Below are 57,671 nucleotides of genomic sequence, written 5' to 3' on the forward strand. Positions count from 1 at the left end.
GAAGAGGCGGTCGTCGGTTTTGATTTCACATTCGGCAGCAGGGGGGCAGGAACACCGGAAACGCTGCAGAAGCTTGGCGGTCGGGATTTGTCCGTGACCGTTATCCCGCCTTTCGTTGACCAGGGAATCAAAGTGAGCAGCTCGCGGATCCGGGAAGCTCTACTTGCTGGCGAAGTGACTGCAGCGAAGCGTTTGCTGGGACGTCCATACCGGATATCCGGAATCGTGACGCATGGGGAAGGCAGGGGACGTATGATTGGCTTTCCAACGGCCAACATTGCACAGGATGCCTACTATACGCTGCCAAAGCTTGGCGTGTACGCGGTAACCGCAGTGCTGGAGGATGGTTCAGCTTGCCCTGCCGTAATGAATTTGGGCGTCAAGCCTACGTTTCATGACGTTCCGGGGGAAGCGAAGCTGGAGGTCCATTTATTCGATTATAGCGGTGATTTATACGGACAAAGGCTTGCGGTTGACTTCGAATCCTTCTTAAGGCCCGAGCGTAAATTCAGCGGGGTAGAGCAGCTGGTCCATCAGATTAAACAGGATGCTGAGGAAGCCAGGACAATCTTGGCTGGTCTCCAGCCTGGTTCAATTACTGAAAACGGCTGCTAGTCATTGTTTGCAAGAGTAATACGAAACATTTACTTTGTCCGCCCGGTTATGTTATACTAATTCTCGTTGCTCCTAATTGGGCGCAATCGAACCATGGCTTGGTCGTCCGCTCTCACCGACGGCGTCGAGGCCATCGGCGATTATATGAAGGAGGTGAACATAGGATGGCAATCACACAAGAACGTAAGAATGAACTGATCGAACAGCATAAGACACATGCTAGCGATACGGGATCACCTGAGGTACAAGTGGCTATCCTGACGGAGAATATCGTCAACTTGACGCAGCATCTTCGGGAGCACAAGAAGGATCATCACTCCCGCCGCGGTCTGCTCAAGATGGTAGGTCAGCGCCGTAAGCTGCTGGCATACCTGAAGAACAAGGATGTTCGTCGTTACAGTGCTTTGATCGAAAAACTCGGCCTGCGCCGCTAATTATGTGGGAGAAAAGCAACCTGGTTGTCAAGCCGTCCGGATTCCGGCGGCAAGGCCTTTACCGGGTTGCTTTTTGACATATGAGGACGTTATGGCAGGAAAGCCGGGGATTTTGTAGAATGGATTTTGTAAAACGGATAATGAATACATACTGCCGGAAATGCTACTTGTATCCCGGCAGCAAGGAGGATGAAAATGACTCATCGCGTTGAAATGCAGCTTGGTGGGAGACCGCTAGTTCTAGAAACCGGCAGGCTGGCCAAACAAGCTAACGCAGCTGTAACTGTACGTTATGGCGAGACGGTTGTGCTTTGTACCGTAACGGCTTCTTCTGAGCCAAAGGATCTGGATTTTTTTCCGCTTACCGTGAATTATGAAGAGCGTCTGTATGCAGTTGGTAAAATTCCGGGCGGCTTCATTAAGCGTGAAGGGCGTCCAAGTGAAAAGGCCATTCTATCCAGCCGACTGACTGACCGTCCGATCCGTCCTTTGTTCCCTGAAGGTTTCCGGAATGATGTTCAGATCGTGAACATTGTTATGAGTGTTGACCAGGACTGCCCGCCGGAAATCGCGGCCATGATCGGCACGTCAGCCGCTCTGTCCGTCTCCGATGTTCCGTTTAACGGGCCGATCGGCGGCGTGAGTGTTGGCCGTGTGGACGGCAAGTTTGTGATCAATCCAACTGTCGAGCAGGAAGAGAAGACTGACATATTTGTTGTGGTCGCTGGTACGAAGGATGCCATCATGATGGTGGAGGCAGAAGCCAACGAAGTACCGGAGGACGTGATGCTTGAGGCAATCATGTTCGGTCACGACGAAATTAAGAACATTGTGAAGACCATTGAAGATCTTGTGGCTGAAGCAGGCAAGCCGAAGATGGATGTTGTCCTCCATGCGGTGAATGAGCAGGTCAATCAAGACGTACGTGCCTTTGCTTCCAGCCGGCTGGTAGAAGCGATCAAAATTCCGGAGAAGCATGCTCGTCAGGAAGCGATTGATGCGGTAAATGCGGACACGGTTGCCCACTTCGAGGAAGCTTACGCTGAGACACCCGAGCTTCTGAGTGATGTGAAGGAAGTGCTTTACGACATCGTTAAGGAAGAAGTCCGGCGCCTTATCACCCATGACAAAGTTCGTCCGGATGGCCGCGGCCTGGATGAAATCCGTCCAATAGAATGTGATGTGGCCCTGCTGCCGCGCACGCACGGCTCCGGCTTGTTCACACGCGGTCAGACTCAAGCGCTCAGCATATGTACGCTTGGTGCGCTTGGTGATGTCCAGATCTTGGACGGTATTGATCTTGAGGAAACCAAACGGTTCATGCATCATTACAATTTCCCGCCGTTCAGTGTGGGTGAAGCCCGTCCGCTTCGTGCACCTGGCCGCCGTGAGATCGGTCATGGCGCTCTCGGGGAACGTGCGCTTGCCAAAGTTATTCCTTCTGAAGCCGAATTCCCTTATACAATCCGTCTGGTATCCGAGGTGCTGGAATCGAACGGTTCTACATCTCAGGCAAGTATCTGTGCCAGTACGCTTGCCATGATGGATGCGGGTGTGCCAATTAAAGCTCCTGTAGCCGGTATTGCAATGGGACTGATCAAGGATGGCGAGCATTTCTCAATCCTGTCCGATATTCAAGGCATGGAGGATCACCTGGGAGACATGGACTTCAAGGTAGCAGGTACGGCAGAAGGCGTTACGGCCATCCAGATGGATATTAAGATCGACGGTATCGATCGTGCTATTCTGGCTCAAGCCCTTGAACAGGCCCGTGAAGGCCGTATGCACATCCTCGGCAAAATGCTTGAAGTCATGCAGAAACCGCGGACAAGCCTGTCTCAGTATGCGCCGAAGATTCTGATTCTGCAGATTAATCCCGACAAGATCCGTGATGTAATCGGAGCAGGCGGTAAGATTATTAACAAGATTATCGAGGAAACCGGTGTTAAGATTGATATCGAGCAGGACGGCAAGGTGTTTATCGCTTCTTCGAACGAAGAGATGAATCAGCGTGCCCGCCAGATCATTGAAGGCATCGTCAAGGAAGTCGTGGTCGGTGAAGTTTATTTGGGAACCGTTAAGCGTGTTGAGAAGTTTGGTGCGTTTGTCGAGATCATGCCGAATAAGGAAGGCTTGGTACACATTTCCCAATTGTCATCCGAGCGTGTTGCCAAAACAGAAGATGTTGTCAAGATTGGCGATCAAATTACTGTGAAAGTAACGGAAATCGACCAGCAGGGACGTATTAATCTCTCCCGCAAAGCTGTACTGGCTGCGCAAGCTGAAACCGAATCCTGATGATGTAATCGATCCAATAAGACACCCAACAAAGAGCCAGAGCAATTCTGTCTCTTTTTTGTTTGCCTTTTTACGAATCCCTTACATAATCTTGTCCACCTTCACATAAAATGGTAGCAGTGATGTGAAGAGCAGGAGTGGTGGGTGTGGATAGAAAAAAAGCGCTGCTAATGGTCATCAGCTTTGTTACCGTTATGATGCTGGGTACAGGCGGGTGGGAGCTGGGCCGGTATATTGAAAGCTTAAAGGGTAATCCATTCAATCAAGCGGCTGCGGTGCTTGCTGCGGCTGACCCCTTATTGGAACAGATCAGGCAGGAAGCACAAGCCCGGTACCAGAAGCCGGTTAATGCAAAGGTCGATCCGGTTTGGAAAGCGATTCCCGGCTACAGCGGCCTTGCGGTAGATATAGATGCCACTTATTCCCGAGCCTCTTCAGGTCCCGCCGGGGCACCGCTGCAGCTCGTGTATAAAGAAGTTCCGCCTGAGATTAACCTTGAGGATTTGGGGCCTTACCCAATCTACAGGGGGAATCCGAATAAGCCAATGGCTGCGATTATGGTCAATGTCGCCTGGGGTAATGAATACCTGCAGGATATTCTTATAACGCTTGATGAGGAAAAGGTGAAAGCGACATTTTTTCTTGATGGTTCCTGGCTCAGTAAGAACGAGGAGCTGGCCAAAGAGGTGATGGCGCGCGGTCATGAGTTGTCCAACCATGCTTATTCTCACCCGGATATGTCCCGAATAAGCCGTGCTGCCCAGCAGCAGCAGATCTCACGGACAGAGGAGCTGCTGAGAAGCAGGCTCCATGTAAAGAATCGCTGGTTCGCTCCGCCTTCAGGCGCTTTTAACCAGACGACGGTTGAGGTTGCCGCAGCTGAGGGGTTGAAGACGATACTGTGGACAGTCGACACGGTGGATTGGAAGAAGCCTGCTCCGGAATGGATTATAAGCAAGGTCTCGCGGGAGGCGGGCCCAGGCTCCTTGATATTGATGCATCCTACAGCTTCTTCACGTGATGCGCTGAAGGGCATGATTACAGCTCTGAGGAAAAAAGGACTGGCTTTGGGCACAGTGACAGAGACGCTGTCTCCCGCCCGTTTCCCGGAAGTTGAGGCAGGTAGTTAATTCTGCTATAGTGGTATCATTGATTTTTTTAGGAGGAGACCCGGTGAACAGATACACATTACAAAACGGATTACGAGTTGTCATCGAGAACATACCGACCTGTCGATCGGTCTCGTTTGGAATTTGGGTAAAGAACGGTTCGCGTAATGAAACTCTGCTGGATAACGGCATTTCACACTTTATCGAGCATATGCTTTTTAAAGGCACCGAGCAGCGGACCGCAAAAGATATTGCAGATTTATTTGATGGAATCGGCGGCAATGTCAACGCTTTCACCTCAAAGGAATATACCTGCTATTTTGCCAAGGTGCTTGACCAGCATTTGCCGCTTGCTGTGGATGCGCTGGCTGACATGTTTTTTGAATCCCAGTTTGATGCGAGAGAGCTGGCGAAAGAGAAAAATGTTATTCTTGAAGAAATTGCAATGTATGAAGATACGCCGGATGACAAGGTGCATGATGAAGCCTCTCGTGCTTCGTTCGGTGATCATCCGCTCGCTTATTCCATCCTGGGTTTGGAAGAACGGCTGACTGCCATGGGACCTGAAGATTTGCGTTCCTACATGAACTCTCATTACAGAATTGACAATACGGTTATTGCAATGGCTGGCAATGTAGAAGATCGTCAGGTACTGGAGCTTCTTGAGCAGCATTTTGGCCGTTTTGACAGAAGAGGTGCGTCGCCCGAACTCCAATCACCTGTATTTAAAGGGCAATATCTCTTCCACAAGAAGAAGACCGAGCAGAATCACCTTTGTCTTACGTTTCCGGGCTGTTCGATTGCAGATCCTCAGCTGTATGCCATGATTTTGCTTAATAATGCGATAGGCGGAGGAATGAGCTCGAGGTTGTTCCAGGAGATACGCGAGAAACGCGGGCTCGCATATTCCGTTTACTCCTATCATACTTCCTATGCGGACACGGGCTTGTTCACCGTCTATGCAGGAACAGCGCCGAAACAGACGAAGGATGTGCTTGACCTTACTATTGAACAGCTGGGTGAAATATCAGCGGACGGCCTGACAGAAAGTGAACTGCACCGCGGCAAGGAACAGCTTAAAGGAAGCTTGATCCTTAGTCTTGAGAGCACGAGCAGCCGAATGAACCGCATCGGTAAGAATGAGCTCATGCTTGGCCGGCATTATACGATTGACGAGATGCTGGAGAGAATTGATTCAGTCAGTATGAAGGATATCAAGGATGTAACCAGAAGGATGCTTGAGGTACCGTTTGCAGTAGCTATGGTAGGTGCAAGCGATAAGGCTGCTGCTTCAATCGGGAGGGATATTCTTGTACCACGTTAAATTCAAACGGCTGCCTGGAGGTGAAAATATTCAGCTCCCGCAAAAAATGTCCGAGTGGGCAGCGGGCTTTGATCTTCATGCCGCCGTTCAGGAACCGGTCATACTTGCCCCAGGAATGCGACAGCTCATACCGACAGGCTTTGCAATGGCTATGCCGCCGGAGCTTGAAGCGCAGATCCGTCCGAGAAGCGGACTTGCCTACAAGCATGGCATAACCTGCCTTAACTCTCCAGGCACCATAGATGCTGATTACCGGGGAGAAGTAAAGGTTCTGCTCATTAATCATGGACAGGAGCCGTTTACCATTGAACGCGGTGAGCGCATTGCCCAGATGGTATTTCAAGTTGTACCGGGTGTTGCCATTGAAGAAGTGGACGAGCTTCCAGATACCGTCCGGGGTGAAGGCGGATTCGGCCATACCGGCAAATAGGTATGTTAGAACAGTGAAGGACTATCTGCGGCAGATGCTGCAGATGGTCCTTTAGTTGTTTTCACCCCCTTCTGGGCGCGAGCATAAGATGGTTTATGGCTCATGAAGCACAGGAGAGGAGTGGAAGTGTTGCTCACAGGGGTAAATGTAGTTCTGCTGGGTGGAGATGCAAGGCAGCTGGAGGTGATCCGCAAGCTGACTGAGCTTGATGCGACGGTAACCGTTGCAGGCTTCGACGGTCTTCATACGCCGCTGGATGGGGCCGTTCATGCGGAGCTCGATTGTGAAATGCTGAAGGTAGCAGATGCTCTGCTGCTGCCGGCTGTCGGCACGGATGATGAAGGTGTCATTACAGCAGTGTTCAGTGACAGAGAGCTCAAGCTGCTCGATGAGCATATTGCCCGCCTTCCCAAGCATTGTAAAGTCTACACCGGGATGGCCAAACCGTACTTAAAGAAGATGTGTGCCAAGCACAACATCGCATTGGTTGAACTGTTTGAAAGGGATGATGTAGCAATTTACAACTCCATACCAACCGCAGAGGGCGCCGTCATGATGGCGATGCAGAACACGGACATTACGATCCATGGCTCTGTCTCATTGGTACTCGGGTTTGGCCGGACAGGATTTACGCTGGCACGGACGCTGCAGGGAATGGGTTCTAAAGTTATGGTGGGTGTACGCCGGGAAGATCATTTTGCAAGAGCGCTCGAGATGGGTTTCGAGCCGGTAGACACCAGCAATCTGGTCCATTATACGGGGAATATCGACTTGCTTTTTAATACAATTCCGACTATGATAGTCACAGCGCAAATTATTGCTAAATTGCCATCTCGCGCCGTCATTATTGACATTGCGTCAAAACCCGGCGGCACCGATTTCCGCTTTGCTGAGAAGCGTGGAATCAAAGCGATGCTCGCCCCCGGACTTCCCGGTGTTGTGGCTCCCAAAACGGCTGGTCGGATTATAGCAGACTGTGTCAGCCGCTTGATTCAGGAAGACACGATGGAGCGGAGGGATGAGCAATGAATTGGCAGGGCAAAACGGTCGGGTATGCTTTATCCGGGTCCCATTGCACATTTGCTGAAATTATGCCGCAGATTAAGCGGTTTGTGGATGCTGGTGCTAATGTAGTACCGATTGTCTCACAGACGATTATGACGACGGACACACGGTTTGGAACATCGGCAGAATGGCAGCGTAAGCTGAAGGAAATAACGGGGAACGAGATTATTTCCAGCATTGTGCAGGCCGAACCGCTTGGACCCTCCAAGCTTCTGGATGTACTTATTATTGCGCCGTGTACGGGCAACACCACGAGTAAGCTGGCTAATGCAATGACCGACGGGCCTGTTCTTATGGCCGCTAAATCACAGATGCGTAATGGCAGGCCGCTAGTGTTGGCCATTTCTACGAATGACGGTCTGGGTCTTAATGCAGCTAATATTGCTAAACTTCTTGTTGCCAAGAATGTTTACTTTGTGCCTTTCGGCCAGGATAGTCCAGAGCAGAAGCCAAACTCGCTAGTAGCCCGGATGGATTTGTGCCTGGAGGCCTGTGAAGCCGCACTACAGGGGTATCAGCTGCAGCCTCTGCTGGTTGAGCGGTTTAATTATTAATCGTTTTCATAAACATAGGTTTCTACTGCGTAAAAAAAGGTATCAAGGTAAGTTTGCGGCAAAGCTTGAAGCAGTGAAAGAGGGGAGACGGAACCATATGTCAAATCAGAAATTGTTTAACGTTGCCGTGGTTGGGGCGACAGGTGCAGTAGGAGAACAGATTATTGGACTTCTCGAGAAGAGAGATTTTCCGATTAACCAGTTGAAGCTGCTGTCTTCCGCAAGATCAGCCGGTACAACAATCAAGTTCAAGGACCAGGACATAACGGTGGAAGAGGCGACGCCGGAAAGCTTCAAAGGTGTAGACATCGCACTATTCAGTGCTGGGGGAGACGTTAGTAAGGCACTGGCTCCTCACGCTGTAGAACATGGCGCGGTTTGCATCGATAACACGAATGCTTTCCGAATGGATCCGAATACACCGCTCGTTGTACCAGAGGTTAATATCAGCAAGGTTGAGGAACATAACGGAATTATTGCCAATCCAAATTGTTCTACTATTCAGATGGTTGCGGCGCTTAAGCCGCTGTATGACCGGTACGGAATCAGCAAAATCCTCGTTTCAACTTACCAAGCTGTTTCCGGTGCGGGAAGCCGGGCGATAGATGAACTGCTGCGTCAGACGAAGGAAGCCCTAGAAGGAAATCCGGTAAACCCTGATATCCTGCCTGTCGGTTCCTTGCCTGTGAAGCATCAGATCGCGTTTAATGCCATTCCGCAGATTGATAAGTTCCAGGATAACGGCTATACCTTAGAGGAAATGAAGATGATTCGTGAAACGAAGAAGATCATGGGCGACGAGTCGATTGATGTTACAGCGACATGCGTCAGAATCCCAGTCGTTCATGGCCATTCTGAATCCGTATATGTCGAACTGAAATCTGATTACGAGCTGGAAGACGTCAAGAAGCTGTTGTCTGAGGCTCCAGGAGTCACAGTTGTTGATGATATGGAAAATCAGCGGTATCCGCTGGCTACAGAAGCTGCCGGCAAGCCGGATGTATTCGTCGGCCGGATCCGCAGAGACCTCGGTAATACCAAAGGTCTTAATCTGTGGATCGTTTCTGATAATCTGATGAAGGGTGCGGCATGGAATGCTGTACAGATCGCAGAGTATATTGCAGCCAAATAGGAATTCATTCTAAATTAATCCCATCTGATTTCTTATCTCGACCTATGACAGCTGATTGACGTCTTCCCGATTTAGGGAGGACGAAACAGTGGCCATATTAGTACAAAAGTTTGGCGGAACGTCCCTTGCAACGGAAGAAGCAAGGCAGCATGTGATCGAGCATATTAAGCGGGAGCGTGCTAAAGGGTATCAGATCGCAGTTGTCGTGTCCGCGATGGGGCGCAAAGGTTCTCCATACGCAACCGATACGCTGCTGTCACTTGTAACTGGTTCACAGTCAGCCCGGGAACAGGACTTTTTGATGGCCTGCGGGGAGATGATCTCCGCGGCCGTGCTATGCTCCTTGCTGGAATCCGAGGGAATACCCGCTGTAGCTTTAACTGGCGGTCAAGCGGGTATTCGTACGGATAACCAATATGGCCACGCCCGAATTACCCGTATTGATCCCGCCGCTATGATCCGCCATTTGGATCAGGGGCGGGTTGTCGTTGTAACGGGCTTTCAGGGGATGACTGATGACGGCGAGATTACCACGCTGGGCCGGGGAGGCAGCGACACCTCGGCAACAGCTATAGGCGCAGCGCTGCATGCTGAAATGGTGGATATCTACACCGATGTAGAAGGCATACTAACGGCTGACCCGAAGGTGGTTGAGAACGCTCGTCCGCTTGAGTCGGTTAGTTATAATGAAATCTGCAACATGGCTCGTCAAGGGGCCAAGGTTATCCATCCCCGTGCTGTAGAAGTCGCGGCACAAAGCAATATCCCGATTCGTGTAAGGTCGACTTTTTCTGATCTGGAAGGAACATTGGTGTCATCCAGACAAACCTCGCATGTACAAGATGTTAACGACAGGCCTGTTACTGGAATTGCCCATGTTGCGCCTGTGACTCAGATTACGGTAAGTAACACTGAAGGTCAGTCAGATGTTCAGCTCGGTGTATTTCAGGCGATGGCGAAGCATGATATCAGTGTTGACTTTATTAATGTCACACCTAGCGGAGCTGTTTATACGGTTTTTGACAGCGAAGCTGACCGTGCGGTGGCTGTGCTGGAGAAGCTTGGCTATCAGCCGGCTGCCATTCGAGATTGTGCTAAGGTATCTGTCATCGGCGGAGGCATGAATGGTGTACCGGGTGTTATGGCCCGGATTGTAGAGGCATTGACAGATGAAGGCATTTCGATTATGCAATCAGCAGATTCCAATTCAACGATTTGGGTCCTCGTTCGTCAGGCAGATATGATTGCGGCGATCCGGGCGCTCCATACAAAGTTCGGCTTGGATCTATAACAAGAAGTTTTACTTACTTATACAGCCGGTGGCAGGCTGCTGCTGATCCGGCGAATTATTGGCGTTCACCCGGAATAGAGCATATACGAAGTCAGATATGAAGCATTGCTTTCGACTAACGGATAAGCGCTCGCTCCGGCGCATGGACACTTCACAGGAGGAGTCATAATGGATTTCGGAAGACTTGTCACCGCGATGGTCACCCCTTTCGACAGCAATGGTCAGATCGACTGGGTCACGACGGAACGGTTAATTGACTATTTGATTAACGAGCAGGAGAGCGACAGCCTCGTCGTTGCGGGAACAACAGGTGAATCACCAACGCTCAGCGACGAAGAAAAGCTAGAGCTGTTCCGGTTTGTTGTCAGTAAAGCGGGGGGACGCTGTAAAGTTATCGCGGGTACAGGCAGCAACAGTACCGCCCATTCCATCCATATGACCCGTGAGGCTGAGAAGTGTGGGGTTGATGGTGTGCTCGTCGTTGTGCCTTACTATAACCGGCCAAGTCAGGAAGGTTTGTACCTGCATTTTAAAGCTATTGCGGAAGCAACATCCCTTCCGGTTATTCTATATAACGTGCCTGGACGAACAAGTGTGAACCTGTCTGCAGAGACGACAATACGCTTGGCTGCTATTCATAATATTGTGGCTACAAAGGACTGTGCTCCTCTGGATCAGATCACGAAGATTATAACCGGCACACCAGACAGCTTTAAGGTTTACAGTGGGGATGACAGCACTACGCTCCCTGTCCTTACAGTCGGCGGGTATGGAATTGTCAGCGTCTCAAGCCATATTATTGGCGCTCAGATGAAGAAGCTGATTCAGGCGCATCTGGACGGCCGAACAGAAGAAGCAGCAGCTCTGCATAGAGCATGCTATCCGGTATTTAAGGGTATGTTTGACTGTCCTCATCCGGTTCCTAACCCGGTTGCTGTCAAATATGCGCTTAGGCTAAAGGGAATTCCAGTTGGCGGTGTTAGGCTGCCGCTGGTTGATGTAACCGAGGCAGAAGCGGAATTTATCAAGAAGCTGCTGTGATATTTTCTCGAAGAACCGATGCATAGCATCGGTTCTTTGTTTTTGGGGACGCTAATAATCCAGCTATCTTTCGGCCTTCACTTGTGTTTTGTCTTTTCAATCATGTATAATGATGTCAAGTGACTGGGTGCGGCAAATCTTTGAAAATCAAATAATGTTTGGATCGACGTCCAACGTATACAGGAGGTACTGATTTACTTGTCTAAGAAGAACAACCAAGATAAGCTGCTTATATTTGCTTTGGGCGGCGTCGGTGAAATCGGTAAGAATATGTATGTCATTCAATATGGTAATGACATTGTTGTGGTGGATTCTGGTTTGAAGTTTCCGGAAGAGGACATGCTGGGGATCGATATCGTTATCCCGGATATTACGTACTTGACCGATAATCGGGATAAAGTTAGAGGCATATTAATTACTCATGGTCATGAGGACCACATCGGCGGGCTTCCGTACGTTCTTCGTCACCTGAATGTACCAGTCTATGGAACGAAGCTGACCCTTGGTCTTATTGAAGGAAAGCTGAAGGAAGCAGGTCTGCTTGGCGAAACCAAACGGATTCTGATTAATGCGGATTCTGAAGTTCAGCTTGGTACAATCAAAGCAACATTCTTCCGTACAAATCATAGTATTCCGGACTCGGTTGGCGTATGCCTCGATACTCCGGAGGGCACGGTTGTCCACACTGGTGACTTTAAGTTCGATCATACACCGGTCAATGACCAGTATGCGGACCTTCAGCGCATGGCTGAGATCGGCAGCAGAGGTGTACTCGCCCTGCTGTCTGACAGCACAAACGCCGAACGTCCCGGCTTCACACCGTCCGAGAGTAAGATTGGCACAGAATTTGAGGATATATTCCGGAAAGCTACCCAGCGCGTGGTAGTTGCCACATTCGCTTCAAACGTACACCGGATTCAGCAGGTTATCAACGCCGCAATGGCGACCCGTCGCAAAATCGCTGTTATTGGCCGTAGTATGGTCAATGTCGTTACAATTGCTTCTGAGCTTGGTTACCTGAACATCCCTGAGGGTATGATCATTGAGCCTGAGGAAGTAGGTAAGATGGCGGCTGACCGCGTTGTAATTCTGTCGACCGGAAGCCAGGGCGAGCCGATGTCAGCACTGACTCGTATGGCTCGCTCGACTCACCGCAAGGTGGATATTTTACCTGGTGATACTGTCATTATTGCGGCTACACCGATTCCAGGCAATGAGAAATATGTGGGAAGAACTGTAGATGAGCTGTTCCGCCTTGGAGCGAATGTCATCTACGGACCGGGCTCTGTATCGGGTGTGCACGTATCAGGTCACGGCAGCCAGGAAGAATTGAAGCTGATGCTGAATCTGATCAAGCCGAAGTATTTTATTCCGATCCACGGTGAATATAGAATGTTGAGACAGCATGCCCAGCTGGGAGAAGCAGTTGGTATCGAGAGGGAGAATATCTTCCTGCTGGATAACGGGGATACGGTTGAAATTCAGGGCGGTAATGCGCGTAAAGGTAATAAAGTACAGGCCGGCAATGTCCTGATTGATGGTCTTGGTGTGGGTGATGTAGGCAATATCGTACTGCGCGACCGCAAGCTGCTCTCTCAGGATGGTATTCTGGTAGTAGTCGTAACACTCAGCAAGCAGGATGGAGCTATTATGTCCGGACCTGACATTATCTCACGCGGCTTTGTTTACGTCCGTGAGTCGGAAGGCCTGCTCGAAGAGGCCAACCGGATTGTCACTTCTACGCTTAACAAGCTGATGAGTGACAACGTGAATGAATGGGCATCTCTGAAGACGAATGTGAAGGATGCGCTGGGTCGTTTCCTTTATGAGCAGACACGCCGCCGTCCGATGATTTTGCCAATTATTATGGAAGTTTAGTTATAACCCTTAACTGTTCGAAAGATCCCGACCCGGTTCCAATAGAACAAACATTAGCAGCTTTATGGAAGCTTCTTCGGAAGTTATCCATAAAGCTGTTTTTGTTTGGTATAAAAGTCGCTCTTGATTCCATACTATGACAAGCCGCACCATCAAGGGTTAAACAGGGAGGAATTGAGATGACAACCGAACACGAAGCGTATCAGAAGTTTACAATGGAGCAGCCCGATCCAGGTACTGTTCCTATGGATCCCAATAAATTAACGAACCCGATTGTCCAGACAATTCAACAGCTGGGTCAGACATCTACACCTGCTGCCGAGTCCAACCTGTTCTGCATGACTATCATCGGCCAGGTGGAAGGCCACATGGTCCTCCCGCCGCAAAACAAAACAACCAAATACGAGCATTTGATTCCCCAGTTGGTCGCAGCAGAGCAGAATCCGAAGGTTGAAGGTATTCTGATCGTATTGAACACAGTTGGTGGTGATGTGGAAGCGGGACTGGCGATTGCGGAAATGATCTCTTCCCTAACCAAGCCTAAAATTACGCTTGTCCTTGGCGGCGGACACTCGATCGGTGTGCCTATTGCAGTAGCAGGGGATAAGTCGTTCATCGCTGAAACGGCAACCATGACCATCCATCCGATCCGTCTTAACGGTCTAGTAATTGGTGTTCCGCAAACCTTTGAGTATCTCGATAAAATGCAGGAACGGGTTGTACGGTTCGTTACTTCACACTCAAACATATCAGAGACGCGTTTCAAAGAGCTGATGTTCAAGACAGGTGAATTAACGCGTGATATCGGTACGACGGTCATTGGCTCGGATGCTGTTAGCGACGGCTTGATTGATGAAGTGGGCGGTATTGGACACGCTATCGCAGAACTTAACCGCCTTATTGACGAGCGCAGGCAAGGCCTGCTGGGGGGGACCCTGCAATGACGCTTCATACGATACTGCCCCTCGAGGTTGTACTGCAGGGCTTTCATCAGAACAACGAGCATAAGCCGACAATCGAGCTGCATTCGGGCAATATGAAGCTGGAGCTGGAGCCAGTGTACCCGGGAATCGGTAAAATTGTCCGTATTATTGAATGTCCGCTTAATCATTATCTGAGACCCGAGCTGTCTCCGGGTATGCTCTACACTTATGGTCCACAGCTAAATGGATAATCTTTTGTCATTAAGAGACAAAGTCGAATAGGAACATCTGTCCTCTTATGGTATAATCGTATACCAGAGGTGACCGATGTTGGCTAAACGTAAGAGAAAGAAGAAATCGATCGGCGCGCAGCTTAAATATGAAGTATACGGTATACTGCTTATTACCGTTTCGGTAATTGCCTTGTCGGGAGAAGCGGCTGTAGGACGCTCATTGTCCAAGCTGGCCGGCCTTCTGCTCGGCAAGTTTTATTTTGTCCTGCCGCTAATAGGAATTTATGTTGGACTCGCGGTAATGGTGAAGCGGACCTGGCCAAGCGGTTGGTCAAGCCGCAAGACAGGCATTGTCTTAACAGTGCTTGCTTTAACGCTTATGAGCGCTATATCCGAAATCGACCGGAAGCTGGCGCCCGCCGGGTTGCTGTCTAGCGGTGCGATCCTGCATCAGCTTGGGAACGACATCAGAGGCGCGCTGCTGACAACTGCAGTGCCGGGTGACAGTTCGATGCTGAATAAGGATATCAGCGGAGGATATGCAGGTGCTATCCAATATGCGCTGCTGTATGCTCTGTTCGGTTATTTTGGCGCAAAATTTATCATGATTGTGATGTTTGCTATATCCTTCATGCTGATGACCGGAAAGTCATATGTTGAGCTTGCCAGGATACTGAAGCAGCGAGGAGGCCGCATGATCAAGCTGCTGCGGTTGAAGATGAACGCAGGTACAGCCGCCTCGCAGCCGATTCAGGCCGTTTCCAAGCGAAAAGCTGGTAAAACCCCGGAAGTCCCGCTTATGGTCTTGGATGATGATGAAGTGATGGACGACGATGATGCATTTGAACCGCTTCCGGAGAGGAAGCGTAAGACATTGTTTTTTAATATGTTTCAGGGGCAGAAGAAGCCATCAGAATCAGCTGCTGATCATGCCGCAAGGGAGAACGGTGAGCCGCTGGAATTCGACGATGACCAGGACGAAGTGCCGCTATTCGGACAGCAGAAGAAGGACTGGCAGCGGGAAGAAGATGAAGCTGTACTGGCAGACACGCCGAGCTTCCCACCTATTGAAGATGGCGTTGACGGGACGGAATCCGTTCAAACAGAAGTCCTGCCATGGGAAGAGACAGGAGCACCTCAGACTCAGGAGGAACCACCGGCAGCTCACTGGCCGGACTCGCTTGCACCTCCTGTACACCTAGGAGAAGACAATGGTTCTTTGCTGGCTGACGGGGAAGACACAGCGGTTGAAGGAACGGAAATACGGTCTGATGTTTCCGCGAATCCAGTTCAAGCAGCTCACAGTGGACAAGCTTCACCAGCGTCAGCAGAATCAGATGCTCCAGCACAGCTGTCCAGACCTTATCTGCTGCCTCCGCTAGGACTTCTTGCCAAGCCGCAGCATGGCAAGTCCGGGCCGGCAGATACCTCCGATTCAAAGCGTAAGCTGGAGATGACCCTGGAGAGCTTCGGGGTTAAAGCTAAGGTGCTGGATGTCGTTCGGGGACCAGCGGTTACGCGGTATGAGGTGCAGCCCGCGACCGGCGTTAAAGTAAGCAGGATCGTCAGCCTTACCGATGACATAGCACTCGCCCTTGCAGCGAAAGACATCCGGATGGAAGCACCTATTCCAGGGAAATCCGCTATTGGAATTGAAGTGCCGAACACGGAGGTATCGATGGTTACGATGCGGGAGGTAATGGAGACGGCAGCCTTCCAACAGGCTCCAGCCAAGCTCTCCATCGCTTTCGGACGGGATATTTCCGGACAGCCGATTGTCGGCAATCTGGCAAGAATGCCGCATCTGCTCGTCGCAGGTGCAACCGGCTCGGGTAAATCCGTCTGTATTAACGGGATTATCACAAGCATCTTGTACAAGGCGGCGCCTGATGAAGTGAAGTTTTTGATGATCGATCCGAAGATGGTCGAGCTGAATGTCTATAATGGTATACCACACCTGCTCGCGCCGGTGGTAACCGATCCGCGGAGAGCTTCACTAGCGCTTAAGAAGATTGTAGTAGAGATGGAGAAGCGGTATGAGCTCTTTTCCAAGTCGAGTACACGAAACATTGAAGGCTACAATACCTTGATGAAGGACAATCCGTCAGCCGTGCTGCCATACATCGTTGTAATTGTCGATGAGCTGGCTGACCTGATGATGGTAGCGGCCGGTGATGTCGAGGATGCCATAACCCGCTTAGCCCAGATGGCAAGAGCGGCAGGCATTCATCTGATTATCGCAACCCAGCGTCCGTCTGTAGATGTCATTACCGGTGTAATCAAAGCCAATATTCCATCGAGAATTGCCTTCGGCGTCTCCTCTCAGGTAGACTCACGCACCATCCTGGATATGGTAGGCGCCGAGAAGCTTCTCGGTCGCGGAGATATGCTCTTCCTGCCTGTTGGTATGTCCAAGCCAATACGTGTACAGGGCGCCTTCCTATCCGACCAGGAGGTGGAAGCGGTTGTTAACTTCTCCCGGGAACAGGCAGAAGCGGAATACAAGGAGGACTTGGTTCCGGAGATAGAGGAAAGTGCCCAAGGCGAGCAGGATGATCTGGATGAGCTGTTTGACCAAGCCGTACAAATTGTCGTGGAAGCCAAGCAGGCCTCTGTGTCTCTGCTGCAGCGGCGCATGCGCGTCGGATATACTAGAGCAGCCAGGCTGATTGACCAGATGGAGGCGAAAGGTATAGTCGGACCGTATGAAGGAAGCAAGCCGAGAGAAGTGCTGATGTCCATCGAACAAATGCAAGCAAGCCGTATAACCTCATGAGGGAAACCTCATGAGGTTTTTTTGTTGTTGAATCGTGGAAACATCAGCGTTTTTTGCATAGGTTCAACGGCTTTACCGCATACTATGAACGATTCACAGCTACTCCATTATGCGATAGAAAGGCTGAATTAAAAGCATGAGAATTCGACTGATTATCGTAACTGCTGTCATTGTGAGCCTGCTGTTCGGCGCATTTACAATCCAGCAATTCGGCAAAAGGATGTCAAGCGAAACGTTCAGCAACGCAACTTTGCAGCTAGGCTCAAGCGGCAAGGATGTTTATGAGCTGCAGGGCAGGTTAAAATACTTGGGCTTCTATGATGGTAAAGTCGATGGCCATTTTGGCGGGAAAACACAGAATGCAGTCACCTGGTTTCAATGGCGGTTCGGATTGAAATCTGACGGAATTGTTGCGGGCAAGACCAAGCTCAAGCTGTGGGAGGCAACCAAGAACTGGCGGCCTACAGCTGATGAGCTGCCGCCTGCTGCAGGTGGTACTGGCGGTACTGGCAAGGCAGCAGGCAACCGGACTGGAGCTGCTGCCGGCGGCGGTAATAAAACTGGTGGAACAAAGCGGGCAGGTGCAAATTTAGCGCGATCAAATCATTTGGGCTTGTCAGAGAACGATATCCGGATCATGGCCAATGCAGTCTATGGCGAGGCACGCGGGGAACCGTACGAAGGACAGGTAGCTGTTGCTGCGGTTATACTGAATCGCGTAACTTCTCAAAGTTTTCCGGATACAGCATCCGGGGTGGTATTCCAGCCCCGTGCCTTTACGGCGGTGGCTGACGGGCAGATCTGGCTTACGCCTAACGAACGGGCGCGGCAAGCCGTTCAAGATGCCATCAACGGCTGGGACCCTACCGGAGGCTGTCTCTATTATTTTAACCCGGATACCGCGACCTCAGCGTGGATATGGACCCGGCCGCAGGTGAAGACAATCGGGAAACATATATTCTGCATGTAATCCTTTTTGTAAGTAAGCCTCGCACAAAAGTGAGCAGCCCGCCCGCTACAGGAGCGGGTTGCTTCTTGCATTTACGATAGGTTAGAATGAACGTAACCACTGAGTTGGAAGGGTTTGTATTTAGATGATCAGATGCGAAAGGGAGCTGAGGGCGTGACTAAAGCTAGTATGGAACGGGGACAATTGAACCGGATCAGACTCCATGTGATACCGACCAAACGGTTCAAAACATTCGCCATTGCGTTATACGCCGGTGTGCCGCTAGCGGAATCTTCCGTTACGAATGCGGCACTCATCCCTTTCGTGCTTAGACGGGGAACGGCTTCTACACCGGAAACGAAAGCTTTTCGTGAACGATTGGATGATATGTACGGAGCAGGCTTTGGTTTTGATGTCTTGAAGCGCGGGGACTCCCAAATCGTACAGCTTCGTATGGATGTTATACATGACAGGTTTGTATCTTCTGATGAATCGCTGCTTGCAGCATCGCTGCGCTTTCTGGGTGAGGTCGTCACGGACCCTGCCCTTGACAATGGCGCTTTTAGAACCAAGTATGTGGAAGCGGAGAAGAACACCCTGAAGAAGAAGCTGGAGTCAATCATTAACGATAAAATCCGCTATGCTGCCGAACGCTGCCTGGAAGAGATGTGCGAAGGCGAGCCTTACCGTCTGAATGCACTGGGTAAAATTGAGGATTTAGAAAGCATAACACCGGAATCGCTGTATGCGTATTATCGGGAATGGCTGCAGCATGCAACCTTTGATTTGTATGTATGCGGGGATACTTCGCTTGATGAAGTGAAGGCTCTTGTCGGGGAATCATTTAGTATGCCAGCTGGCGCTCCGAGCATCTACGGAATGCCTAAGACCCGTTATGAAACAAAAGAGCGGAAGACGGTTATCGAGCGCATGGAGGTTGGCCAGGGTAAGCTGAATCTGGGCCTTCGGGCGAATGTGGGCTACAGCGATCCAGATTATCCCGCAGCCTTGATGTACAACGGAATACTCGGCGGCTATCCACACTCCAAGCTATTCCTGAATGTTCGTGAAAAAGCGAGCCTCGCTTATTATGCCGCCTCCCGATTTGATGGCCATAAAGGTTTGTTGACTGTGCAGTCTGGAATCGAAATCGATAACTATGAACGTGCAACAGATATTATTAAAGAACAACTGGCGTCGATGGAGAATGGTGATATTAATGAGCTGGAAATGTCGCAGACCAAGGCGATGATTGCCAACCATCTTCGCGAGCTGCAGGACTCGGCCTTTGAGATCATATCGTTTGATTTCAATTCTGTATTGTCAGGCAAGCAAAGAACGGCTGCCGGTCTGCTTGAAGCGGTAGAGGCCGTAACGAAAGATGATATTGTACGTGTCGCCAAGCAGGTGAAGCTGGATACGATATATTTCCTGCGCGACGAGAAGGAGGCATAAGCGGTGGAAGCGATTGTGTATCCTGCTGTCCAGGAAACGGTTTATTATGAGAAGCTGCCTAATGGTCTTGAAGTATATGTGCTTCCCAAGGAGGGCTTCCAGAAAACATATGCTACCTTTTCGACGAAGTACGGGTCGGTCGATAATCATTTTGCGATAGGAGACGGCGAATTCACGAAGGTGCCTGACGGTATTGCACATTTTCTGGAGCATAAGATGTTTGAGGAGCCGGAAGGCGACATTTTTGCTACCTTCGCATCCCAGGGAGCTTCTGCAAATGCGTTTACTAGCTTTGACCGGACCGTGTACTTATTCTCCGCCACCCAGAAGATTGAAGAAAACTTGAACACGCTGCTTGATTTTGTCCAGCATCCCTATTTTACTGACGAGAATGTAGAGAAGGAGAAAGGCATCATTGAGCAGGAAATTAATATGTACCGGGACAATCCGGATTGGCGGGTTTATTTTGGCCTGATCGACGCTATGTACCACAAGCATCCGGTTCATATTGATATTGCGGGCACAGCAGAGTCCATCGGGGAAATCACAAAGGAAACGCTATACCGCTGTTATGAAACCTTCTATCATCCAACCAATATGATTCTCTTCATCGTTGGCGGGGTGAAGGCGGAAGATGTGATGAGGCTGGTCAGGGACAATCAGGCTAAGAAGACGTTCGCCGAGCAGGGGGAAATCAAGCGGAAGTTCGACGAGGAACCTGCCGCTGTAAAAAATGCAAACGCAGTTATTACACTGCCGGTTTCGCTGCCTAAATGTCTGTTCGGATTCAAGGAAAAGGAGCTGCCTAAGACAGCGGACGAACTCATACGGAAGGATATCAGCACCAAGCTGATGCTGGAGTCTATCATGGGTTCAAGCTCATCGCTGTATCAGGAGCTGTACGATGATAATTTGATATCGGATTCCTTTGGCAGCGAGTACAATGCTAGTCTTGATTACTGTTTCTCGGTTATGGGCGGAGATACCCGTGACCCGGATGAACTGTTGAAGCGTATTCGTACATCGGTTGATGCTCTCAAGGAGAAGGGGATCGAGCAGGAAGCATTCGAGCGTACGAAGCGCAAGCGTGTCGGCGGGTATTTGAGAATGCTGAATTCCCCTGAAGCAATAGCCAATGAATTTACCCGCTACCGGTTCCGGGATGCGGATTTGTTCAAGCTGCTCAGCGTCTACGAGTCGATCGGGATAGAAGAGATTAACAGCCGGCTTCAAGAGCATTTTGACTGGTCGCAGATGGCGGTTTCGATTGTGAGGAAGGAGCAAGCTTAGCAACTATGAAACCATTGAAAGAAATGACAGTGCTCGTGACCGGGGGTAGCAAGGGAATCGGGGCTGCCATTGCCAGCCGGTTTGCGGCTGAGAGCATGAATGTCGTGATCCATTATCTGAATTCGCATGAAGCTGCGAATGAAACGGCGCGCAAATGTATGCGTTCGGGCGCTAATGTGATGACGATTTCCGCAGATATCCGCTCCCGAGAACAGCTTCTTCGCATGAAGGATAAACTGGAGCAGCGGGGAATGATACCTGATATCGTGGTTAACAATGCGGGCATATCGCATTTTGGCATGTTATCCGATGTAACAGAGGATACGTGGGACGACGTAATGGCCGTTAACTTGAAGGGAATGTTCTTGTGTACACAGATGTTTATGCCGGCGATGGTGCGCCAGCGCTATGGCAGAATCATCAACGTTTCTTCCATATGGGGAATGTCTGGCGCTTCTTGTGAAGTGCTGTACTCAACCACCAAGGGCGGCATGAATGCTTTTACGAAAGCGTTGGCGAAGGAGCTTGCACCTTCGGGTGTTACGGTGAACGCGGTAGCCCCTGGTGCGGTAGATACAATGATGCTCGACAATCTGGAGCAGGCTGATAAGACGGCCCTGCAGGAAGAGATTCCTGCAGGGCGGTTTGCCCAGCCAGATGAGATTGCCTCGCTTGTCTATTTTCTTTCGCTGCCCGAGTCCAGTTACATAACCGGTCAGATTATTAGTCCGAACGGCGGATGGCTAACCTGATTGCAACAGACAGGAAGCGCAGTTAAAACTTATCCATGTCCTTATTCGTCGAATAATTAGTGCTTGTAAGGCCAAACTAGAACTGTTGATCAGTCCTTTATTGTACCAGTAAACCCGAGGAGGATGAGGAACATGACAACCGTTCTGACAAAGTTTGATCACTGGAAGGAATTTCTCGGTGAGCGCGTGCAAGCGGCCAAGCGGATTGGTTTGACAGAAGAGACAATTACGAAGCTTGCCTTCGAGATCGGTCAATTTCTGGATGAGAAGGTTGACCCCAAGAATGATGAAGAACGTGTACTGAAAGAGCTGTGGGATGTCGGCGACGAGTCTGACCGCAAGACGATCGCCAAGCTGATGGTAAAGCTGTCGGAGAACAACGCCTAATCTCCCTTGTCTGCAGAAGAGCCTCCCGGTTTAGGGGGCTTTTCTGCAATCTTTTGCAGGCCATTTTATATTTAACGGGCGGAATAATTAATTTAATTACGAAGTATGGCGAAAAATGTAGAAAATAATGCTATACTTAAGGAAGTCTTTAACTTTTATTCGCAGACGGAAATCTACTATTATAATTCACCTATGGGGTGCGGGCATGGAAGATAAGCAGTGGTACATGGAGTACAAAATACATAAGAACCGGCCAGGCCTTTTGGGCGATATTGCCTCGCTGCTCGGTATGCTTGAAGTCAACATTATGACCATTAACGGGGTAGAGGACCGCACACGCGGCATGCTTCTGCAGACCGATGACAGCGAGAAAATTGAACTTCTCGGCAAAATGCTGAAGAAAGTTGACAACATTACAGTTAATGCTCTCCGGCCACCGAAGCTGGTTGATATTTTAGCGGTGCGGCATGGCCGATATATTGAACGTGATTCAGATGACCGCAAAACTTTTCGTTTTACAAGGGACGAACTTGGTTTGCTGGTTGACTTTTTGGGTGAATTGTTTAAAAGAGAAGGCAACCAGGTGGTTGGACTTCGCGGGATGCCGCGGGTGGGTAAAACAGAATCCATCATAGCAGGGAGCGTGTGCTCCAACAAACGTTGGGCGTTTGTTTCTTCAACCCTTCTTAGACAAACTGTCCGCAGCCAGCTTTCGGAAGAGGAAATGAACCCGAACAACATCTTTATTATTGACGGCATAGTAAGCACCATACGCTCGAACGAAAAGCATTTTACACTGCTGCAGGAAATTATGGCGATGCCGGCTACGAAAGTAATTGAGCACCCAGATATTTTTATCAAGGAATCTCACTATGACTATGGCGTGTTCGATTGTATTATCGAGCTGCGCAACACGCCGGATGAAGAAATTACGTATGAGACGTTTACGTCCAACTATAACGATCTATAATGACAGAAGGGGGTGAGCGTATGTCAGAACTAGGCAATCTCCTGAAGAAGGCCCGCGAAGAGAAAGGGTATTCCCTAGAGGATATCCAGGACCTGACGAAGATCAGGAAGCGTTATCTCGAAGCGATAGAGGAAGGGAATTATTCCGTACTGCCTGGGAATTTTTATGTGCGAGCTTTTGTGAAAAACTATGCGGAAACTGTCGGTCTTGATGCGGACGAAGTGCTCTCTATGTATCAGCAGGAGATCCCGTCAAAGGCATCAGAGCCAATCCCGGAACAGCCAATTATACAAAAGAGGCGTTCCGCTCGTTCCTCTGACCGTTTCAGCAAGTGGGGCTTCCGCATTATGATGTGGTCCTTTCTGATTCTGATCGCAGCGGTGGTTTATAAGTTTGCCGCAAATTCACCAGAGGATCAGGGCAATCGGATTGTGGATGACTCCAAAATAACAGACCGTGCTGAAGCTCCAGATCCCGCTTCCGAGGATCCGGCAAAGGACACTGGCAGCGGGAACACCGGTACGGATAGCAATCAGACGGCCGATGATATTCCGGCAGACAGTACGGGCACCACGGACGAACAGACTGAGATCGAACCTGAAGAGGAAGCGGCCACAACCATTACTTTCGTCGAGAGTGTCGGCAATTCTACTGACAAGATGGCCTTAAGCACAGGCGGTGTCCATAAGTATGAAATTTCTGTCACAGGTGAAGGGAACAAGAGCTGGGTGGAGCTCCGCAAGAATAACCGGACTGGTGAGAAGCTTGTATTTGAGACCATTACCGGGCCTAATACCGTAACACGCGAGGTTGAAGGAACGGTATATATAAGTATCGGTAATACGACCAGTGTGGAAGTGAAAATCGACGGCTCGCCGCTTGATCTTGGGGATAAGGTCACCAAGCGCTTTATTATAGAGCCTGCTGCCGGTGCAGCTGAATAGGATTGTGAATAGGATGGACCGCTTGCGGGAATGATGATGGACGACACCATTTCATGACAAGCGGGAGGTACAGCATATGACTGTCAGTTGGATAGTTGCCGGTCTTGGCGTTGTCGTCAGCCTTTTGGGCTGGTACATGTCACCGAGTGCCTGGGGATACGGCATTCTCGGATTTGGCCTTGCACATATCGTGCTCGGTGTCCTGGATATGTTCCGGAATCCGGTACGCGCTCGTTAAATCATGTTCTGCTTTCAGCAAAGGCTCTCTCAGGAGGGCCTTTTGTGCTGCCTTAAATTTGCATCCGCCCGGCAAAATCATGTATAATTTTGGGCATAAGAACATATGTACCGCTGAAGGAGCTGTTGAATTTGAGTTCGGAAAATTCCTTTGATATTGTGTCCAAGGTGGATATGCAGGAGCTTAGCAATGCCGTGCAGCAGGCGGAGCGGGAAATTGAGACCCGCTTTGACTTTAAAGGCAGCAAGAGCAGCATCGCACTAGAGAATGAAGAGCTTGTTGTCGTCTCGGACGATGACTATAAGCTGAAGAGTGTGATTGATATTCTACAGGGAAAGATGGTAAAGCGCGGCGTCCCGATCAAGAACCTGGAGTATGGCAAAATCGAGCCGGCTTCCGCGGGAACAGTCCGGCAGCGGATTAAGCTAAAGCAGGGAATCGAGCAGGATGCAGCAAAGAAAATCAATATTTTGATCCGTGATTCCAAGCTGAAAGTGAAAAGCCAAACCCAAGGCGACCAAATCCGTGTGACTGGCAAGAGCCGTGATGACCTGCAAGCGGTGATGCAGCTTCTGCGCGGTGAGGATCTTGGAATTGAGCTCCAGTTCACCAATTACCGCTAACCTGCAACCCTCCCGAAATACCGTATCGCATACGGCCGGGAGGGCTTTTTGCTTTTTTGACACGCAAATCAACCATGTATTATACTTGTCTAGAACGTTTAGGGGATTAGATTTGGGGGACTTCAACAATGACAGAAAGAGTGAAAGTGGTCACGCTTGGCTGTGAGAAAAATCTGGTCGATTCGGAGATCATGTCGGGGCTCATTCATCAGCGAGGCTATCAGCTGGTTGATACGCCCGAGGATGCCACGGTAATCATTGTGAATACATGCGGCTTCATAGATGCTGCCAAAGAGGAATCCGTTAATACGATTCTGGATATGGCGGATTTGAAGGAAACCGGAAGGCTTAAAGCGCTCATTGTATCCGGCTGTCTGACCCAACGCTATAAGAAGCAGTTAATGGAAGAGATGCCGGAGATCGACGGTATCGTTGGCACCGGTGATTTTCATGATATTACAACAATTGTGGATGAAGCGCTTCGCGGGAAGAAGCCCGTCCGGGTTGGCAATCCAGCTTTTGATTATGACCGGGATCTTCCGCGCCAGGTAACGACCCCGCGTTATACGGCTTATGTCAAAATTGCCGAGGGCTGTGACAATGCCTGTACGTTCTGCAGCATCCCGATTATGAGGGGCAAATTTAAGAGCCGCTCGATTGAATCAATACTCGGGGAAGTTCGGCAGCTTGCTGCTCAAGGGGTTAAGGAAATCAGCCTGATTGCTCAGGATTCCACCAATTATGGCACGGATCTGTACGATCGTTTTATGCTGCCAGAACTGCTGAACCGCGTAAGTGAGGTTGAAGGGATAGCGTGGGTACGCCTTCATTATGCATACCCCGGGTTCTTTACGGATGAATTGATTGATACCATTGCTGACAACCCTAAGATTTGTAAATATATTGATATGCCGCTTCAGCACAGTGAAGACAGGGTTCTCAAGCGGATGCGGCGGCCAGGACGCCAGCGGGACGTGCGTGAGCTGGTCGCCAAAATCCGGGCCCGGATACCGGAGGCAGCCATCCGTACGTCCATTATCGTGGGCTTCCCGGGTGAAACGGAAGAAGAGTTTAATGCTTTATGTGATTTTGTGCGTGAGCTCAAGTTTGACCGCTTGGGTGTGTTCACATACTCTTGCGAGGAGGATACACCTGCTTCAAGGCTGCCCGACCAGGTTCCCGATGAAGTGAAGGAATGGCGTGCCAATACGCTAATGGAAATTCAGCGCGATGTATCTAAGGATCTCGGCAGCAAATACATCGGTAGAGAAATTGAAGTGCTGGTTGAGCGCTATGACGGTCGCAGTGATGTGTTTATTGGCCGTTCTCCTTATGATGCGCCGGAAATCGACGGGGAAGTTTTTATATCGGGCTGTAGACCCGAGATCGGAGCCATTCAGAAGGTCCGGATTACGCATGCTTATGAGTTTGATCTCTCCGGGGAGGGAATTGCGTGAACCTTGCCAACCGTATAACGCTTGCACGCATATTCCTGGTGCCAATCATCATGTTTTTCCTGCTTGTGAATTTGAATCTGGGGCGGCTCTCGGTGGGTGATTTCTCGATCTCGTATACCCAGATCGTGGCTACCCTTATCTTCATTATTGCTGCAAGCACAGACGGGTTGGATGGTTATATTGCCCGCAAGAACAAGCAGGTGACAAACCTCGGCAAATTGCTAGATCCGCTTGCTGATAAGCTGCTTGTTGCAGCTGTACTCATATCCCTTGTCGAAATGGATAAGCTCGAAGCCTGGATTGCCATCGTGATTATCAGCCGGGAGTTTGCGGTAACAGGGCTGAGGCAAGTAGCGCTGCTTGAGGGCTCCGTTATGGCAGCAAGCAAATGGGGCAAGTGGAAAACAGCGGTGCAGATCACGATGATCATTGCCCTGCTGCTTAATAATTTTCCTTTCGCGTTTTACGGTATACCATTTGACAGAATTGCGACCTGGGCTGCCGCATTAATTACGGTCTATTCCGGGATTGACTACTTTGTCAAAAATAAAAATGTTATCCCGCTGCGGTGAGCAGCGGGAACCATCTCCAATCGGAAGCCCGTTAACGGTGCAGCATGCCGTTGGGTCATCTTGACATCATTCCTGGCGGAATGATGTTTTTTATCGGCTGCAGGCTGGATGGACGATCTAATACATAACAGGAGGGTCAGGATGAAAGCAGAAATAATCGCCGTAGGTACGGAGCTGCTGCTCGGCCAAATCGTGAATACGAATGCCCAGTATCTGTCCCAGGGACTAGCGAATCTGGGTATCGATGTTTATTATCAGACAGTAGTAGGTGACAATGCTTCCAGACTGCAGCAGGCCGTTGAAACGGCACGCTCCAGAGCGGATTTACTGATTTTCACCGGCGGCCTCGGTCCTACTCAGGATGATCTCACCAAGGATGCGCTTGCCGAAATGCTGGGCAGGCAGCTGGTCATGCATGAGCCGTCGATGGCCAAGATTGAGAAGCTCTTTTCCTCCCGAGGCATGCATATGGTTGAGAGCAACCGCCGGCAGGCGCTTATGGTTGAAGGAGCAGAGGCGCTGGATAACGAGACTGGCCTTGCTGTTGGAAACGCGCTGACAGTTGACGACAAGCACTACCTGCTGCTGCCAGGACCGCCCCGGGAGATGAAACCAATGTTTGACGGCCCGGCAACGGATTGGCTGCGTCGAATCAGCGGGAATGCGAATGCTTTATACTCGCGGATTCTACGCTTCTCGGGTATAGGCGAATCCTCGCTTGAGGCTGCTCTGCTGCCCTTAATTGAAGGACAAACCGATCCTACCATCGCTCCTTACGCGAAGGAGGGAGAGGTTGCAATAAGACTGTCGACCAAAGGCAGCAATGAGGCGGAGGCGTATGCCCGGATTGATAGTATGGTGAAGCAGATCGAGGCCCTGGTCGGACAATATCTGTATGCCAAAGAAGATATACCGATCGAACAGGCCGTCATTAATCAGCTTCGTAATGCTGCCAAGACCGTTGCGACAGCAGAGAGCTGTACAGGCGGCCTGCTGGCCGAGCTTCTTACAAGCGTTGTAGGCAGCAGCGGAGCGTTTGGCGGTGGTGTCATCACGTATACTAACGAGATGAAGCATACGCTTCTGGGGATACCGCTGAGCCAGCTGGAAGGTGAAGGGGCACCGGGAGCAATTAGTGAATCGACGGCAGCTCTGATGGCGGAGCGGGTCATGGAGACAGCTGGAGCAGATTACGGGGTGTCAATTACAGGCGTGGCGGGTCCTTCTAGCTCGGAGGGCAAGCCGGTTGGACTGGTGTATGTGGCGATCGCTGCCAAGGGGCTTAACACGGAAGTCCATGAACTGCAGCTTAGCGGCAACAGGAGCGCTATCCGGCTGCGGGCAGTCAAGAGCGCGCTGTTCCGATTGTGGAAGAGAATGAGTGCAATTTGACGAAAATGTGAACGGCATTGTAAAAATATAGCGAACGGGCTATAATCATATTCAGATGACGGAAGAACCGTAGCGAAGATTACTTTGCTGCGGTTTTTATTTTTTTACGGGAGGAAAATTGGATAAAGAATCAAGCAGAGGTAGCTGCTCAGAAAAAAAAGCGAATGTATGTTCGAAAAAATGCTTGGCAAGGACCTAAAAATGAGGTATGATTTAAATATCACGGAATAAGGATGTGAGTGTGTTGTCTGATCGTCGCGCTGCATTGGAGATGGCATTACGCCAGATAGAGAAGCAATTCGGTAAAGGTTCCATAATGAAATTAGGCGAGCACGCCGGTATGCAGGTTGAAACGGTGCCGAGCGGATCGCTCGCTTTAGATATTGCCCTTGGTATTGGTGGTTTGCCAAGAGGCCGCATTGTAGAAGTATACGGACCGGAATCCTCCGGTAAAACGACAGTGGCGCTTCATGCCATTGCGGAAGTGCAGCGTGTGGGCGGACAAGCCGCATTCATTGATGCCGAGCATGCTCTTGATCCTCTTTACGCAAGCAAGCTGGGCGTTAACATTGATGAATTGCTGCTTTCTCAGCCCGATACGGGCGAGCAGGCTCTTGAGATCGCTGAGGCACTGGTGCGCAGCGGTGCAGTCGACATTATCGTAATTGACTCCGTGGCTGCTCTCGTGCCGAAAGCCGAGATTGAAGGTGAGATGGGTGATTCCCATGTTGGCTTGCAGGCACGCCTGATGTCTCAGGCGCTTCGCAAGCTGTCAGGCGCCATCAGCAAGTCCAAGACAATCGCTATCTTCATCAACCAGCTTCGTGAGAAGGTAGGCGTGATGTTCGGTAATCCGGAGACGACACCGGGCGGCCGTGCATTGAAGTTCTACTCTAGTGTGAGACTGGAAGTAAGACGTGTCGAGACGATTAAGCAGGGGAACGATATGGTCGGTAACCGTACTCGTATTAAGGTTGTGAAGAATAAGGTGGCTCCACCGTTCAAGCAGGCTGAGATCGACATTATGTACGGCGAAGGCATTTCTCGTGAAGGAAGTCTTGTCGATATCGGTACGGACTTGGATATCGTTCAGAAGAGTGGTGCCTGGTTCTCCTTCAATGGTGAACGTCTTGGTCAAGGACGCGAGAATGCGAAGCAGTATCTGAAGGATCATCCAGAGGTTGCTGAAGTTATTGACCGCCAAATCCGTGAAGCTCACAACCTGACAGGAAGTGTGGTCACGGTTACGGAAACACAGGATGATGAAGAAGAACTGGAAGAAGAATTTGAAGGACTCGTATAATCCGTTATTATTTAGGAAGCAAGGCACCTTTACGGAGGTGCCTTGTTTTGGCATGAGGGGGAGTTAGTCTCGGTTAGTTATCACTAAGGAAAGGTTCTTGGAACTACGCCGGGAAGGCTGACAGGAAGGAGTCAATCGTGTCCATGCAGATAGAAACACAAGATGGAATGTTCCAGATTGCCTCTGTCTCCCAGCTGCGCAAGCAGAAGGGACGGTATGCTATTTATAAGGAGGGGACAGAGGAGCCGGTGCTGTCTGTCCACGAGGATATTATAATTAAATACCGGCTGCTGAAGGGGGCTTGGGTGAAGGAATCGGATCTGCCGCTTATTAGAGCGGAGGATGACCGTCACAGAGCCTATTCGCTTGCGGTATCCTATCTGGGTACCAAGCCGAGGACAAGGAAGGAGATAGAACGGTATCTCGCGCGTAAGGAGCTAGAACCGGATACCATAGCTCTGATCGCTGACCGTCTGGAGGCCGAGCGGATCGTGGATGATGCGGATTATGCGGTTCAGTTCGCCAGGCAGCGGGCACGCAGCCAAGGCAAAGGCAGGCTGAGGATCAAGCAGGAGCTTCTGCAGCGCGGTATCAGCCGGACCCAGGCAGCAGATGCCGTTGAGGCACTTGATCCGGGGACTGAGCTGAAGGCGGCTGTTAAGGCTGCAGCTAAGAAATGGCCCTATATGAAAGGGGAATTCCGGGAACGGAAAATGAAGCTGTCGCAATTTCTGATGCGCCGGGGCTACACAGGGGAGACAGTCAGGAAGGCCATACAGGAGGTTATCCGTGAATCAGATGAGCAGGATGAAACGGATTGGCTTGACAATTGAATTTGTGAACGGATAAAATAACTCTGTATTCCTTTCTTTTTTGAATCGATTTTCCTTCCAAAAATTGATTCAGATCGATTATTTTCGACTAAGCTGCAAACAATCGGTATGGAAACCGGCTGGAAAACCTAATATTATCCAATGCTTTAGCCTTGGTGCAACGAGGAGGTGAGAAAGATGCTAGAAATCTGGATCCCGATCGTTCTCGTTGTTGGCGCGATTTTCTTTGGGGTAGGTTATTATGTTCGAAAGTCGATTGCCGAAGCCAAAATTTCCAGTGCGGAAGAAGCCGCCGGGCATATTGTAGAAAACGCCAAAAAAGAAGCGGACGCACTGAAAAAAGAAACGGTGCTCGAAGCAAAAGATGAAGTCCATAAACTCCGTACCGAAGCAGAGAAGGATATCCGTGAACGTCGTAATGAAATTCAACGTTTGGAAAGACGGCTGCTGCAGAAAGAGGAGTCGCTGGATCGAAAGCTTGAAGCGCTAGAACGCAAAGAAGAGCAGGTAGCCAACAAAGAGAAACGGATCGAGGAAACGCAGGAACAGATCGACTCGATTTATAAAAAACAAACAACCGAGCTGGAGAGGATCTCCAACTTGACGATGGAGGATGCTAGACAAATCATTCTCACAAACGTCGAGCAGGAAGTACGTCATGAGACAGCTCAAATGATTAAAGAAATTGAGCAGCAGGCGAAGGAAGAGGCCGATAAGAAAGCGCGGGATATTATCTCGCTGGCTATCCAGCGCTGCGCGGCTGATCATGTGGCGGAGACCACAGTATCTGTCGTATCACTGCCTAACGAAGAGATGAAAGGCCGGATTATCGGCCGTGAAGGACGTAACATCCGAGCACTCGAAACATTGACCGGTATCGATCTCATTATTGACGATACGCCGGAAGCGGTCATATTATCGGGATTTGATCCGATTCGCCGGGAGATTGCGCGTACATCCCTCGAGAAACTTGTGGCGGATGGACGAATTCATCCGGCACGTATCGAAGAGATGGTCGAGAAATCCCGTAAAGAAATCGATGAACGGATTCGTGAGTACGGTGAACAGGCAACCTTCGAGGTTGGCGTTCATGGTCTGCATCCGGATCTAATCAAAATTCTCGGCAGGCTGAAGTACCGGACAAGCTATGGACAGAATGTGCTTAAGCACTCGATGGAAGTGGCTTATCTGACCGGACTTATGGCAGCTGAGCTTGGTGAGGATATTACACTGGCAAGAAGAGCCGGTTTGCTGCATGATATCGGCAAAGCGCTTGATCATGAAGTCGAAGGATCACATGTTGAGATCGGTGTCGAGCTTGCGAAGAAGTACAAGGAGCATCCGGTCGTCATTAACAGTATCGCATCTCATCATGGCGATTGTGAGGCCACTTCGGTCATTGCAATGCTCGTGGGAGCGGCTGACGCTCTGTCGGCAGCACGTCCGGGAGCCCGCAGGGAAACGCTCGAAACCTATATCAAGCGTCTGGAGAAGCTTGAGGGTATTACAGAATCGTTCGAAGGTGTTGAGAAATCGTACGCTATCCAGGCTGGACGCGAAGTGCGCGTTATGGTCCAGCCAGATAAGATCGATGATACAGAAGCCTTCCGGCTGGCACGCGATATAACGAAGAAAATCGAGAATGAACTTGATTATCCGGGACATATTAAAGTTACGGTTATTCGTGAGACGCGGGCGGTCGAATACGCCAAATAAAAACGGTCCGATAAGGACACACCGAAAAGTGGCTGGTTTCCAGCCACTTTTCGGTGTATTAGAAAGAGGTTCGGTTATGAAAGTGTTGTTTGTAGGTGATATCGTCGGGAACACGGGACGAAGCGCATTGAAGCAGGTGCTTCCTGCCCTGCGAAGCAAATATAACCCTCATATTATTATCGTGAATGGGGAAAATGCGGCTGCCGGACGGGGTATAACGGGAGCTATTGCACGAGAGTTTTTTGAGTGGGGCGTGCACGGTATTACGATGGGGAACCATACATGGGATAATAAGGACATCTTTGAGTGGATTGATGATGAACCCCGCCTGGTTCGTCCGGCGAATTTTCCGCCAGGGGCACCAGGGCAGGGCAGCGCCTTAATCAAGGCTAACGGTAAATCGCTGGGCATCATCAACCTGCAGGGCAGAACGTTCCTTCCGCCGATAGATTGTCCGTTCCGGGCGGCTGATGAGCTGATCGCGGATCTGAAGGAGAAGACACCTTGTATTCTTGTTGATTTTCATGCAGAGGCTACCTCGGAGAAAATTGCAATGGGCTGGTATCTTGATGGCCGGGCATCAATTGTTGTCGGAACCCATACGCATGTGCAGACGAATGACGACACCATTCTTCCGAATGGCACAGCTTATCTGACAGATTGCGGTATGGTAGGCTCGAAGGAAGGTGTGCTCGGAATGGAGCGTACGGCTGTTGAGCACAGGTTCCTCACCCAGCTTCCTGTGCGTTTTGTGGTGGATGAGGGAAAATGGCATTTCCATGCCTTAATTGCTGATCTGGATGAGCAGACGGGCCGGGCGAATTCCATTACGAAGATCCGGCTTACTGAAGATGAGTGGCTGCTCATGTAGCCTGATGTTAACGAAGACAGCTAGAACAGGCCAGCCGTGAAGGCTGGCTTTTTACATGCGATTCAACGAGCAGGTCATTCTGCAGATCGGAACATCTTACTTAAACAGCCCTGAAGTGTCGCACAATTCCGAAGAGTTTGCGAATTACCTCCTCAGGAAGCAGGAATTTTTTATCTGCCCGCGAATATGATTGAGTAATGGGTCCCAACCATCATTCCCGAGGAGGTACTTTACATGGAAGTATTAAAAGTTTCAGCAAAGTCCAACCCAAATTCTGTTGCCGGTGCGCTGGCAGGAGTGCTGCGCGAACGTGGAGCTGCAGAGTTACAGGCCATCGGGGCTGGTGCGTTAAACCAGGCGATTAAAGCAGTCGCAATTGCACGGGGATTTGTGGCGCCGAGTGGTGTGGATTTGATCTGCATTCCAGCGTTTACGGATATAGTGATTGACGGAGAAGACCGTACAGCGATCAAGCTGATTGTGGAGCCCAGATAACAGCCGTATAATAGTCAAAGGGCCTGTTTACGCCAAGTAAGCAGGTTTTTTTGCGCTTCAGTAAAGCTGCAGTGGCTGTAAGATATAGCATTTATGAGACGTTGTTTGCAGGAAAGGTGAGTGATGAAATGAAGCAGGGGATGATCGATTTTCATTGTGATGTGCTTGCCAAGCTCTTAACCGGCGAAGCTGCCGGGTTTAAAGGTCCCGTTTCCGCTGGTCTTGATGTTACCTGGGAGCGTCTTCAGCAGGCTGATGCTCTGCTTCAAACCTTTGCCGTATATATTCCCGAGCAGCTCGATTACAGTGTTCAGAACCTGCTGAGAGCTGTTGATCATTTTTATCAACAAGTATTAACCTGTCCGGAGATCATGTTCGTGCGCTCCACCGAAGAGCTTCGTGCCTGCGCTCAGGCTGGCCGGACTGGTGCTGTGCTGGCTATTGAGGGAGCGGAATCGCTCCAGGGAGATTTGGCGCTGCTCAGAGTCCTGTACCAGCTGGGTGTCAGGTCACTGGGACTCACATGGAATCATGCCAACTGGGCGGCTGACGGCATTATGGAGCCAAGGGGCGGAGGGCTGACCGGCAGGGGCAAGGAGCTGGTGCGCGCATGTAATGAGCTTGGCATACTGATCGATGTTTCTCATCTGTCTGAACGTTCGTTCTGGGACACAATTGAACTTACCGGAAGGCCGGTCATCGCTTCTCATTCCAATGTCAGGTCAGTATGCAGCCATCCGCGTAACTTGACTGATGATCAAATAAGAGCCATTATTATGCAGGGCGGGTTAATAGGCCTGACTTATGTTCCATGGTTTGTGAAGAGTGAAGGTTCAGCAAGAGCTTCTGATCTATTCAGCCACATTGACTATATATGTAAGCTGGGCGGTGCGGATAACATCATGTTCGGTTCAGACTTTGACGGATTCGGACAGCATATTGCCGGCCTGGCTAACCCCGGTGACATACCGGCTTTTATAGATGAACTAGAGAAGCGTTACGGTAAGGAACTGACACATAGGTGGGTTCAAGGTAATGCGTTTCGATTCTTGGCTGAAAATCTGCCCGAGCATTGACCGTGCTGTGAGAAGTTCCCGGCAAGGCTGCGGCAGCAGGCTCCGTTCTCGTTTTGATATGAATTCAATCGAAAAGAACTATGTTTGAAACGGTGATAAATGTATTGAAATTTGTGCCCCTAAGTCATAAAATTTATTTGACCTTTGAAAAAAATAATTTATATGTCGATAAGTGTCATAGAGACACGTTAACAAAAAGAGGAGTTGGGCATTTTGATCAGTCAATTGTCTTGGAAGATCGGGGGACAGCAGGGGGAAGGCGTTGAAAGTACAGACCGTATTTTTTCGACTGCCCTTAACCGCTTGGGCTATTATCTTTATGGATACCGTCATTTCTCCTCGCGGATTAAAGGCGGGCACACGAACAACAAAATCCGGATCAGCACAACACCCATGCGTGCGATATCGGATGATCTCGATATTCTAGTAGCGTTCGACCAGGAAACGATTGACTTGAATGCTCATGAGCTGCGCGGAGGCGGAGTTATTGTGGCGGATGCCAAATTTAACCCGACCGTTCCTGAAGATGTGAATGCCCGCCTGTTCGCAGTGCCCATCACTTCCATTGCAGAAGATCTTGGTACGTCACTAATGAAAAACATGGTGGCCTCCGGAGCTTCCTGGGCACTTCTGGGTCTTCCGATTGAGGTGTTCAACAAAGCGGTGGAGGAAGAGTTTGGGCGCAAGGGCCCTGCTATCGTAGAGAAGAACATTGAGGCGGTAAAGCGGGGTGCCGAGTTTGTACTGGAGCAGGCTGGCGGCCCTCTAGAGGATTTCAGGCTGGGACCGGCAGACGGCAAGCAGAAGCTCTTCATTATCGGCAATGAGGCAATCGGCCTCGGCGCAATTGCCGGCGGATGCCGGCTTATGTCTGCTTACCCGATCACGCCTGCATCCGAGATCATGGAGTATCTGATCAAGAAGCTGCCAAAGTTCGGCGGCACGGTCGTTCAGACCGAGGATGAAATTGCAGCCGTTACAATGGCGATTGGCGCCAACTACGCAGGCGTCCGGACAATGACCGCCTCTGCGGGTCCAGGCCTTTCGCTCATGATGGAGGCCATCGGCCTCTCAGGCATGACGGAACAGCCTCTCGTGATTGTCGATACGCAGCGGGGAGGCCCTTCTACAGGTCTTCCTACCAAGCAGGAGCAGTCAGACCTGAATGCCATGGTTTACGGAACACATGGAGAAATTCCCAAAGTTGTCATTGCGCCGGCTTCAATTGAAGATTGCTTCTATGATACGATTGAAGCGTTCAATATTTCCGAGGAATATCAAGTCCCCGTCATTGTCATGACAGATCTGCAGCTGTCGCTAGGCAAACAGTCCTGTGAAGTGTTTGATTACAGCACAGTGGAGATTCGCCGCGGTAAATTAGTTCAGGATGCACCCGCTGAAGATAATGCAGAGCTTTTCAAGCGCTTTGAGTTCACAGAAGACGGTATTTCGCCACGTGTCCTTCCTGGCGTTAAAGGCGGTCTGCATCACGTAACAGGCGTTGAGCATGATGAGGTTGGCCGTCCGTCCGAAAGTGCCGTTAACCGGGTGAAGATGATGGATAAGCGCCTTAACAAGCTGAACAATCTGCAGATTAGGGATGCGATCCGGGTGGATGCGCCTCACCAGTCTCCAGAGCTGCTGATCATTGGAATGGGCTCGACAGGCGGTACCATTGATGAGGCAAGAGAGCGGCTGGCGGCGGATGGTGTAACGAGCAATCATGTGACAGTTCGCCAGATCCATCCTTTCCCGGCAGCTCAGCTTGCGCCGTATGTTAACCAAGCGAAGAAAGTCATCGTTGTAGAGAACAATGCAACTGCCCAATTGGCTGCACAGGTTAAGCTGCATGTCGGCTATGGCGATAAAATTAAGAGCCTGCTTAAGTATGACGGCAATCCGTTCCTTCCTGCCGAAGTATACAAAGCTTGTAAGGAGATGAACTAACGATGGCTACTTTCAAAGAGTTCCGCAACAATGTAAAGCCGAACTGGTGCCCTGGCTGCGGGGACTTCTCCGTGCAAGCAGCGATTCAGCGTGCAGCCGCCAATGTCGGACTTGAACCGGAAAGCCTGGCCGTTATCTCGGGGATCGGCTGCTCAGGCCGTATATCCGGCTATATTAACGCTTACGGCTTCCATGGCATTCACGGGCGGGCGCTTCCGATCGCTCAAGGCGTTAAGCTGGCTAACCGCGAGCTCACCGTAATCGCATCTGGCGGCGACGGCGACGGCTTTGCAATCGGTATGGGACATACGGTTCATGCGATCCGCCGTAACCTGGATATGACGTACATCGTCATGGATAACCAGATTTACGGTCTGACCAAAGGACAAACCTCACCGCGCAGCGCCGAAGGCTTCAAAACCAAGTCTACACCGGAGGGCTCGATTGAATCGACGCTTTCCCCGCTTGAGATTGCCTTGTCTGCTGGCGCTACCTTCGTCGCTCAATCCTTCTCCAGCGATCTGAAGCAGCTGACGAGCATGATTGAGCAGGGGCTGCAGCACAAAGGCTTCTCGTTAATCAACGTATTCAGCCCTTGTGTTACCTTCAACAAGGTGAACACTTACGACTGGTTCAAGGAGCATGTTATTAATCTGGAGCAATTCCCGGATTACGATCCAAGCAACCGAGTTGCGGCAATGAACAAAATCATGGAAACAAATGGTATGCTGACAGGCCTTATTTATCAGAACAAGGAACGTAAGCCTTACGAGGATATGATCTCCGGTTTCAGTACTGACGGGCTGCACAAGCAGGATCTGGCGCTTTCTCCCGAACAATTTGACAAATTGGTGGCAGAATTCAAGTAAAAGATTCTTTTTCGGCATACGACCCATTTGGTCGTATGCCTTTTCATGCATGGGGTAATAGTGATGGTAGGATCATTCATTCCAAACAATTAAGCAAAACTGAAAGGATGTTGAATTTATCATGAAACAAGTACCAGTAGGAGTATCCGCGCGTCATATTCATCTGTCACAGGAGCATGTAGAGAAGCTGTTCGGAGCAGGCTATCAGCTGACAGAGATGAAGCCGTTATCGCAGCCGGGCCAATATGCAGCCAATGAAACAGTAGAAGTTATCGGTACCAAAGGCAGCTTCCCGAAGGTCCGTATTTTGGGTCCTGCACGCAGCCGTACGCAGCTGGAGATTTCCCGTACCGATGCCTTCTCGATTGGTGTTAACCCTCCGGTGCGCGAGTCCGGTAACATTGCGGGCACACCTGGCATTACGATCAAAGGCCCTGCAGGCGAAGTGACGATTGAGGAAGGCGTCATCGTGGCAGCCCGCCATATTCACTTCCATACCTCAGACGCTGAGAAATGGAACATCGCGGACAAGCAGCTTCTGAAGGTGCGTCTTGACGGAGAGCGCGGCATGGTGCTTGAAAATGTGGTCGCTCGCGTATCACCTGACTTTGCGCTTGATATGCATATTGACACAGATGAGGCTAACGCCGCTGGCGCCAAAACAGGCGACATGGCGGAGATTGTCGAGTAACCAGGTCACAGCCTGCCGTCAAATACAAGCCATACGTTTAGCTTGACGGTAGCCCGTGCGGTCATTTCATGCTATAATTTGATACAATGTGGGCAGGAACAAGCGGAGCGAACAGTCTTGGCATTGGCTCCTGCCCGATTTGGCATAAAGGAAGTGACATGCATCGTGACGAAAGAGACGAAAGATTTCAGTAAATATTTCGACTTCTCGGGCGCAAAGATCATTTCCGAAGATGAACAAGGCAAGAGAATCAGGATCGGCGGACGAGACATTCACATTATGTCGGAGCCGAACTACCGCCAGGAGAAGCAGCGCGGCAAGGAAGAAGTGCGCGTGCTGTATGACCAGGCGGTGCCAGAGGAGCTGCGTTCTCTCGGAAACGGGAAGCATTACCTTATATATACGTATGGCTGCCAGATGAACGAGCATGATACCGAAGTGATGAAGGGCATGTTCGAACAGATGGGCTATACCGCTACCGAAGACCGGAACCAAGCAGATGTCATCCTGCTGAACACATGCGCTATTCGTGAGAATGCGGAGGACAAGGTATTCGGAGAACTGGGCCATCTCAAGCACCTGAAGACGGAGAAGCCCGGACTTATTCTGGGTGTATGCGGCTGCATGTCCCAGGAAGAGTCGGTAGTCGGACGGATCCTGCAGAAGCATGCCTTTGTCGATTTGATCTTTGGCACACACAATATACACCGGCTGCCGCAGCTTCTGAGTGATGCGCTGTTCAGCAAGGAAATGGTCGTTGAAGTGTGGTCCAAGGAAGGCGATATCATTGAGAATCTGCCGAAGAAACGTGAAGGTATGCGTGCCTGGGTTAATATTATGTACGGCTGTGATAAATTCTGTACGTACTGTATTGTTCCTTATACGCGGGGCAAGGAAAGAAGCCGCAGACCGGAAGACGTTATTGCAGAGGTTCGGGAGCTGGCTCGTCAGGGATATAAGGAAATTACGCTGCTTGGCCAGAATGTGAACGCATACGGCAAGGATTTCGAAGACATTACGTACCGGTTCGGTGACCTGATGGCTGACATTCAGAAGATTGATATCCCGCGCATCCGTTTTACCACCTCTCATCCGCGGGACTTCGATGATCATCTTATTGAAGTGCTTGGCCGCAGAGGAAACCTGGTCGAGCATATCCACCTGCCGGTACAATCGGGCAGTACAGAAATTCTCAAACGGATGAGCCGCAAGTATACGCGTGAGTCCTACCTGGAGCTTGTCCGTAAGATCAAAGCGGTTATACCGGATGTCGTCTTGACATCAGATATTATAGTCGGCTTCCCGGGAGAGACGGAAGAACAGTTCGAGGAAACGCTGTCGCTTGTGCGCGAGGTGGGCTATGATTCGGCTTATACCTTCATCTACTCGCCGAGAGCGGGTACACCTGCTGCCGGCATGGAAGATAACGTGCCGATGGAAGTGAAGAAGCAGCGTCTTCGCCGGCTTAATGATCTGATCGGTGAATTAAGCAGGGAACGGAATGAGCAGCTACGCGGCCAGATCGTAGAGGTTCTGATAGAAGGTGAGAGCAAGAATAATGCCGAGGTGCTTTCCGGCCGTACCCGGACAAACAAGCTGGTTCACATTGAAGGGCCGAAGGAATGGATTGGTCAATTCATTCAGGTACGAGTGACCGAAGCGCAGACCTGGTATATCAAGGCGGAACCGGTTCATCAGCAGACGGCCGAGGCGGTATCCTGATTCCAGGCAGCCTGCGGTAATAGGAGTGTATACATTAATGGCAGAACAAACAGCAAAACAACAAGTGAGCAGCTCGAAGAATGGACAAGAGCATGCACACGGGCATGATTGCGGACATGGTCATGAGGAAGGGCACAGCTGCTCAACGGTACCCGTATTCGATACACGTGATCTTCTGATTCGTGAAGACATTATGGCTAAGGCCAAGGAATTGGCTGAGATGATTTATACCTCCGAGGAGGTTCAGCATTACCGCCGGGCCGAGAAGCAGATTAACGGCAACGAACGGATCCAATCCCTGATCAGCCAAATTAAGAAGAAGCAGAAGGAAATTGTAGCCTTCCAATCATTCCAGAATCAGAAGATGGTGGACAAGATTGAAGGCGAGATCGAGGCTCTGCAGGATGAACTGGATGCGATCCCGATTGTTTCGGATTTTCAGCAGAGCCAGTCCGATATTAACTATCTTCTCCAGCTGGTTATATCGGTTATCCGTGATACGGTAGCCCAGCGGTTGGATGTGGAAAGCGCGAGCGCTCCTGAAACGGAAGACTGCAGCGACTAAAGCATCGGCGCGGTGGGATAGCAGAGGTAAGAAGTAAAACAAAAAGCCGGCTGACCGCCAGGAACTTTGTTCCTTAGGGTCAGCCGGTTTTTGTATGTACTCCACTCCCTTTTTAAGGGGAACATTATTTAACCGGAAGATCCGAACGAAGACCGCTCTTCACGGCTGTCTGCCGCTGCTGAAGGTTCGGTATATAACGGTACATAGCGCCTGTCACAACCGCCGCTAGAACAGCTTTGGCGAGGTCGAACGGTATAAACGGATAACAGGCGAATGCCAAAGACTGCATGATGGTAAATCCTTTTACCGCTGCGTACCAAGGAGCGCCGATGACGTAGCTCGGCAGAATGCCTGCCAGCACGAACACCAGAAACAGAACTATGTAGAACAGGCTGGTGCCAAGCTTGCGCCGGTTGGCGATCGTCTTGCGGACCAGGAACCCGATGAGCAGTGCCTCAATCAGGAAGGCTAGCAGGAAACCTCCTGTCGGACCCATAATTCTGGCAATTCCTCCGTCTCCGCCAATCGGCACACCTACCGCGATCAAAGCAACGATTAATCCCATACTGATAAATCCGTATCGTGCGCCCAAGAATGCGCCTGCAAGCATGACACCCAGGTTTTGCAGGGTAATGGGTACGTCGCTAAAGCCTAATGGGATACGTGTGTACGTGAACGCGACGAACAGGGCGGCAAATAAGGCCGTGTAAACTAGACTGCGAACATTTAATGACATAATTGCACCTTCTCCTTTTATTTGTTAACCTTTAATTATTATATCGGTTAACCAAAATGGATTTTAACACAGGTTTATGGATTCGGGAAGAGGGCCGGTGATATTTCTTGACGATAGCTGAATCACAAGCACTTCAGTTAATAGATGTAAATGTATATCTGTCTGATCAGGCGGACGGCCAGGGTAAGGAAGGGGAACGGGTCCACCTGCTCAGCGCGGTCACGATGGATATTGAGCCGAGTGAGTGGATCCAGCTGGTCGGTCCCAACGGGAGCGGCAAGAGTACGCTCGGCATGCTGCTTGCTGGGCATTCCGAACGAATTGCCCAAGGAAATGCTTCGGCGGAAGGGGTTATGATCCGGGGATTTGCCGGGGAATGGCCGCTTCCCGTCGTTACGCAGGACCCTGAAGCATCGATTGTTGGCCAGACACCGTGGGAGGACCTGATTCTACTGCTGGAGCAGCAGGGAATGGCGACTGATGATGTATTTCTAGCGGCTGAGGAATCCTTGAAACGCTGCAGTCTGTGGGAGCTGCGGGATAGGAAGGTTGAGACGCTCTCTGGCGGCCAGAAGCAGCTTCTGGCGGCTGCCGGCTGTCTGGCCTGCGGTGTTCCCCTTCTGCTGTTTGATGAAGCAGATACGATGCTGGACGCCACATCCATGGAGGCTGTACGCTCAGCGGCGCGAGAGTTATGGAGGAACGGGATGACGATCTTATGGATCTCTCATCGTCTGGACGGGCTGCGGCATACGGACCGGGTCGTCGGCATGGAGAAGGGGCGAATTGTTTATGATGGTCCTGTAGAGGCCTTTTATCAACCCGGCCAAGGGACTGGGCCCTCACCTTGTACACGGCTCGGTTATGAGCCGCCTTATTCCGTTCAGGCAGCCTTGGAGCTCAATAGGCTTGGTTTCCCGCTAACCCCTCTGCCGCTCTCGCCGGTCATGCTGGAAGAGGCGGTGAGAAGCCTTGGCGGCTGATATACGCGTAGAGAATTTAACGGTAACTGCAGATGGCGCTTCTGGAAGCAAGCTGCTGCAGGGGATCAATATTACTTTTCATGCTGGAAGAACGACGTTGATTACAGGAGCCAATGGAGCGGGGAAGACGACATTGCTCGAGTCGATAGCCGGTCTGCGCACTCTGGAATCTGGCACTGTCCGTTACGGAGATTATCCCTTATGGTCCGAGGGCAAGCTCCAGCAGCGCGCTCTGCTGGAATTCGGGATAGCGCAGCAGCGCTCGTCCAGCGGCTGGTTTCGCCAGACCATCCGCGAGGAGCTATCGTACTCGATGCACCCGTATAAGATCGCGGAGGAGCGGCTGGAAGCGCGAATGGTGCGCTGTCTGGAGGAGTTTGGCCTTGAGCCGGCAGAGCAGATGCTGCAGCGTGAGCCATGGTCGCTGAGCGGGGGACAGCAGAGGAGGCTGACGCTGGCCTGTCTGACTGCTGCAGAACCGTCTTGGCTGCTCCTGGATGAACCGACCGCAGGTCTTGATGATGAAGGCATCTCCCTGTTAAGACGGCTCCTGAACAGACAGGCGGAACGGGGAGACGGAGCGGTTATAATCACACATGACCTGGATGCTCTATGGCAGGTCGCAGACGACATTGTTGTGCTTGAAGACGGCCGAATACGCGAAGCGTGCTCAGCGGCCGAGTGGGCGGAGCGATTTTCCCGGGATGAAGAGTATGCTGCAGAAGGAGTGCGGCTGCCAGAATCCGTACGAACGGCTGCACTTCTACGTATTAAGCGTGGGGAGCTTGCAGGGGAGAAGCGAATGGCGGGGACTGCTAAGCCGCTGAGTGCTGCCGAGCTTGCTGCTGTAATTGCCCGAAGGGTGAAGGATGGAAGCGGCGGCAAGATGTATGAGCGGGAAGCAGTTACAGCAGCAGGAGATGCTGGCGGGCAGGCTTATGAAGCAAAATCGCATAGTCATCTGCCAGTGGATAAGACAACTAAGCTGTGGGAACGCTGGTCACAGCGGGATCCTCGCGCCCTATGGCTGGCTTACATACTTGTATCATTCGGCCTGCTGATTCAGCAGACCTGGATCGGTGCAGTGCTTGGATTAGGGGTAGCGGCAGCCGTGGCGGCATGCTTATTTCCGCTGGTGCGGCCCTTCAGAGTATTGATCAAGATGTACCTGGCTGCACTTGTGGTTACACCGGTAATTGCAGGTCTGGAACTAAATCCTCCCGGCTTCTCGCTTGCAGATGCAGAGCCTCCGCTGTTCCGGCTGTTCCGCCTGTTTCAAGTCATGCTGCTGGGTCTTCCTCTGCTTGGGCTCATGACACCCTTCAAGCTGCAGCGGGCAATTGAACAATCACTGCTGGCGCTGCGGCTTAATCCTTCAGCTAGCAGAGCAATCGCGCTGATGATTTCTCTATTATTCCGTTTCATTCCGCTGCTGCTCAGCGAGTGGGCGAGATTTTCCAAGATAGCAGTCGCAAGAGGAAAGCAGGCGGTTATGCCGGGCAAGGTGCCGATACGTATGCTTCATACTGTTATTATTCCCTATATGCATGCGCTATTAAGGATGGCGGATCTGATGTCGAACTCGCTCGAAATCAGAGGCTTCGGGAATATGAAGCGTGTCAAGCGCGCAGTGAAGCTTAAGCTGGATCGCAGGGATGCCGAATTCATTGCTGCGGCAGCAGGAGTTATGCTCCTGCTTTGGAGCGCTGCCTTGCTGCAGCGGTTCCTGTAAGGCATCACACTTATGATGGTTATACAGCGGATAATGAAAGACAGCCAACAAGCGGCGAACCAGCTGCATGTTGGCTGTTTTGTTAATGCTCCGCTGCCTTTCCTCGGAAGGCTGATCTTTAGAACCAGCCCGCCCGCAGGATGATGACAAGCAGGATGAAGAGAACCAGGATAATGCCTGTATCCGTCCAGAGACCGCCGCCGACTGGTACGCATCCTGCAGCCGCGCCTGTTCCGCCAACCGGATATGCCATGGAAAATCCCTCCCCACTCATGTTTGTGTAATCCGGGTCACACAAACACTATATGCGGGAGCCTGCTGCAGGTTTGGACGTATGCCTGTATCAGCCAACTATAGCAATGATGCTTGACCACCTACAATTTTGATCTTCTTCAGCCTGGCCTCCGCATCGACCTCACCACAGCTTCCGACAAGCAGCAGGGAGGAGCCTGCCATTGCGGTTATGCTCACAGTTCCTACCCGGATTGCGTGATTGACATCTGTTTTGAAAAGGGTAACTGTACCAGCCTCGTCAGCAGCTTCGGCTAACGACTCAGGCCACTCCGGCCTTGGCAGCTGGAAGAGAGGGTGAGCGGGAAAATACAGCTCTTCTGCCCAGCCATTGTTTGTTTCATCCAGTACTTCGATTCCTCGAAATCTGGGCTCGAATTGCTCCTGATCGCCTATGCGTACGGCACTGCTTAGTGACACATCAATAATAGACAGCATGCCGATGATCGAGGTTCTGCGCAGTGACATTAGTTGTTGTCCTCCTGAAGATTGTGCAGTGCCTCGGCCCAAAACTGCTCATGCAGCATTTCCAGTGTATCGGCGTTACCTGCTTCCCACTCGTTCATGGATTCCCAGAAGGACATGCTTGTATCGGGAGGATCAAGCTGTTCGTCCAGCGGATCTGGAGCACCTAGCGGAGCCAGCGGTAAGCGTACCAGTGAATCAGCAGGCGAGTCAGAATAGGAATACAGGCTTATCCGATCTGTATCTCCCACCTGAACCAGGGATGAAGATGAAACGTCGACTATTTGTATGGTCCCAACGGTTAGGCTGTGATTTATGATATGTACCTGCATTAGCTGTTCCTCCTTCGTAGTCAGCGGCAATCGGCTGCCGATTGTTAAGGAGTACCGGTTGAACCGTCTTGATTATCATCGGGACTGCTGCCGGCTATCCTATCCTTCAACTTAAGCAGATACAGCCGGATAGCCTGCTTGAGATCACGGATCGTCCGTGACGCGGCTTCCTGCTGCCGGGTTATCGTCCCGGGCACATCGGAATTTGAATCCTCCTGAAGCTTGCTCCAATAGTAGCGGGCTCTTGTTGCGGCCTGGCCTTTGATATCCCGCACAATCAGTCTGCGATGATGCGCGTCAAGTGTTATCTCCTGTTCCTGCTCCAGATGCTCGATATCATGCAGGGCCTGGCTGTCGATGAAGAACGACACGCGCTCTAACACCTCTTGAAACGCTTCTTCCTCCTCTTCATGGACAGGCGGAACAGCCTGCTGGTCGGAGACGCCAGGTTTATCCGGCACCGCCAACTGGTCAATATTCTTTGAAAGCTCGGTTCCTGGCGGAGTCATGCCAATATTTAATGTTCCTTCAAGCTGCTGAATCTTTAGCTGATCAAAATGATATTCCAGCCGCTCTACCGTGTAGAAAGGCTTTCGTTCCAACTCGCTTATTCTTTGCTCAAGTGATGCTATGCGGCTTTCCATTGCTTGAAGCCGGGCTTTCTGTTCCAGAATAACATGATGCATATTGTGCCAGTATTCATACCATGCCGACCACGAAGCTTGAGGATCATGAACCACGTTTATACCTCCTTCTAGGAAGGATTAGGGAGCGGGACCAGCCCTAGGGTTGCAGACTTCGCCAACAGTCCCCCGCTGGCAGAATCAGGTGCTTCGTAGGCATGAGACAGAGCCCTGATTGATCCCGCACTTCCAACCTGCAGAACGGAAGAGTTAGTTATATTATTCACCCGCAGCTGTTGAATGGTAATATGCTGATGCACAGTCAGATTCATGGCAGCTATACCACTTGCGCTTGATTATTGGCACTGTCTTGGACATCGGGGTCCACTGAATTTGTTGCACTTAAGGCATTATTAGCGTTCGTTAATGCTCCTGTCAGAAAGGAGCCTGATCCGGCGTAAGCTTTGGATGTACTGTTGGGAGAGAGTCGCAGCGCATCACCGAATTGAACGATGCCGGAGGAACCGACACTCACTATATTCACATATCCAACAATTGCAGGCATTGATACACCTCATTTCCGGCTTGGTGCCGATATTCAAGACTTATACTAACTATATGCAGGCAGTAGCCCAACAGTTCCAGTATTGGCGGGATTAATAGGCTTGGTGCGTATGTCCCTGTAGTTCCCGTCCGCAGCAAGTCAGAATAAACTATTCTTGTCGTTAATGATGAATGGACAGGAACAGAGGTGAGGATTTATGCCGGAAAAGGATCAGAAGGCGGGCGGCAGCCCGCTAGATTTTAACCGTATAGAGGAGTGGCTGGAGCATCAGGGATTACTTAAGGGGCTCGGTATGTTCAGCTCTGCGGACTGGATTAATGAGATGGTAGGCAGGGCAGTGAGCGGCTCGCTCCCCAAGAAGCCTAGTGCTATGAACGGTAAGATGCGCCCCTCCGAGAAGCAGCCTGATGTTTTTGAAACCCACCGTTTTGTTATCGTTAAGTTCCAGCTGGCAAGAGATACCGACTTTTCGGCAATTCGGGTTTTTGTCCGGCCGGACCGGGTAAAATTGTCTGGAATGCCGGAGGGGGATCTTAACACTGATTTGCCTAGGCTAGTCGTCCCATCAAGTGCAAGAGCGTTATACAGCTCAGGTGTGCTTCAGATCAAGATTAAGAAGAGACGTATGGACACTGGTTATGTAGAAGTTGGAATTCGTTTCGAGTAGTGAAGATATTGTGGACAACCGCACAAGTTTTTTGCCAAATTATTGTGTACATGCTGGCGGTTCACAGGCATTTCCCTTATAATGCAAATTATAAAAACCTGTACCGGGTAAGGGAGTGTTGAAGCTGTGTCGCTCGTGGATGTTAGTGATGTTTCCGCCGGCCTGTTTATAACAGGGGCGGTCTTTATACTGCTTATTTTCTCGCTTCTCAGTCTTGGCATACTGCGTATGTTTCAGCTGCGGTATAAGGCGGGCTGGATCTCCTTCGCAGGGGCGGTCGTAAGCTCAATTGTATTCGGGTTTATCCTGGACCGTTGGTTCATGTAGCCGGCGCCCAAGCAGGAAACGAACTGAGGAACAGACGACAGACAGCCCCCGTGTGATGTCCCTGGTTAAAGGGACACCTTCACGGGGGCTGTCTGCGGTTACGCTATGCAGGGCTAAACCCCGGAATACTCAGGAGTAGGTGTAGGCTCACCGGATTCTGCATACCTCGCATCGATATACTGTCTGATTTCGGGAATGGACAATCCTTCCTTCTGCTTCATAACAGCGGTAAATGCAATGTCCAGACATGTGCCGCAGCGGGTTCCATGATCATCCCATACAATGGCTCCGTCTTCACTCGCTTCATAGATGAAGCAGTTCCGGCTGCTGATGTGGCCTGCTATAGAACCGCACCCACAATAACATGGAATCCAATCGAGGAGGTCGGAGTGTTCTGCCGCAAGGCGGTATACATTCACAAGCTCCTCAGGCTTGGCATTCAAGAAGGAGGGGAGCTCGTCTGCAGACGCTGTTGCTTCCCGAAGATCTCCGTTAGCTGCAGTATGGCTTTGGTGATGCTCCGCATGATGTCCAGCTGTTTCTGAAGGCTGTTCCGGCTGGCTGGGATTGCTTCCCCCACAGGCGGAAATCAGAAGGATAAGTACAAGGGCTGCAGAGATGCCCGAAAATTTCATTCTCACTTACGTTCAACTCCTAACATTGTGATGTATAATACAATTTTACTATGTTGACCGTCTAGCCGGTATTCGAATAATTGTCCAAAATGTGAACTGCACAGACAAGCGTTCGCTGGTTAGAAGGTTAATCGGGAAAAGGATGGGATCTGATGTATACACTGCTCTGGTTTGGTTGTAATATCTGTTTTGTTGCTCTGCTGATTCTCTTCTTGTTTCAAAACCGCAGCTATCAGGAGGCTCGCAGCAGCGGCGATACTGGGAGGGCGGCGGTGCTTAACCGGCGGCGGCTGCTGTCTGGCATGATGGCGGTTGTCGCCTTTGTGGCGATGGCAGCTGTCCTGCTGATCGACATGCACTTGAATGGTTAACGGCTAGCCCTGGAATCTACATTTCATACTTTTTAATACTTTTTTACGCAACTTTTACGTTTCCAGGGCGTTTAAGGGATAGGTCTGCACAACAGGGAAGCGAGCACGGCAAGATGGAGTCCTTGAAGCTTACTAGCGAATGGGGCTTGCGATCTAGAGAAATCAGAAGGTGAAGGAGACGAAGCATGAAATCGTTGAAATGGTTATTGGTATTATCGCTGCTTATTATTTCGGTACAACTCTCTTCAGCAGAACCAGCTGCTGCACGCAGTGGCGGGAGTATCCTGCAGATGAAGAAAAATAGTGACGTGCTCTTCTTTAACGGCAATGAAATGAAAGCTGCCCAGCCGGTCACTATTATTGAGGGCTCGGCATACCTGCCGCTGCGCGGCATCGCGGCCCCTTTTGGCTACACGTTATCATACGATAAGAAGACAAGGGAATCGGTGGCGAAGGGCGGATCGAAGGAAATCCGTTTCAAGGCAGGAAGTTCGGTCATTAAGATTAACGGCGCCAGTGTGCAGGGTCCTGGACCTGCATATAACCAGAAGGGATTCCTCATGGTTCCGATTCGCATGTGGTCCAACCTCACTGGCAGCACAATCACGGCCAAGAGCGGGAATATCACAATTACCTGGAGTACGGTTCCCGTTGCAACCTTCAAGGTGAGCCCGGACATCATCTACGCAGGTCAAACGAAGGTAACTTTCGAGGACTTGTCATCCAGCAATGGTCCTTACAAGATTATAGACGAACGCTGGGAAGGCCGGCAGGAATACTACGAGTCGGCGGGCTCTTATGTTATCACCAGATGGGTAATGGACGAGAACGGGACATGGAGTGAGCCTTACAGTGTTACGATTACCGTTCGTACACCGAATCAGCCGCCGGTAGCGGATTTTGCAACAGAGAAGCCAACCTACAGAATTGGTGAGCAGGTAACCTATATAGACCGGAGCTATGACGATGAGAACGCAATCACCCGCAGAGAGTGGACGGGTAACGAGCCGGTGTTCTTCGAGCCAGGTGAGAAGCGCGTCACACTGGAGGTTGAGGATCAGCACGGGATGGTTAACGTTGTGACCAAGCTCGTGACAGTCACGGAGGAAGTATTGTACACCCGTGAAGAATATAACCAGCTGTATACGCCGGCTGGTGCCAAGTACGAGATCAACGGTGCTAAAGTGCTGGACTATGAGATAGTAAAACACAGCTTCCACAACGAACCGTCGCAAATGGTGCGCAGTAACAGTCCCGAGCAGTGGCTCACGACTGGCATTGCCTATCAGGATGATTTGACTGGCAAGACAAGATTCATGTTCCACAACCGGAACAGCACAGGTTACAATGTCAAGATGTATCTGCTTGCGACGAACATTAACGGCACGGTGGCCCAGGTGGGTACCGGACCAATCGGCATCGGCGGTCCGACAACCTATGTGTCGACAGCCGGCCGCCAATCTGTCACACGCTATCTGCAGGCCTTGAACGAAAATGCCCCTTATACGTATGAGTCCTTGCGGCCGGGCGAGACGAAGATAGTAGCATCCGATTTGGCCAAGGCGCCTATCAAGGATACTCAAGTCTTTTCAGCACATGTCGACATGATGTCGGACCAGCCGATCCGCTATCAGATTGTAGTGGTGCGGGAGAACGAGGATCCGGTTACAGCAGTAAAATCAATGCAGCTCATGTCGCGAGATGAGCACCATGTACGTGGAACCTTCTATAATGCGGAACGGGTAATTGATGGCGCAGAGGTCGACGGATTAGGCAGGAAGCCTCAGCGTATCGTGCTTGGTGATAAGAAAGTTGATACCTACCTTGACGGCATCGATAACACTACTGGAGGACTGGAGTGGAATACGGGTAACTTTGGCGTCCTTTATAAGATGAAGCTCACCAATGTTGCTCCACGGACTCTAATTGGGATTAATGCTCGAGGCGGCCACTATGCAGGCGCATTCTCCGTAAACGGGAAAGTGGTAGGAGCGCCGCAGACAGGCATCTTGAATAACAACGGGGAAACCGTCGTGCTGCACCGCACAGGTAATGTCCCTGAAACGGTTGAGATTATGTTCGTATTGGCCTCCGGAAGCAATTTGCCAATCAATATGCTGTTTACCCCGCTGCCGGATATCCGGTGGTAGACATCTGATTACAGGACTCATTTCACCCCTGATTCCGACTGTGGAATCAGGGGTTTTATCTTTTGCGCAGCGGTCTTAAAGAATTGACGGGACGAGCTTTTTGCGGCATGATGATATCATTATAGCGCCGGAGGTAAGATGAGATGCAGACTGATGAAATCATCCGGTTGATGTCCGAGGCGGGGCTGCGTATCACTGATCAGCGCAGGACGCTGGCGAAGCTGTTTGCAGATGCACCGGGATATTTATCGCCCAAGGATGTATACGACCACATGGGTCATTATTATACAGGATTAAGCTTTGATACAGTCTACCGGAACCTCAGGGTCCTGGATGAGCTGGGGGTGCTGGAGCAGGTTATGTTTGAAGAAGGTGTAAAGTTCAAGGTGCACTGCCGCGAAGCCCACCATCATCATCACTTGATCTGCCTGAGCTGCGGGAAGACTTACCCGATCACCCTATGCCCGATGGAAATGACGCAGGTTCCAGAGGAATTCAAGGTCGTGAAGCATAAATTTGAAGTGTTCGGCTACTGTAAAGACTGCTCGGCAGAAGCAGAAACGGCGGCGGCCGGCTCAGACAGCTAGGGAGGTGTCTTTTCCAGGATGCGCAAAGTGCTGCAAGGTCCGGTCCGTTTTTACCGCTCATTCATATCGCCATTGAAGCCGCCGACCTGCCGTTTCTATCCGACCTGCTCCGCTTATGCGCTGGAGGCGCTGGAGACACACGGAGCGCTGCGGGGGAGCTGGCTGTCCATCAAGCGGATTTGCCGCTGTCATCCGTTCCATCCGGGGGGAATCGATCCCGTTCCTCCGAAGGCTTCTAAACCTTGACAATACGGGATCAATTAGGTACGATTCTGTCAGGATAATTGTTGAATAACCAGTAGACCAATGAACGGATGAGTACACGGTGATTGCCCTTTTCAGAGAGCCGGATAAGCTGTGAACCGGTAAGGAGCGGCTGTGGAAGATGGTCCCGGAGGTATTCCGGCTGAGCTATGTCCCAAGTAAGGGCGGCAAAGCGGAACGTCAGGCCGCGTTACAGGTCCTTGCCGCTGTTGGGCGGCATGAATGAAGCTTCCCCGCGCCCTATGCGCCTGGAAGGAATTTGGGTGGTACCACGTGAGCCAAGCTCTCGTCCCATACGGGCGGGGGCTTTTTTGTGCTTCATCGGGTTTTTGAACCTGAACAATTAAGAGGAGGAATGACTGGATGACGGCAAACAAGAGCTTTTACATTACGACACCAATCTACTATCCAAGCGATAAGCTGCACATCGGACATGCTTATACGACGGTGGCTGGCGATGCTATGGCAAGATACAAGAGGCTGCGCGGGTACAATGTGTGGTACTTGACAGGGACTGATGAGCACGGGCAGAAGATTGAACGGAAGGCCAAGGAGAAGGATCAGACACCACAGCAGTTCGTCGATGGCATCGTCGAAGGAATTAAGGACCTATGGAAGAAGCTGGACATCTCCAACGATGATTTTATCCGTACGACCGAACCAAGGCACAAGCAAGTAGTGGAGAAAATTTTCACACGACTGCTGGAGCAGGACGATATCTACAAGGGAACCTATGAAGGCTGGTACTGTACGCCTTGTGAATCCTTCTTCCTGGAAAGACAGCTTGAGAGCGGAAACTGCCCGGATTGCGGTCGTGGTGTGGAGCTGGTCAAAGAAGAGAGCTACTTCTTCCGGATGAGCAAGTATGCGGACCAATTGCTGAAGTATTACGAAGAGAATCCGGGCTTCATTCAGCCGGAATCGCGCCGCAACGAGATGATCAACAACTTTATTAAGCCGGGATTGGAAGATCTGGCTGTATCACGTACAACGTTCGATTGGGGGGTAAAGGTACCGGGTGATCCAAAGCATGTTATTTATGTCTGGATCGACGCCTTGTCTAATTATATTACCGCACTTGGCTACGGGTCGGAGGACAGCAGTAAATATGAAACGTACTGGCCTGCTGATGTCCAGCTGGTCGGTAAGGAAATCGTCCGCTTCCATACGATCTACTGGCCGATTATGCTCATGGCGCTGGGCCTGCCGCTGCCGAAGAAAGTCTTTGCTCACGGCTGGCTGCTGATGAAGGATGGCAAGATGTCCAAGTCCAAAGGCAATGTGGTGGATCCGAATCTGCTGATTGACCGTTACGGCCTGGATGCTGTCCGCTATTATTTGCTGCGGGAAGTTCCTTTCGGTGCAGACGGGACATTTACGCCAGAGAATTTTGTAGAGCGGATTAACTTTGATCTTGCCAACGATCTTGGCAACCTGCTGAACCGGACGGTAGCTATGATTGACAAGTATTTTGACGGTGAAATTCCTGCCTACGAAGGCAGCGTAACTTCCTTTGACGCCGTGCTGAGTGAAATGTCTGCCGAAACAGTTGCGGGCGTTGAGCGTGCGATGGATCAGATGGAGTTCTCGGTGGCACTTGCTTCGATCTGGCAGCTGGTGAGCCGGACGAATAAATATATTGATGAGACTCAGCCGTGGGTACTGGCCAAGGAGGAGACGACAAGACGCGAACTGGCATCTGTCATGGCACATCTTGCGGAATCGCTGCGAATCATCTCTATTCTGATTCAGCCATTCCTAACCAAAGCGCCTTCAGCGATCTGGCGTCAGCTGGGTATTGGACCAGGCGAGCTTACGACTTGGGAGAGCACGAAGCGTTTCGGCAGCCTGGCGGCCGGTACGAAGGTAAACAAGGAGCAAGCGCTGTTCCCGCGTCTTGAGGTAGCCGACGAGGTTCAGTATATCGCCAGCTCCATGACAGGCGGCCAGCCGCAGGCTGCGGCTGAGCCAGCTTCCATGAGCGGGGCAGCGCAGCCAGAGGCAGCATCGGCTCCGGAGATTGAAGGTCTGCCGGAGATCGGGATTGACGACTTTGCCAAGGTGGAGCTTCGCGTGGCTCAGGTGCTCGAGGCAGAGCCCGTCAAGAAGGCGGATAAGCTTCTGAAGCTGCAGCTTGATCTTGGGTTTGAACGCCGCCAGGTTGTATCCGGCATTGCGAAGCATTATAAGCCCGAGGACCTTATCGGCCGCAAGGTTATCTGCGTAACTAATCTGAAGCCGGTCAAGCTCCGCGGGGAGCTGTCTCAGGGAATGATTCTCGCAGCGTCCCAGGGTGACCAACTGACAGTGGCAACGGTACCGGACAGCATGCCGAACGGCGCTATTGTGAAGTAACGAGGTTATAAGCAGTCCCGTCTCATAAACACGGGGCTGCTTTTTTATGCAGCTTTAATGACTAATTCGGCCAGCACAGCTCATGACAGGGTTATAATCGGATAGGCATTGACAGCTATTCCACCCGGCTATATAATCATAAACGTAATTGTAACGATTACGAAGAAGAGATTATACGCGAAGCGGGGATTAAACGAATGAATCTATTTTTACGAGTAAAGGGCAAGCGTGAGTGGAAAGCTGCAAAGAACCGGTTGATCCGTACAGGGGGGCTGCTGCTGCTGGCTTCGATACTGCTGTTGACAGCTGCTTGCTCTGGCGGCAACAAGGCTTCAAATGACGATCCTGATAAATTGAACATTGTCACAAGCTTTTATCCCTTATATTTTCTTGCAAGTGAAATCGGCGGCGACCGGGTCGATGTCATGAATCTTATTCCTGCTGGTATAGAGCCTCACGATTGGACGCCGAAGAGCCAGGATTTGACGAAAGCGTCAAACGCCGCGCTGTTCATCTATAATGGAGCCGGGCTTGAAGGCTGGGTAGATGATTTTCTGCAGGGACTGGGTAACAATCACAAGGTGGCAACACTGGAGGCAAGCAAGGGAATAGCTCTGATTGGCGGTAATCCGGAAGAGGGTCATGACCACGAGGAAGAGCATGCGCAAGAGGCTGAGAGTGAAGCGGAGCACGGCCATGAGGAAGAGCATGCACATGAGACGGGGAGTGAAGCGGAGCACGGCCACGAGGAAGAGCATGAGGCTGAGGGTGAAGCGGAACAAGGCCATGAGGAAGAGCATGCCGCCGAGGCGGAAGCAGGCCATAACCACTCGCTGGATAAAGATCCGCATACCTGGGTCAGCCCGAAGTCGGCCGTTAAGATGGCAGAGAATATTAAGGACAGCCTGGTGAAGATCGACTCGGCCAACGCGTCCGAATACGAGGCAAACTTTGAGGATTTAATCGGTCGCCTGAAGGAGCTTGACCAGAAGTTCACAGAGGAGCTGTCAGGGCTGCCAAAGAAAGATATTGTCGTATCCCACCAGGCATTTGGTTATCTGTGCAGAGACTACGGCCTGAACCAGATTGCCATCATGGGCCTGTCACCGGATGCTGAGCCGAAGGCACAGGATATAATCCGTATCGCAAACTATGTGAAAGAGAACGATATTCAGTATATCTTCTTCGAAGAAATGGTTTCATCGACACTGGCAGATACGTTAGCGAACGAAGCGAAGGTGGATACGCTAGTTCTGAACCCAATTGAAGGCTTAACGCCTGAGCAGGAGGCCAAAGGGGACAATTACTTCACGCTGATGGAGACAAACTTGCAAAATTTAAAGAAGGCATTACAATAATATAGACTACGCAAGTCTGCCAGGCGCCTGCTTAAGGCCCCTGGCAGCTTCTATTGAAGGAGGGTGGACGGTAATGAAGGATGAGGTCAGGATCAGTCCTTCGGCTGGCTGTCACCAGGAAATTATAACGCTGGAGGATGTATCATTCGGTTACGATCATAACCGGGTTATACAAGGGCTTAACCTGTCTGTCAGAGAGCGGGATTTTGTCGGGTTGATCGGCTCCAATGGTGCGGGCAAGACGACTCTGCTAAAGATGATTGTAGGGCTGCTCAAGCCAAAGTCGGGGACGGTGTCTCTGTTCGGCAAACCGGTTAACGGCTTTGACCACTGGGAGAAGATTGGCTATGTGCCGCAAAAAAATTCCTTCAATCCACTTTTTCCTGCTACAGTTCGCGAGGTTGTCTTGTCCGGTCTGTACAGCAGGCGCAAGCTGTTCCGGCGGATCAGCAGAACAGATCAGATCAAATGCGACGATGCCCTGCAGGCCATGCGGATTGAGGATCTGGCCGGCAAACGGATCGGTATGCTGTCAGGCGGGCAGCAGCAGCGGGTTTTTCTCGCTAGAGCGCTTATCAATAACCCGGCACTGCTAATATTGGATGAGCCGACGGTTGGCATAGATGCTGAAACGCAGGAAAACTTCTTCCATATGATTCAGCACATGCACAAGCATCATAATATTACATTCTTAATGGTTTCCCACGAAATGGAACGGATGCGTGCTTACTTAGGCGACCATCCGGTTCAAGAGAGCGGGAAATTAAAGTTTTATGTACGTCATTCTCATGATGTGGAAAACTGTGTGGAATCCGATTTGACACACAGCCTCAAGGGGCTCCGTCATACCATGGAACAGCAGCTTGCGCATTCATAATATACTCACCCGAGGACAGCAGCTTCCGACTAACAGAGTCTGCGTCCGGTTAGGAAGGAAGGCATTATTCCATTGGAACTGTTAACAAGTGAATTTTTTCAGCGCGCGCTGCTCGGCGGTGTGCTGATTGGGATAACGGCACCGTTAATGGGCCTTTTTCTCGTTTTAAGGCGGCTAGCCATGATTGGCGATACGCTGGCTCATGTATCAATAGCCGGTGTAGCGTTAGGCTTTCTGGTCGGCGCATACCCGCTTGGGGTAGGATTATTATTTGCATTAGCGGCTTCTTTCGCGATTGAAAAGCTGCGCAAGGCTTACAAAACGTACGCAGAGCTGTCTATTGCCATCATCATGTCAGGCGGTGTTGCACTGGCTTCCTTGCTGTTCTCTCTTGGAAGAGGATTTAGTGTCAATATAGACAGCTACTTATTTGGCAGTATTTATACACTGAACGATACAGACCTGTTGGTAATCGGGGCAGTAACACTGGTAGTGATCGGAGCCATCGTAATGCAGTTCAAGGAGATGTTCCTCATGACCTTTGACGAGGATGCGGCGGCTGTTAACGGCCTTCCGACGCGATATTTTAATCTGATGATCAGCGTGCTTACAGCTCTCGTGATTAGTGTATCGATTAAAATTGTCGGGGCCTTGCTGATATCCGCGCTGCTCACTATCCCGACAGCCTGCAGCCTGATTGTGGCCCGCAGCTTCAAACAGTCTGTTGTGCTGGTCGTACTGGTGGCTGAATCGGCTGTTATTGCCGGTCTCATGATGGCGGGGTTTTGGAACCTGGCTCCGGGCGCGACAATAGTACTGCTCCTCATCGCCATTATGCTGGTGCTGATGATCGGGAAAGCCGCAGTGAAGAGATAAAAAGGGAGGTAAACGATGACTGATGTTAATATATGGCTGGCGTTTGGCGCAGGCTTTGCTTCTTTTGTCTCACCATGCTGCCTGCCGCTTTACCCATCCTATCTGTCGTATATTACCGGCATATCTGTCAGCGAGCTCAAGGATGAGAACAAGCCGAAGCAAGTCAGGCTCCGTACGATGTCTCACACGCTGTTCTTCATCCTGGGCTTCTCGCTGCTGTTTTATACGCTGGGTTACGGGGTTAACGCCTTCGCAGACTTTTTCAGTGACTACCAGGAACTGATCCGGCGTTTGTCCGCTATTCTGATCATGCTGATGGGACTGTTTTTGCTTGGCGTTTTTCAACCGCAGCTCCTGATGAAGGAGTTAAAGCTTGACCTTCGGACAGGTAAAACGGGATACATAAGTTCTTTTATATTTGGAATTGGTTTCTCGGCCGGCTGGTCGCCCTGTATTGGACCCATCCTTGCTGCTATTCTTGGCCTGCAGGCCACCTCGCCAGGCTCATGGTTTTCCATGACAACTGCATACGCATTGGGCTTTGCCATACCTTTCTTTATCCTGGCCTTCTTCTTAGGCTCTGCCCGGGCTATACTGAAGTATTCTAACCGGATCATGAAGGTAGGCGGAGTGGTGATGATCGTCATGGGGATTCTGCTGTTTACCGATCAGATGACAAGAATCACCGTTTGGCTGAACGGAATCACCCCAGAATGGCTTAAGTTTTGAGAATATTCTAGGTAAAATAGTCGATATTCGCATCGGGAAAATGTTCAAATATGCGCTCTGAGATATACATGCGGAGCGCATACGCTTGTTCATCGGGATAGACATACTTCCCTTGTCCCCATCGCCCCCATTTGTATTTCCGCTTCTCGATATCCATCTCCAGCTTAGTCTTCGGATACCGCTTTTCAATGACGGACTTCGCCGTTTTGGTAAACCGGTGCTGTATGAGCTCAAAGGTCAGTCCGCCAGATGCTTCTCTGGGCAGAGCCTTTGCCAGCGAGTCCAGCAGTTCGCCATATCCTTCTTCCCAGTTGTCATGCCAGATAATCGGAGCAATAATAAAGCCTAACGGGTAGCCGGCCCCCGCGACCTTCGCTGCTGCTTCTATACGCTGTTCAAAGCTGGAGGTTGCAGGCTCGAAATTCTTGATGACATATTTACTGTTGACGCTGAACCGGATCCGGGTGTTGCCGTTATGCGTAAGCCCCAGAAGCGAGTCTACATGGTGAAATTTGGTAACAAAACGTA

At 50.7% G+C, this 57,671-nt stretch carries 60 protein-coding genes (2 of these 60 running past the window's edge); 51 read left to right on the forward strand and 9 right to left on the reverse strand.

Translation table 11 applies throughout. From position 1 onward, the window contains the following. The 38 genes from L1N82_RS01945 to L1N82_RS02130 all read left to right on the forward strand — a co-directional run. A protein-coding gene (locus L1N82_RS01945; RefSeq protein ID WP_235285655.1) for a bifunctional riboflavin kinase/FAD synthetase crosses the window boundary here: on the forward strand, window positions 1-615 show its 3' portion. It extends 366 nt beyond the left edge of the window; 615 of the gene's 981 nt are visible here — the last part of the coding sequence; its start codon lies off the left edge, out of view; it ends in the stop codon at window positions 613-615. 164 nt (window positions 616-779) lie between these two features. After that, complete coding sequence (gene rpsO / locus L1N82_RS01950; RefSeq protein ID WP_111149039.1) at window positions 780-1,049, forward strand: 30S ribosomal protein S15; 270 nt, start codon at window positions 780-782, stop codon at window positions 1,047-1,049. Window positions 1,050-1,244: 195 nt separating this feature from the next. Continuing rightward, window positions 1,245-3,347, forward strand: coding sequence for a polyribonucleotide nucleotidyltransferase (gene pnp, locus L1N82_RS01955; protein ID WP_235285656.1), 2,103 nt, complete (start codon window positions 1,245-1,247; stop codon window positions 3,345-3,347). A gap of 194 nt (window positions 3,348-3,541) precedes the next feature. Beyond that, the gene (locus L1N82_RS01960; RefSeq protein WP_407946677.1) at window positions 3,542-4,477 is read left to right on the forward strand and encodes a polysaccharide deacetylase family protein; all 936 of its coding nucleotides are present in this window, start codon (window positions 3,542-3,544) and stop codon (window positions 4,475-4,477) included. Window positions 4,478-4,520: 43 nt separating this feature from the next. Continuing rightward, window positions 4,521-5,780, forward strand: coding sequence for a M16 family metallopeptidase (locus L1N82_RS01965; protein WP_235285658.1), 1,260 nt, complete (start codon window positions 4,521-4,523; stop codon window positions 5,778-5,780). Beyond that, on the forward strand, window positions 5,767-6,210 hold the full coding sequence (gene dut / locus L1N82_RS01970) for a dUTP diphosphatase (RefSeq protein ID WP_235285659.1): 444 nt from the start codon (window positions 5,767-5,769) through the stop codon (window positions 6,208-6,210). Before L1N82_RS01965 ends, dut begins: the two co-directional genes overlap by 14 nt. Window positions 6,211-6,339: 129 nt before the next feature. After that, window positions 6,340-7,239: a dipicolinate synthase subunit DpsA gene (gene dpsA / locus L1N82_RS01975; RefSeq protein WP_235285660.1), complete on the forward strand. Its 900-nt coding sequence runs from the start codon at window positions 6,340-6,342 to the stop codon at window positions 7,237-7,239. After that, the gene (locus L1N82_RS01980; protein WP_235285661.1) at window positions 7,236-7,829 is read left to right on the forward strand and encodes a dipicolinate synthase subunit B; all 594 of its coding nucleotides are present in this window, start codon (window positions 7,236-7,238) and stop codon (window positions 7,827-7,829) included. The genes dpsA and L1N82_RS01980 overlap by 4 nt, the downstream gene beginning before the upstream one ends. A gap of 97 nt (window positions 7,830-7,926) precedes the next feature. Beyond that, window positions 7,927-8,961 (forward strand): aspartate-semialdehyde dehydrogenase, encoded by a 1,035-nt coding sequence (locus tag L1N82_RS01985; protein WP_235285662.1) that lies wholly within the window; start codon window positions 7,927-7,929, stop codon window positions 8,959-8,961. Between the two features lie 88 nt (window positions 8,962-9,049). Beyond that, on the forward strand, window positions 9,050-10,252 hold the full coding sequence (dapG, locus tag L1N82_RS01990) for an aspartate kinase (protein WP_235285663.1): 1,203 nt from the start codon (window positions 9,050-9,052) through the stop codon (window positions 10,250-10,252). A 168-nt stretch (window positions 10,253-10,420) separates the two neighbouring features. Continuing rightward, window positions 10,421-11,293: a 4-hydroxy-tetrahydrodipicolinate synthase gene (gene dapA / locus L1N82_RS01995; protein WP_235285664.1), complete on the forward strand. Its 873-nt coding sequence runs from the start codon at window positions 10,421-10,423 to the stop codon at window positions 11,291-11,293. A gap of 198 nt (window positions 11,294-11,491) precedes the next feature. Continuing rightward, entirely contained in the window at window positions 11,492-13,171 is a 1,680-nt protein-coding gene (locus L1N82_RS02000) for a ribonuclease J (protein WP_235285665.1), read from the forward strand. 245 nt (window positions 13,172-13,416) lie between these two features. Beyond that, window positions 13,417-14,115, forward strand: coding sequence for a ClpP family protease (locus tag L1N82_RS02005; RefSeq protein ID WP_328284424.1), 699 nt, complete (start codon window positions 13,417-13,419; stop codon window positions 14,113-14,115). Further along, entirely contained in the window at window positions 14,112-14,345 is a 234-nt protein-coding gene (locus L1N82_RS02010) for a YlzJ-like family protein (protein WP_235285666.1), read from the forward strand. Before L1N82_RS02005 ends, L1N82_RS02010 begins: the two co-directional genes overlap by 4 nt. Window positions 14,346-14,421: 76 nt before the next feature. Next, the gene (locus L1N82_RS02015; RefSeq protein WP_235285667.1) at window positions 14,422-17,103 is read left to right on the forward strand and encodes a DNA translocase FtsK; all 2,682 of its coding nucleotides are present in this window, start codon (window positions 14,422-14,424) and stop codon (window positions 17,101-17,103) included. 136 nt (window positions 17,104-17,239) lie between these two features. After that, window positions 17,240-18,073 (forward strand): spore cortex-lytic enzyme, encoded by an 834-nt coding sequence (gene sleB / locus L1N82_RS02020; protein WP_235285668.1) that lies wholly within the window; start codon window positions 17,240-17,242, stop codon window positions 18,071-18,073. Between the two features lie 153 nt (window positions 18,074-18,226). Continuing rightward, window positions 18,227-19,507, forward strand: coding sequence for an EF-P 5-aminopentanol modification-associated protein YfmF (gene yfmF, locus L1N82_RS02025; protein ID WP_407946666.1), 1,281 nt, complete (start codon window positions 18,227-18,229; stop codon window positions 19,505-19,507). A 3-nt stretch (window positions 19,508-19,510) separates the two neighbouring features. Next, window positions 19,511-20,797, forward strand: coding sequence for an EF-P 5-aminopentanol modification-associated protein YfmH (gene yfmH, locus L1N82_RS02030; protein WP_235285670.1), 1,287 nt, complete (start codon window positions 19,511-19,513; stop codon window positions 20,795-20,797). A 5-nt stretch (window positions 20,798-20,802) separates the two neighbouring features. After that, complete coding sequence (gene ymfI, locus L1N82_RS02035; RefSeq protein ID WP_235285671.1) at window positions 20,803-21,549, forward strand: elongation factor P 5-aminopentanone reductase; 747 nt, start codon at window positions 20,803-20,805, stop codon at window positions 21,547-21,549. 132 nt (window positions 21,550-21,681) lie between these two features. Next, on the forward strand, window positions 21,682-21,936 hold the full coding sequence (locus tag L1N82_RS02040; RefSeq protein WP_111149052.1) for a DUF3243 domain-containing protein: 255 nt from the start codon (window positions 21,682-21,684) through the stop codon (window positions 21,934-21,936). 205 nt (window positions 21,937-22,141) lie between these two features. Then, window positions 22,142-22,906: a DUF3388 domain-containing protein gene (locus L1N82_RS02045; protein WP_235285672.1), complete on the forward strand. Its 765-nt coding sequence runs from the start codon at window positions 22,142-22,144 to the stop codon at window positions 22,904-22,906. Between the two features lie 20 nt (window positions 22,907-22,926). Next, the gene (locus tag L1N82_RS02050; protein ID WP_235285673.1) at window positions 22,927-23,850 is read left to right on the forward strand and encodes a RodZ domain-containing protein; all 924 of its coding nucleotides are present in this window, start codon (window positions 22,927-22,929) and stop codon (window positions 23,848-23,850) included. Between the two features lie 76 nt (window positions 23,851-23,926). Next, window positions 23,927-24,088: a DUF4175 domain-containing protein gene (locus tag L1N82_RS02055; protein ID WP_146241121.1), complete on the forward strand. Its 162-nt coding sequence runs from the start codon at window positions 23,927-23,929 to the stop codon at window positions 24,086-24,088. A 131-nt stretch (window positions 24,089-24,219) separates the two neighbouring features. Continuing rightward, on the forward strand, window positions 24,220-24,711 hold the full coding sequence (locus L1N82_RS02060; RefSeq protein WP_235285674.1) for a YajQ family cyclic di-GMP-binding protein: 492 nt from the start codon (window positions 24,220-24,222) through the stop codon (window positions 24,709-24,711). 128 nt (window positions 24,712-24,839) lie between these two features. Then, the gene (gene rimO / locus L1N82_RS02065; RefSeq protein WP_235285675.1) at window positions 24,840-26,168 is read left to right on the forward strand and encodes a 30S ribosomal protein S12 methylthiotransferase RimO; all 1,329 of its coding nucleotides are present in this window, start codon (window positions 24,840-24,842) and stop codon (window positions 26,166-26,168) included. After that, window positions 26,165-26,740 (forward strand): CDP-diacylglycerol--glycerol-3-phosphate 3-phosphatidyltransferase, encoded by a 576-nt coding sequence (gene pgsA, locus L1N82_RS02070; protein WP_235285676.1) that lies wholly within the window; start codon window positions 26,165-26,167, stop codon window positions 26,738-26,740. The genes rimO and pgsA overlap by 4 nt, the downstream gene beginning before the upstream one ends. A gap of 141 nt (window positions 26,741-26,881) precedes the next feature. Continuing rightward, window positions 26,882-28,132 carry a competence/damage-inducible protein A gene (locus L1N82_RS02075; RefSeq protein ID WP_235285677.1) on the forward strand — a complete coding sequence of 417 codons (1,251 nt, stop codon included), beginning with the start codon at window positions 26,882-26,884 and terminating at the stop codon, window positions 28,130-28,132. A gap of 244 nt (window positions 28,133-28,376) precedes the next feature. Beyond that, entirely contained in the window at window positions 28,377-29,435 is a 1,059-nt protein-coding gene (gene recA, locus L1N82_RS02080; protein ID WP_328284413.1) for a recombinase RecA, read from the forward strand. 143 nt (window positions 29,436-29,578) lie between these two features. Then, window positions 29,579-30,268: a RecX family transcriptional regulator gene (locus L1N82_RS02085; protein WP_235285678.1), complete on the forward strand. Its 690-nt coding sequence runs from the start codon at window positions 29,579-29,581 to the stop codon at window positions 30,266-30,268. Window positions 30,269-30,445: 177 nt separating this feature from the next. After that, window positions 30,446-31,984 carry a ribonuclease Y gene (gene rny, locus L1N82_RS02090; RefSeq protein ID WP_235285679.1) on the forward strand — a complete coding sequence of 513 codons (1,539 nt, stop codon included), beginning with the start codon at window positions 30,446-30,448 and terminating at the stop codon, window positions 31,982-31,984. A 76-nt stretch (window positions 31,985-32,060) separates the two neighbouring features. After that, window positions 32,061-32,855, forward strand: coding sequence for a TIGR00282 family metallophosphoesterase (locus L1N82_RS02095; protein WP_235285680.1), 795 nt, complete (start codon window positions 32,061-32,063; stop codon window positions 32,853-32,855). Between the two features lie 234 nt (window positions 32,856-33,089). Then, the gene (locus tag L1N82_RS02100) at window positions 33,090-33,350 is read left to right on the forward strand and encodes a stage V sporulation protein S (RefSeq protein WP_006286829.1); all 261 of its coding nucleotides are present in this window, start codon (window positions 33,090-33,092) and stop codon (window positions 33,348-33,350) included. A gap of 128 nt (window positions 33,351-33,478) precedes the next feature. Then, complete coding sequence (locus L1N82_RS02105) at window positions 33,479-34,426, forward strand: dipeptidase (RefSeq protein ID WP_235285681.1); 948 nt, start codon at window positions 33,479-33,481, stop codon at window positions 34,424-34,426. A gap of 213 nt (window positions 34,427-34,639) precedes the next feature. Continuing rightward, window positions 34,640-36,373, forward strand: coding sequence for a 2-oxoacid:acceptor oxidoreductase subunit alpha (locus L1N82_RS02110; protein WP_235285682.1), 1,734 nt, complete (start codon window positions 34,640-34,642; stop codon window positions 36,371-36,373). A 2-nt stretch (window positions 36,374-36,375) separates the two neighbouring features. Continuing rightward, entirely contained in the window at window positions 36,376-37,242 is an 867-nt protein-coding gene (locus L1N82_RS02115; protein WP_235285683.1) for a 2-oxoacid:ferredoxin oxidoreductase subunit beta, read from the forward strand. A gap of 118 nt (window positions 37,243-37,360) precedes the next feature. Further along, window positions 37,361-37,933 (forward strand): phosphate propanoyltransferase, encoded by a 573-nt coding sequence (locus L1N82_RS02120; protein ID WP_235286140.1) that lies wholly within the window; start codon window positions 37,361-37,363, stop codon window positions 37,931-37,933. Window positions 37,934-38,098: 165 nt separating this feature from the next. Continuing rightward, window positions 38,099-39,655, forward strand: coding sequence for a tRNA (N6-isopentenyl adenosine(37)-C2)-methylthiotransferase MiaB (gene miaB, locus L1N82_RS02125; RefSeq protein WP_235285684.1), 1,557 nt, complete (start codon window positions 38,099-38,101; stop codon window positions 39,653-39,655). 37 nt (window positions 39,656-39,692) lie between these two features. Beyond that, window positions 39,693-40,220 (forward strand): RicAFT regulatory complex protein RicA family protein, encoded by a 528-nt coding sequence (locus L1N82_RS02130; protein ID WP_235285685.1) that lies wholly within the window; start codon window positions 39,693-39,695, stop codon window positions 40,218-40,220. Between the two features lie 124 nt (window positions 40,221-40,344). Here L1N82_RS02130 and L1N82_RS02135 read toward each other — a convergent pair whose 3' ends face one another. Next, window positions 40,345-40,956 carry a biotin transporter BioY gene (locus tag L1N82_RS02135; RefSeq protein ID WP_235285686.1) on the reverse strand — a complete coding sequence of 204 codons (612 nt, stop codon included), beginning with the start codon at window positions 40,954-40,956 and terminating at the stop codon, window positions 40,345-40,347. A 107-nt stretch (window positions 40,957-41,063) separates the two neighbouring features. Between L1N82_RS02135 and L1N82_RS02140 the strand changes: the two genes are divergently transcribed. Continuing rightward, window positions 41,064-41,939, forward strand: coding sequence for an ABC transporter ATP-binding protein (locus L1N82_RS02140; protein WP_235285687.1), 876 nt, complete (start codon window positions 41,064-41,066; stop codon window positions 41,937-41,939). Further along, on the forward strand, window positions 41,929-43,671 hold the full coding sequence (locus L1N82_RS02145; RefSeq protein WP_235285688.1) for an ATP-binding cassette domain-containing protein: 1,743 nt from the start codon (window positions 41,929-41,931) through the stop codon (window positions 43,669-43,671). Before L1N82_RS02140 ends, L1N82_RS02145 begins: the two co-directional genes overlap by 11 nt. A 118-nt stretch (window positions 43,672-43,789) precedes the next feature. Here L1N82_RS02145 and L1N82_RS02150 read toward each other — a convergent pair whose 3' ends face one another. From L1N82_RS02150 to L1N82_RS02175, 6 genes are all read right to left on the reverse strand, one after another. Beyond that, window positions 43,790-43,924, reverse strand: a complete 135-nt coding sequence (locus tag L1N82_RS02150; RefSeq protein WP_235285689.1) for a YjcZ family sporulation protein — start codon at window positions 43,922-43,924, stop codon at window positions 43,790-43,792. A 98-nt stretch (window positions 43,925-44,022) separates the two neighbouring features. Beyond that, the gene (locus tag L1N82_RS02155; RefSeq protein WP_235285690.1) at window positions 44,023-44,430 is read right to left on the reverse strand and encodes a spore germination protein GerPE; all 408 of its coding nucleotides are present in this window, start codon (window positions 44,428-44,430) and stop codon (window positions 44,023-44,025) included. Continuing rightward, window positions 44,430-44,759, reverse strand: a complete 330-nt coding sequence (locus L1N82_RS02160) for a hypothetical protein (protein ID WP_235285691.1) — start codon at window positions 44,757-44,759, stop codon at window positions 44,430-44,432. Before L1N82_RS02160 ends, L1N82_RS02155 begins: the two co-directional genes overlap by 1 nt. A gap of 44 nt (window positions 44,760-44,803) precedes the next feature. Then, window positions 44,804-45,499 (reverse strand): spore germination protein GerPC, encoded by a 696-nt coding sequence (gene gerPC / locus L1N82_RS02165; RefSeq protein ID WP_235285692.1) that lies wholly within the window; start codon window positions 45,497-45,499, stop codon window positions 44,804-44,806. Between the two features lie 14 nt (window positions 45,500-45,513). Next, window positions 45,514-45,714: a spore germination protein GerPB gene (locus L1N82_RS02170; RefSeq protein WP_235285693.1), complete on the reverse strand. Its 201-nt coding sequence runs from the start codon at window positions 45,712-45,714 to the stop codon at window positions 45,514-45,516. Window positions 45,715-45,719: 5 nt separating this feature from the next. After that, window positions 45,720-45,947 carry a spore germination protein gene (locus L1N82_RS02175; protein WP_235285694.1) on the reverse strand — a complete coding sequence of 76 codons (228 nt, stop codon included), beginning with the start codon at window positions 45,945-45,947 and terminating at the stop codon, window positions 45,720-45,722. Between the two features lie 196 nt (window positions 45,948-46,143). On the opposite strand from L1N82_RS02175, the gene L1N82_RS02180 reads away from it, so the two are divergent. Both L1N82_RS02180 and L1N82_RS02185 read left to right on the forward strand, forming a co-directional pair. Next, entirely contained in the window at window positions 46,144-46,614 is a 471-nt protein-coding gene (locus tag L1N82_RS02180) for a hypothetical protein (protein WP_235285695.1), read from the forward strand. Between the two features lie 126 nt (window positions 46,615-46,740). After that, entirely contained in the window at window positions 46,741-46,941 is a 201-nt protein-coding gene (locus L1N82_RS02185) for a hypothetical protein (protein WP_235285696.1), read from the forward strand. A gap of 113 nt (window positions 46,942-47,054) precedes the next feature. Here L1N82_RS02185 and L1N82_RS02190 read toward each other — a convergent pair whose 3' ends face one another. After that, window positions 47,055-47,576 carry a PCYCGC domain-containing protein gene (locus L1N82_RS02190; RefSeq protein ID WP_235286141.1) on the reverse strand — a complete coding sequence of 174 codons (522 nt, stop codon included), beginning with the start codon at window positions 47,574-47,576 and terminating at the stop codon, window positions 47,055-47,057. 152 nt (window positions 47,577-47,728) lie between these two features. Between L1N82_RS02190 and L1N82_RS02195 the strand changes: the two genes are divergently transcribed. The 9 genes from L1N82_RS02195 (at window position 47,729) to L1N82_RS02235 (ending at window position 57,143) form a co-directional block, all read left to right on the forward strand. Further along, the gene (locus tag L1N82_RS02195; protein ID WP_235285697.1) at window positions 47,729-47,947 is read left to right on the forward strand and encodes a hypothetical protein; all 219 of its coding nucleotides are present in this window, start codon (window positions 47,729-47,731) and stop codon (window positions 47,945-47,947) included. A 185-nt stretch (window positions 47,948-48,132) separates the two neighbouring features. Next, complete coding sequence (locus L1N82_RS02200) at window positions 48,133-50,097, forward strand: stalk domain-containing protein (protein ID WP_235285698.1); 1,965 nt, start codon at window positions 48,133-48,135, stop codon at window positions 50,095-50,097. Window positions 50,098-50,240: 143 nt separating this feature from the next. After that, entirely contained in the window at window positions 50,241-50,684 is a 444-nt protein-coding gene (locus L1N82_RS02205; RefSeq protein ID WP_235285699.1) for a Fur family transcriptional regulator, read from the forward strand. A gap of 18 nt (window positions 50,685-50,702) precedes the next feature. Next, window positions 50,703-50,930 (forward strand): membrane protein insertion efficiency factor YidD, encoded by a 228-nt coding sequence (gene yidD, locus L1N82_RS02210; RefSeq protein WP_111149081.1) that lies wholly within the window; start codon window positions 50,703-50,705, stop codon window positions 50,928-50,930. Window positions 50,931-51,311: 381 nt separating this feature from the next. After that, window positions 51,312-53,303, forward strand: coding sequence for a methionine--tRNA ligase (gene metG / locus L1N82_RS02215; protein WP_235285700.1), 1,992 nt, complete (start codon window positions 51,312-51,314; stop codon window positions 53,301-53,303). 197 nt (window positions 53,304-53,500) lie between these two features. Next, window positions 53,501-54,661: a metal ABC transporter solute-binding protein, Zn/Mn family gene (locus tag L1N82_RS02220; protein ID WP_235285701.1), complete on the forward strand. Its 1,161-nt coding sequence runs from the start codon at window positions 53,501-53,503 to the stop codon at window positions 54,659-54,661. Window positions 54,662-54,734: 73 nt separating this feature from the next. Further along, a complete protein-coding gene (locus L1N82_RS02225; protein ID WP_235285702.1) occupies window positions 54,735-55,538 on the forward strand; it encodes a metal ABC transporter ATP-binding protein in 804 nt (267 codons plus the stop codon). 72 nt (window positions 55,539-55,610) lie between these two features. Beyond that, the gene (locus tag L1N82_RS02230) at window positions 55,611-56,414 is read left to right on the forward strand and encodes a metal ABC transporter permease (RefSeq protein WP_235285703.1); all 804 of its coding nucleotides are present in this window, start codon (window positions 55,611-55,613) and stop codon (window positions 56,412-56,414) included. A 15-nt stretch (window positions 56,415-56,429) separates the two neighbouring features. After that, entirely contained in the window at window positions 56,430-57,143 is a 714-nt protein-coding gene (locus L1N82_RS02235; protein ID WP_235285704.1) for a cytochrome c biogenesis CcdA family protein, read from the forward strand. A 7-nt stretch (window positions 57,144-57,150) separates the two neighbouring features. Here the strand turns inward: L1N82_RS02235 and splB are convergent, their stop codons facing one another. Then, window positions 57,151-57,671, reverse strand: the final stretch of a protein-coding gene (gene splB / locus L1N82_RS02240; protein ID WP_235285705.1) for a spore photoproduct lyase. 541 nt of this gene lie beyond the right edge of the window; the window shows 521 of its 1,062 coding nt (coding positions 542-1,062); the start codon falls outside the window, past its right edge — the gene reads right to left on this strand; it ends in the stop codon at window positions 57,151-57,153.

It is taken from the genome of Paenibacillus tarimensis (assembly GCF_021532315.1).
Classification (GTDB): Bacteria; Bacillota; Bacilli; order Paenibacillales; family Paenibacillaceae; genus Paenibacillus_I; species Paenibacillus_I tarimensis.

Excerpts from the sequence above, each read along its gene's own strand:
- metG (WP_235285700.1), top strand. The coding sequence starts at position 51,312 with ATGACGGCAAACAAGAGCTTTTACATTACGACACCAATCTACTATCCA.
- rpsO (WP_111149039.1), top strand. The coding sequence starts at position 780 with ATGGCAATCACACAAGAACGTAAGAATGAACTGATCGAACAGCATAAG.
- L1N82_RS02190 (WP_235286141.1), bottom strand. The coding sequence starts at position 47,576 with ATGAAATTTTCGGGCATCTCTGCAGCCCTTGTACTTATCCTTCTGATT.
- L1N82_RS02055 (WP_146241121.1), top strand. The coding sequence starts at position 23,927 with ATGACTGTCAGTTGGATAGTTGCCGGTCTTGGCGTTGTCGTCAGCCTT.
- L1N82_RS02220 (WP_235285701.1), top strand. The coding sequence starts at position 53,501 with ATGAATCTATTTTTACGAGTAAAGGGCAAGCGTGAGTGGAAAGCTGCA.
- L1N82_RS02235 (WP_235285704.1), top strand. The coding sequence starts at position 56,430 with ATGACTGATGTTAATATATGGCTGGCGTTTGGCGCAGGCTTTGCTTCT.
- L1N82_RS01985 (WP_235285662.1), top strand. The coding sequence starts at position 7,927 with ATGTCAAATCAGAAATTGTTTAACGTTGCCGTGGTTGGGGCGACAGGT.
- yidD (WP_111149081.1), top strand. The coding sequence starts at position 50,703 with ATGCGCAAAGTGCTGCAAGGTCCGGTCCGTTTTTACCGCTCATTCATA.
- L1N82_RS02095 (WP_235285680.1), top strand. The coding sequence starts at position 32,061 with ATGAAAGTGTTGTTTGTAGGTGATATCGTCGGGAACACGGGACGAAGC.
- L1N82_RS02085 (WP_235285678.1), top strand. The coding sequence starts at position 29,579 with ATGCAGATAGAAACACAAGATGGAATGTTCCAGATTGCCTCTGTCTCC.
- L1N82_RS02200 (WP_235285698.1), top strand. The coding sequence starts at position 48,133 with ATGAAATCGTTGAAATGGTTATTGGTATTATCGCTGCTTATTATTTCG.
- L1N82_RS02205 (WP_235285699.1), top strand. The coding sequence starts at position 50,241 with ATGCAGACTGATGAAATCATCCGGTTGATGTCCGAGGCGGGGCTGCGT.
- L1N82_RS02075 (WP_235285677.1), top strand. The coding sequence starts at position 26,882 with ATGAAAGCAGAAATAATCGCCGTAGGTACGGAGCTGCTGCTCGGCCAA.
- L1N82_RS02225 (WP_235285702.1), top strand. The coding sequence starts at position 54,735 with ATGAAGGATGAGGTCAGGATCAGTCCTTCGGCTGGCTGTCACCAGGAA.
- rimO (WP_235285675.1), top strand. The coding sequence starts at position 24,840 with ATGACAGAAAGAGTGAAAGTGGTCACGCTTGGCTGTGAGAAAAATCTG.
- L1N82_RS02105 (WP_235285681.1), top strand. The coding sequence starts at position 33,479 with ATGAAGCAGGGGATGATCGATTTTCATTGTGATGTGCTTGCCAAGCTC.
- L1N82_RS02195 (WP_235285697.1), top strand. The coding sequence starts at position 47,729 with ATGTATACACTGCTCTGGTTTGGTTGTAATATCTGTTTTGTTGCTCTG.
- L1N82_RS02040 (WP_111149052.1), top strand. The coding sequence starts at position 21,682 with ATGACAACCGTTCTGACAAAGTTTGATCACTGGAAGGAATTTCTCGGT.
- L1N82_RS02050 (WP_235285673.1), top strand. The coding sequence starts at position 22,927 with ATGTCAGAACTAGGCAATCTCCTGAAGAAGGCCCGCGAAGAGAAAGGG.
- dapA (WP_235285664.1), top strand. The coding sequence starts at position 10,421 with ATGGATTTCGGAAGACTTGTCACCGCGATGGTCACCCCTTTCGACAGC.
- L1N82_RS02155 (WP_235285690.1), bottom strand. The coding sequence starts at position 44,430 with ATGTCACTGCGCAGAACCTCGATCATCGGCATGCTGTCTATTATTGAT.
- L1N82_RS02130 (WP_235285685.1), top strand. The coding sequence starts at position 39,693 with ATGGCAGAACAAACAGCAAAACAACAAGTGAGCAGCTCGAAGAATGGA.
- rny (WP_235285679.1), top strand. The coding sequence starts at position 30,446 with ATGCTAGAAATCTGGATCCCGATCGTTCTCGTTGTTGGCGCGATTTTC.
- L1N82_RS02005 (WP_328284424.1), top strand. The coding sequence starts at position 13,417 with ATGGATCCCAATAAATTAACGAACCCGATTGTCCAGACAATTCAACAG.
- ymfI (WP_235285671.1), top strand. The coding sequence starts at position 20,803 with ATGAAACCATTGAAAGAAATGACAGTGCTCGTGACCGGGGGTAGCAAG.
- L1N82_RS02015 (WP_235285667.1), top strand. The coding sequence starts at position 14,422 with ATGTTGGCTAAACGTAAGAGAAAGAAGAAATCGATCGGCGCGCAGCTT.
- L1N82_RS02100 (WP_006286829.1), top strand. The coding sequence starts at position 33,090 with ATGGAAGTATTAAAAGTTTCAGCAAAGTCCAACCCAAATTCTGTTGCC.
- L1N82_RS02170 (WP_235285693.1), bottom strand. The coding sequence starts at position 45,714 with ATGAATCTGACTGTGCATCAGCATATTACCATTCAACAGCTGCGGGTG.
- L1N82_RS02180 (WP_235285695.1), top strand. The coding sequence starts at position 46,144 with ATGCCGGAAAAGGATCAGAAGGCGGGCGGCAGCCCGCTAGATTTTAAC.
- L1N82_RS02175 (WP_235285694.1), bottom strand. The coding sequence starts at position 45,947 with ATGCCTGCAATTGTTGGATATGTGAATATAGTGAGTGTCGGTTCCTCC.
- L1N82_RS02115 (WP_235285683.1), top strand. The coding sequence starts at position 36,376 with ATGGCTACTTTCAAAGAGTTCCGCAACAATGTAAAGCCGAACTGGTGC.
- L1N82_RS02045 (WP_235285672.1), top strand. The coding sequence starts at position 22,142 with ATGGAAGATAAGCAGTGGTACATGGAGTACAAAATACATAAGAACCGG.
- L1N82_RS01960 (WP_407946677.1), top strand. The coding sequence starts at position 3,542 with ATGATGCTGGGTACAGGCGGGTGGGAGCTGGGCCGGTATATTGAAAGC.
- L1N82_RS02160 (WP_235285691.1), bottom strand. The coding sequence starts at position 44,759 with ATGCAGGTACATATCATAAATCACAGCCTAACCGTTGGGACCATACAA.
- L1N82_RS01980 (WP_235285661.1), top strand. The coding sequence starts at position 7,236 with ATGAATTGGCAGGGCAAAACGGTCGGGTATGCTTTATCCGGGTCCCAT.
- L1N82_RS02010 (WP_235285666.1), top strand. The coding sequence starts at position 14,112 with ATGACGCTTCATACGATACTGCCCCTCGAGGTTGTACTGCAGGGCTTT.
- pnp (WP_235285656.1), top strand. The coding sequence starts at position 1,245 with ATGACTCATCGCGTTGAAATGCAGCTTGGTGGGAGACCGCTAGTTCTA.
- L1N82_RS02135 (WP_235285686.1), bottom strand. The coding sequence starts at position 40,956 with ATGTCATTAAATGTTCGCAGTCTAGTTTACACGGCCTTATTTGCCGCC.
- sleB (WP_235285668.1), top strand. The coding sequence starts at position 17,240 with ATGAGAATTCGACTGATTATCGTAACTGCTGTCATTGTGAGCCTGCTG.
- L1N82_RS02150 (WP_235285689.1), bottom strand. The coding sequence starts at position 43,924 with ATGGCATATCCGGTTGGCGGAACAGGCGCGGCTGCAGGATGCGTACCA.